Here is a 47,102-nt window from a genome sequence, read left to right as displayed (position 1 = left end):
CTAGCTAGCTTTTTAGAAAGAATAACGTTTTTTGTCACTTGGGGGTAGTGAAAATTCTTAAGTTGATGGGCATGGGGCAATTACAATGTTCATCGGTTTCTTCGTAGCTGTACTATTCTTCTTCTTCGCTTGTAGTATGACATACTTTAAATGGTTTAACGATAAAGAACAAGATCGTATTCAATTTAAATCGTTAAAGAGAATCGGTATGACAGATAAAGAAATTCGTAAAATTGCAATTCGACAAATGGGCGTTATCTTCTTTATCCCAATTGTCATCGGCGCTATTCATAGTGGATTTGCTCTTCATACGTTAGGAAAAATGCTTTATCTCGATTTACGGAAATCAGGTGCGCTTGTAATTGGAGCATACATTTTAGCTTCTGCGATTTACTTTATGATCGCGCAAAGAGGATATTTAAAACACGTAAAAAGCTAGGGGAATCTCTAGCTTTTTGCCTATGTAGTAAGTTACAGTAGGACGATAGATGAACATTCGGCAACTAGCGCTGCAAAATATAAAAGGAAATTGGCGTAATTATAAAGTATTTTTCTTAAGTAGTTGTTTTGCGATATTTGCGTCTTTTGCATACATGTCCGTCATTGTACATCCGTATATGCAAGAGACGATGTGGTATCAAAACGTACGCTGGGGACTGATCATATGTAATGTTATTATCATTTCTTTTTTCGTCATATTTATTTTGTATTCTACTTCTATTTTCATAGAGGCACGTAAGAAAGAATTAGGATTATATATGTTAATGGGAGCAACGAAATCTAACGTAATTGGCGTAATTATGACCGAGCAAATGTTGATCGGGGTATTTGCTAATATTTTTGGTATTGGGCTTGGCATGATTTTTTTAAAGCTCTTCTTTATGGTGTTTAGTATGTTACTGGGGCTTCCGAAAGAACTCCCTGTCATATTTGACTTGAGAGCAATTGGGGGAACATTTATTGCGTATATGGTCGTATTTGTTGTCTTATCATTTATAAGTGCTTTACGTATATGGAATATAAAAATCATTCGGTTATTGAAAGAATTTCGAGCAGATAAAAAAGAGAAGAAAACATCAATGTGGCTTTGTATATTCGGATTTATTTGTTTAGGTATAGGATATGCGTTAGCGTTACAAGCGACCATACTAACGATAGCGGTCTATTTTTTCCCTGTGTCTATACTTGTCTCTTTCGGAACGTATTTTTCTTTTACACACGGCACTGCTCAAATATTAGAAATAATAAAACGAAATAAAAAGATTATGTATACATATCCGTATTTATTTATAGTGAATCAATTGTCACATCGAATGAAGGAAAATGGTCGCTTTTTCTTTATGCTTTCTATGGCAACGACATTTGTAGTTACAGCAACAGGTACGGTGTTCTTATATTTTTCTAGCATGCAAGATATGTGGCGAGATGGGGGCGCACACTCATTTTCATACATAGAAAAAGGTGTTTCTACCCATGAAGTCTTTGAGGAAGGTACGGTTGAACAATTACTGCATCAATATGGATATGATGATTTTCAATTTATGAGTTTTGTTGGAGTGTATGCATCTTTTCAGACCAATAAGGGAGAAACAGAAGTAGCGCCACTCATTAAAGAAAGTGAATACAATCAGGAGGCAAGAAAACAAAAACAGAAAACGTATCATCCTAAAAAAGGAACAGTCACACTTGTTTATTATAATAAATACAATCATCCGAATGTATATGATCAAAAAGAGATTCAACTACAAGTAATGAATCAAACTTATTCCTTCGTATTTAACGGTCAAAAGGAAGGGGTCCAATTTAACTATCATCCTTCGCACATTAACGGTCTGTTCTTCGTCATGAATGATAAAGACTTTGACAGTATAGCAAATCAGGTTCCTGATTCTGAAAAAATGATATATAGAGGCTATACATTACCAAGTATCGAAAATACGAAAGAATTAAATGAAGATTTACGGAAACATATGAAACAAGATAAAGATCATGCATTTCGAAGTAATATGGAATTTTATGTAACTATGAAAAAGGGCGGCGATATTACTCTATTTGTAGGCTCATTCATTAGTATATTATTTTTCCTTACATCGTGTAGTATCGTATACTTTAAATGGTTTCATAATATTGCATCGGATCGAAAGCAGTACGGGGCGCTTTCTAAGCTTGGAATGACGAAAGAAGAAGTGTGGAAGATTTCTCGCTGGCAATTATGTATGCTATTTTTTGCGCCAATTATAGTAGGAAGTATGCATAGTGCGGTTGCGTTATATACATTTCATAATACAATCTTTATGGATGGTTCATTACGAAAAGTAGGCTTGTTTATTCTATTTTATATTGTTGCATGCATCGTTTATTTCTTTTTTGCTCAAAGAGAATATAGGAAACATTTAGACTAGCAAATGCTAGTCTTTTTTTAATATTCGAAATTTACATAGAAGAATATAAAAAAGTATGGTATAACAGTAAGAAAACGAAAAAGAGGGGAAAAGACGATGATTCGAGTAGGATATTTAGGACCAGAAGCAACATTTACAAATATGGCGGTGAGTCGTTTTTTTCCGGAAGCAGAGCATGTACCGTATCGAACGATTCCAGATTGTATGGATGCAACTGCAAATGGAAATGTAGATTATGCAGTGGTACCACTAGAAAACGCTATAGAAGGTTCAGTGAATATAACGGTTGATTATCTTGTACATGAGCAACCACTTTCTATTGTAGGAGAAATTACAGTGCCCATTCAGCAACATTTACTTGTACATCCGCAGTATGCAGAAGTGTGGGAAGAAGTATATGCAGTGCATTCTCATCCACACGCTATTGCACAATGTCATAAGTTTTTAAATGAAGAATTAAAAGGGATAACTGCTCGAGATATGACATCAACAAGTGCTGCTGCGCAATATGTGAAAGAACATCCTGAAGAAAAAATTGCTGTCATTGCAAATGAAGCAGCTGCAGAGAAATACGGATTAACGATTGTAAGGCGAAGCATTCATACACATAAAAATAATCATACACGTTTCCTAGTACTCCATAAGAAAAAGAAAGCAATACTCTCAAATAATGGAGAAAACCGCGGAGAGAAAACGACGCTTATGATAACGTTACCTGCTGATTATGCAGGGGCACTATATCAAGTGTTATCAGCTTTCGCATGGAGAAAATTAAACTTATCCAAAATCGAATCGCGCCCGATGAAAACGGGTCTTGGAAATTACTTTTTCTTGATTGATGTCGATAAAGCATATGATGATGTATTATTGCCAGGCGTAACGATGGAACTTGAAGCACTCGGTTTTTCTGTTACGGTGCTGGGGAGTTATTCTTCTTATTGGTTATAAGGGGGAGTTAGGTTATACCGTGTGATAGATCAATAAAATCCCACCTATAAATGGTGGGATTCTTTATTTTAACTTCGCAAGACGCTCTTCTAATTGACCACGCCAAACGTCAGCTAGTTCTGGAACAGCAAGAATCTTTTCGATGCCATCTCTATCTTTTCTATTATGAAAATAAATTTCGTTAGAGAACAAGACAGAAACATTGATCGGTTGACGTTTTAGTAATGTGATTTTTGAATCTTTACGTACAGTACCTTCTTGAAGAACGCGGCATAGATAGCCAGTAAATCCAGTTGCTACAATGCGCGGCAGTATGCCAGGGATGCCAAGACGTTTTGAAATCGTGCTACAAGGTACTCTTGCTTGTGTCACCTGAATGATTGCTTCACCTAATTTGTATGTATCTCCGATGCAAACATCACGCTCTAACATATTTGTTACGGTAATGTTTTCGCCAAATGCAGAAGCGGGGAGTGTTGTTTGGAATTCTTCTTCCCATAGTGCGTAATGCTCGTGTGGATACACGCAAACAGCGCGATCAGGTCCCCCATGGTGTTTTAAATCAGCTACATCATCACCAAGGAAGCCATCTTTTGAGAGAAAAGCTTCTTCCGTAGAATCTTTACATATACCTGTTATCATTTCTTTATCTTCGCCATATTTCATTTGTTTCGGTTTGCCAATGCTAAAGTGAACGAGTTCAATTCTCATATTTGATCTCCTTTACAATTGATTACAATATTATAGCATTAAAAAAGCACAGAGAATTATAAAAACTCTGTGCTTTACATTAATAAACGAGAAATCCTGCTTTATCTAAAGCCTCGCAAGCAGCATCTAATTTTTCTTTTGAATCTGCCTCAATAGTATGTAAGTGAATACCGTCTGTTAATTGCGATAGATAGGAAGCATTTGTGTTTTCGATTTTTTGTAAATATTGCTCTACATCAAAGCGATTGCTTACCATGATAGATGCTGTTAAGTCACCGTATACAGGATGCTCAACTTTTACATCTTTAATTGTAACGCCGTGGTCAACAAGCATTGTAAGTTCTTGACGTACTTCTGCTGGCTTATGTTGGCATACAATTACGCGTTCGAAAACTTGTTGTTTTTCTTGTGGTTTTAAATATAAATAGCCTTGAGCAGTCGCAATGATCGGTTCGTTTCGTGCTTTAAGCAAGGAAATATCTTGCACGATAACTTGTCTACTTACGTTTGTCTTTTTCGATAGCTCATTTCCGGATAACGGTTCATTTGCAGCGAGAAGCCACTGAAGGATAAGCTGTCGTCTTTCTTCACCTAAAATCTTTTTTTGTTCATTTTGTTTCATTATGATTTAACACCTCTATAAAATTGATTTCCAATTGTGTGTAGTGCATGAATAGTAGTATCAATTTGATCTTTCGTTGTTTGTTGTCCGAAAGAGAAGCGGACATATTGTTTTGCCTCTTCATACGTTTTTCCAATTGCAAGCATTGTTTTCGAAGGTTCTTGTTTACCAACTTGGCAAGCACTTCCGGTAGAAATGGCAATACCGCGGCGATTACATTCTAGCATTGTATATTGGCCTTCTATTCCTTTTATTGTAACCCCAATAATATGTGGTAAACAAGAAGTAGAATGACCTTCTACTTCAATTTTTAGTGGAAGTGTTCGTATTTGCTCTAAAAAGTAAGATCGTAACCCTTTAAAACGTAAACTTTCTTCTTGTTGATTTTTTAATATATTCTCAGCAGCTGTTAAAAAAGCTGCGATGCCAGGAACGTTCACTGTACCTGGACGAAATCCTTTTTCGTGAGAAGTCCCCGGAAATATTTGTGTCCAGCGAACTTGCGGATTGATATAGCAAGCGCCAACACCCTTCGGTCCGTATATCTTATGTGCTGAAACAGAAAGACTATCAATCCCCATCTCAAAAACATGGATAGGAAGTTTACCAAAGGTTTGTACACAATCTGAATGAAATAAAACGTTATATTTTTTTAAAAGTGCCCCAATCTCTGCGATATTTTGAACGGTTCCGATTTCAGAGTTTCCGTGCTGTATACTTGCTAGAACAGTATCTTCTGTAATAGCTTCTTCTAAATCTATTAAACGAATGAGTCCATTTTTATCAACAGGAATTTCAGTAATTGTATACCCTTTTGATTGTAAGGATTGAAAATAACTTCGAATGGATGCATGTTCCATAGGTGTCGTAATAATATGCTTCTTATTTTGGGCATTGAGAAGGGACTGAATCGCAAGGTAGTTCGATTCTGACCCACCGCTCGTGAAGAATATCCCTTGTTCCTTTCCGCCAATCATTTCGGCAAATGTTTTTCTACAAACTTGTAGTAAAGAAGAGGCCGTTCCTCCAATATCGTGTAAACTTTGTTCATTTCCGAAGTATTGCGATGCTGCTTTCGTATATGTTTGTAATGCTTCCGCGCTCATAGGTGTAGTAGCTGCATAATCAAGATATATCATCATGTAAGTTCCTCTCTCTAGTAAGAGTTAAATTTCTTTTATTTTTTTAAATGGTAGTGAAAATAAGAATTATAAAAAAACTCTTGTCATTATTTTAAAACTATGTAAATATAGGTGTCAAGACAGTTGAAAAGTGTAAAGTAGGAGGCAACAATTATGCCAAGTGCAGATGTCTTAATTATTGGAAGTGGCGTTGCGGCACTTCGTGTTGCAAAAGAGATTTGTCACGAAAAGAATGTGATTATTATCACAAAGAAAACGAATCGTAATAATAATACATATTTAGCGCAAGGTGGAATTGCCGCAGCCGTAGCTACATATGACAATCCAAATGATCATTTTGAAGATACGTTAGTAGCAGGATGTCATTATAACAATGAAGATGCGGTTCGTTATTTAGTTGAAGAAGGGCCGAAAGAAATGAATTATCTCATTGAAAATGGAATGAAATTTGATGGAGATGAAACGGGCCCTCACCTTGGAAAAGAAGGTGCACATCGGAAGCGGCGTATTTTACATGCAGGTGGCGATGCAACAGGAAAGAATTTATTAGAGCATTTCATTCAAGAAGTAGTTCCGCATGTTACGGTAGTGGAACAGGAAATGGTGCTTGATTTTATTATAGAAAACGAAAAATGTGCTGGAGTTTTAACGCGAGATAGTGAAGGGAAGTTGAAGCGTTATGATGCAGATTATACGGTGTTAGCCTCAGGCGGGATTGGTGGTTTGTATGCTTTTACTTCTAATGACAAAACAATTACGGGTGATGGACTTGCGATGGTGTACCGCGCGGGTGGGGAGCTTGTAGATTTAGAATTTGTACAATTCCATCCAACGATGTTATATGCGGGCGGGCGATGCTGCGGTCTCGTCTCTGAAGCAGTCCGCGGTGAAGGAGCTGTCCTTATAAACGGAAAAGGGCAGCGTTTTATGATGGATATACATCCAGATCATGATCTCGCACCGCGTGATGTAGTGGCAAGAGCGATTCATGAACAGCTTTTGTCGGATGAAAAAGTATATTTGAATATCGAGTCTATTCAAAATTTCGAAGAACGTTTTCCAACTGTATCAGCATTGTGTAAAAAGAATGGTGTTGATATTACTAAAAAACGCATTCCAGTCGTACCCGGTGCTCATTTTCATATGGGTGGCGTGAAAACAAACATTGATGGGGAGACGTCTATTCCAAATTTATATGCAGTCGGTGAAGTAGCTTGTAATGGGGTTCATGGAGCAAATAGATTAGCGAGTAATTCATTATTAGAAGGTCTTGTGTTTGGAAAAAGAATAGGACAGCATCTTTTAACGAAAGCGACAAAAGACAGATTGAACAACTTTGCTGAGAAGGAAAAGAAGTTTATCGTTCTGAATCATTTGCCGACGAAAGAAGAAATACAAGAATGCATGATGAAATATGTTGGGATTGTGCGAACAGAGCAAAGTTTATCTTATGCAAAGAGATGGCTTAGTAAGTACGGTGTTCGAAATATGATATTACAACATGATGTTCTTACAAATGAAGAGATAACGCTTATGAATATGTTAACAGTTTGTGAGCTTATCGTCGTATCAGCTTTGCAAAGAGAAGAAAGCATTGGTGGCCATTATCGAAGTGATTACCCACATAGAAATAGCGTAAACAAAGAAATCGTTCGAGTGAAAAGAAAACTACAACTTGTGTAATGAGGGGAAGAGGGGCTTTATGAATACGATAAAGGTTAAAGAAGCATTAAATCGATTTTTTCTAGAAGATATAGGAGAAAGAGATGTAACATCTCAGCTTATTTTTCCAGATAATTTACTTTCAAAAGGAACGTTTCTTGCAAAGGATACAGGAGTCTTTGCGGGACGTTTAGTCATTGAAGAAGGGTTTAAATTAATTGATGAGAGAATTAAAGTGGAGCTTCATAAAAAAGATGGAGATCTTGTAGAAAAAGGCGAAATAATTGCAACTGTCCAAGGACCAATCGCATCGTTATTAACGGCAGAGCGCGTTATATTAAACGTTATCCAGCGTATGAGTGGGATAGCGACAATGACATACGAGGCTGTTCGTGCCTTAGATAGCAGCCATACACGCATTTGTGATACGCGAAAAACGATGCCAGGGCTACGTATGTTTGATAAGTATGCAGTTGTATGCGGAGGCGGATTTAATCACCGTTTCGGCTTATATGACGGTGTCATGATCAAAGACAATCATATTGCTTTTGCTGGTTCTATTACGAAAGCTGTTACATCGGTGAAAGAAAAATTAGGACATATGGTGAAAGTAGAAGTAGAAACAGAAACTGAGGAACAAGTGAGAGAGGCTGTAGCTGCTGGTGCGGATATTATTATGTTTGATAACCGTACGCCAGATGAGATTCGAGAGTTTTCAAAGATTGTACCAAGTGCCATTGTTACAGAAGCTTCAGGAGGTATTACCATTGAAGATTTATCGAAATACGGAAAAACAGGGGTAGATTATATTTCACTTGGAGCGTTAACACATTCAGTGAAAGCACTTGATATTAGTTTCAATATTGAGGCGTAAGGAAAGTGGTTTAGAGGGGGAGAAAGAAATATGAGTATTTTAGAAAAAGTACAACCGATTGAAACGATGTTACCAGAGCGTTATTACACGATGTCAACAGAAAATATGGAAAAGCGGGTTCGTGAAATTAAAGAAAAAATGGGGGAAACGCTATTTATTCCAGGACATCATTACCAAAAAGATGAAGTGGTACAATTTTCTGATGCAGCAGGAGATTCACTTCAGCTTGCGCAAGTTGCAGCGAGCAATAAAGAGGCGAAATATATTGTATTTTGCGGTGTACACTTTATGGCAGAAACAGCAGATATGTTAACGACAGATGATCAAATTGTTATTTTGCCAGATATGCGTGCAGGGTGTTCGATGGCAGATATGGCAGATATTGAACAAACAGAAAGAGCGTGGAAAGAGCTCACAAAATTATTTGGAGATACGATGATTCCGTTAACGTATGTAAACTCTACGGCTGCAATTAAAGCGTTTTGTGGTCGTAATGGCGGAGCAACAGTAACTTCTTCTAATGCAAAACAAATGGTATCATGGGCTTTTACGCAAAAAGAGCGTCTCGTTTTTTTACCGGATCAACATTTAGGAAGAAATACAGCGTATGATTTAGGTATCCCGTTAGATAAAATGGCAGTATGGGATCCACATACTGATTCATTAGAGTACGATGGAGATATAGAAGAAATCCAAGTGATTTTATGGAAAGGACATTGTTCTGTTCATCAAAACTTTACAGTGAAAAACATTGAGAACGTACGGAAAAATCATCCGGACATGAATATTATTGTACATCCGGAATGTTGCTACGAAGTTGTAGCTGCTTCGGATTATGCAGGTTCAACGAAATACATTATTGATATGATTGAAGCGGCTCCATCCGGAAGTAAATGGGCGATTGGTACAGAAATGAATTTAGTGAACCGAATTATTCAACAACATCCAGATAAAGAAATTGTTTCACTTAACCCCTTTATGTGTCCGTGTTTAACGATGAACCGAATTGATTTGCCGCACTTATTATGGGCACTTGAAACGATAGAAAAAGGAGAAGAAATTAACGTCATTAGCGTAGATAAACAAGTAACTGAAGAAGCGGTTCTTGCATTAAATCGTATGTTAGAGCGTGTGTAAAGCAGCGGATTCCCGTTGCTTTTTTTCGTACATATAATCATAACGAGAACAAAATGGGCATACATTGTTTTGAAGAAATCATTGCGATTATCTTATACTTATTCCGCTTCTAATGATATCGAAAATCGAAGAAGTGATACAAGTGAAAAGAGGTTAACGTTATTTAGAAAGGGTTACTTCATGAGATTTGTTACTTATAGATAAGTTATACAGGAGGGGGAAAATTTGAAAATTCATATCGTGCAAAAAGGGGATACCCTTTGGAAAATTGCGAAAAAGTACGGAGTGGATTTTGATACGTTGAAAAAAACAAATACACAACTTAGCAATCCAGATTTAATTATGCCAGGTATGAAAATTAAAGTACCATCAAACAGTGTACACGTAAAACAGCATGCTGGAGCAGGTTCAGCACCTCCAAAACAATATGTAAAAGAAGTGCAACAAAAAGAATTTGCAGCAACGCCAACGCCGCTTGGAATAGAAGACGAGGAAGAAGTTACGTATCAATCAGCACCAATTACACAAGAGCCTGCCATGCAACAAACACAAAAAGAAGTGCAAGTAAAACCACAGAAGGAAATGCAAGTGAAACCACAAAAAGAAGTACAGGTAAAACCACAGAAGGAAATACAAGTGAAGCCACAAAAGGAAGTACAGGTGAAACCGCAAAAAGAGGTGCAAAAAGAACAGCCAATTCAAAAAGAAAAACCAGTTGAAAAACCGTCAGTGATTCAAAAACCACCTGTTATAGAAAAACAAAAACCAGCGGAAAAAGAAAATACGAAGTTTTCGGTAAATGTGTTACCGCAGCCGCCGCAACCACCAATAAAAACGAAAAAAGAATATAAAATTTCAGATGTAATTAAAAAAGGAAGCGAGTTAATTGCTCCTCAAATTACTAAAATGAAACCTAATAACATCATTTCTCCGCAAACGAAAAAAGACAATATAATATCACCGCAAGTAAAGAAAGAAAATGTAGGGAATATCGTATCACCACAAGTGAAGAAAGAAAACGTAGGAAATATAGTATCACCGCAAGTGAAGAAAGAAAACGTAGGAAATATAGTATCACCGCAAGTAAAGAAAGAAAACGTAGGAAATATAGTATCACCGCAAGTAAAAAAAGAAAACGTAGGAAACATAGTATCACCGCAAGTAAAGAAAGAAAATGTAGGAAACATAGTGTCGCCAAATGTATCGAAAGAAAATGTAGTGATTCCACAAGTAATACCACCAAATATTCAAGTGCCAAATATAATGCCAATTATGGATAACAATCAGCCACCAAACATCATGCCAATCATGGATAATAATCAGCCACCAAACATGATGCCGATCATGGATAACAATCAACCACCAAACATGATGCCGATCATGGATAACAATCAACCACCAAACATCATGCCAATCATGGATAACAATCAACCGCCAAATATAATGCCAATTATGGATAATAATCAAATGCCAAATATGATGCCGATAATGGATAACAACCAAATGCCGAATATGATGCCAATTATGGATAACAATCAAATGCCAAATATGATGCCAATCATGGATAACAATCAACCACCGAATATGATGCCATATCAAATGCCGTACCAACAGCCTATGATGCCGCCGAATCCGTATTATCAACAACAAAATCCATATCAAATGCCATATCAGCAAGGAGCACCGTTTGGACCGCAATATACGTCTATGCCAAATCCAAATATGATGCCGATAGATAATAATATGCCGCCGCTCGTGCAAGGAGAGGAAGATTGTGGATGCGGAGGAGAGAGTAGGCTATATAGTCCGCAACCTGGAGGGCCACAATACGCGAATCCTTTATATTATCAACCAACTCAATCCGCATATGCACCACAGCCAGGAACGATGTATTATCAACCAGATCCACCAAATGTATTTGGGGAGCCAGTTTCAGAAGAAGAGGATGAAGAAGAAGTTTAAAAAAGGTGGGATGATTCCCACCTTTTTTGTATGTAGATTCGTTCTGGAAACGGAAGATTTACACCAAATGTTAGAAAATCTCCAGTGAAATATTAACAGTGTAAAAACCTTCTCTGTTACTCATCATAAGAGGGAGCTTTTCAGAAGAGAAGTTCATTCTAACAGAGGGGGGGGGGTTTGTATTGAATACGAAAGTAAAAGTGATTGCTGCTTCTTTGTTAGTTACTAGTGCATTAGCTGCATGTGGTACACCAAAAAACAATGCAATGGATGGACGTAACTACAATTACGAGCGTACATCTTATAATGATACACACCAGTATCGTGATAATGTGACGCGTAACGATCGTTATACAGACTATGTAACATATAGAAATGGTCGTAACGATACAGGATATAACTATTACCGTGATGTAAATTACAACGGTCAAATTGCTAATCCGCATCCAACACGTAATATTACAATGAACAATTCATACATTAACAATGATGGTAAAACTGCAGAAAGAATTACAAATCGTGTGAAACGTATGAATAACGTAGACCGCGTATCTACAGTTGTATATGGAAACGATGTGGCGATTGCGGTAAAACCACGTAACACAGTAACAAATGAAACGGCAATGGCGAACGAAATTCGTCAAGCTGTTGCAAATGAAGTTGGAAACAGAAACGTATATGTTTCTGTAAGAAATGACATGTTTACTCGTGTCGATGCAATGAGTACACGCTTGCGTAACGGTACAGTTACAAACGATTTTAATCGTGACATAGTGAATATGTTCCGAGATATTCGTTACGGTTTAACTGGTACAGTGCGATAGCAAAATAAAAGAGGAAGGATAGCCCTTCCTCTTTATTCATCGTTGTCTTGTAAACGACGCTTTTTTATAAAATAACTAACGAAGTAAGAGACTAAAAAGCATATGAAGAGAATGCTACCTGTTAAAATAGCTTCAAAGAGAGGTCTTTCTGGACTGAAAATAATATAAATAATAGCCATAATAATTCCAACGATAAGGGAGCGAAAGACAAGTTTATAGTAAGGAATTAATTGGATGTCCTTTTTGCTTTCTTCTACATCAATTGAAACGCTTAACTGTAAATAACTAAGCACAATACTCGTAAGAATAAATAATAGCCATAATGGAGATTTCGTAATTTGATCTAGTCCTTCAGTGAATCCGATATAGCCTAAAATTCCAATTATACCAAGTGATTGAAAAAGAAAGGCAATACGTATATTTTTTAATGTTTGCAGAATGAGACGTTCATCTTTTATTTTTTTCACAATATCCATCTCCTGTTTATGATGATTTCGCTGTTACATTAATTGTAACATATATATTGCATTTATTAATTTATAATTTACATATAATTTATTTGGATGAAAGAGGAAATAAAATATTTTTATAAACATGTTGCACTTATACTTTATTAATGTTATATTAGCAAAGCGATGAGCTAATTTACGTAAGACGAGAGATATGCTTAAGTGCTAAACACGCGAATGTGGTCGCCTGGTCTCTCGCCGTAAACGCATCAAGACGCCTGCTTTGCAGGCGTCTTTCATTTTATATGAATGTAAAGGGAAGAATGGAGGAATCCAATCTTCCCTTTTTTATTTGAATAAAAGTCGGAATATAAATAGGAATAATTGAACTCTATAATTCTTGATGTGAGCAATCTATGAATTAGGGATAAAACCCCCATTTCCGGAAAAACTACTAATGAAAGTATGATCTTGCCTAAAAGAGGTGAACGGAAATGAAATGGATACTGATTGCGATGCAAGCTTTCGTTATAATGTTTTGTTTCGTTTATGGAACGAATGCGAAGGCGGAAGGGCCAGTACCAAAAGTAACAGAGAAAGACCCTCAAGTTACAATTTTATTAGAGCGAATGTATGTTGATGGAGAAGTAAGTGAGGAAATCTTTACAGAAAAAGTAGCAGACTTAGAAAAGTTTTTACAGCAATATAAAGAATGGCAGCTCGTTGATCGTGATGATGTACAAATCGTATTACAAAAGAAAGTTGACGATATTTCTCCGTTATTAAAAACGAGCGGTTATTTTGGAGTGTCAGAGGAAGGGATATTACAAATTTTCAAAGGTGTACCGAAAAGCGATAATGCGATTCATTCCTTCTTTCAAATTGATATGAAAAAGCTTGAGAGTTATGAGCGTGCGAAATTGAAACGTGGTATTCGTATTAAATCAAAAGAAGGTTTTGTGAAGACGATTGAAAAAATGAAACAATATGCAGTGCAAAATAAGAAAAAAAGCAGCTCATGGTGAGCTGCTTTTTTTCTTATTTATTTTTATCTAAAATTTGTTTTGCGATTTCATCGATTAGCATATCTTTTCCGATTGGATTGAAAGCTTTCGTATTGAAGATTTCGTTTGATACTTCATATACGTGATTGTTTTTTACAGCTCTATTGTCTTTCCAAACGGCACTGTTTTTGTAGTCTTCGTAAACTTTATCAGCTTCACCGCCAAAGTTTACAATAAACATTTGGTCAGGTTGGAATGCAACAAGACCCTCTAGCGATACTTGCGCCATCGTTTGTTTTAAATCTGTACCTTTTGTTGCTGGAAGTTTTAAGTCGTTAAAGATGATGTCACCGTACCCGAAGCTACCGTATACACGGAAGTTTTGTGGTGTAACTGCGATGAACATAAAGCTCTCATCTTTTGTTTTCTCTTTAATCTTTTTAGATAAAGAGTCGGCTTTTTTATCGTAGTCTGCAATCCATTTGTCGGCTTTCTTTTCTTCGTCAAATAGTTTACCTACTTCTTTAAACTTACCGCGCCAGTCTTCTAAGTTTGTTTCTAGAACAACTGTCGGTGCTACTTTTTCTAGTTGATCATAAATTTTTAATTGACGATTGTTCAAAATAATTAAGTCTGGTTTTAAAGCAGTAACAGCTTCTAAATCAACTTTAGGTGCCCAATACCAACCTACTGCTTTTACTCCGTCTAGCTTTTCTGTCAAATGCTTTTGGATTTTATCTTTATATGTATTTGCTGTACCAACAGGTTTGTGTCCAAGAAGTAATAATTCTTCTGTTGAGCCCGATAAATCAACAATTCTCTTTGGATTTACTGGAATTGTAGCTTCCCCTTTAGCGTGTTTTACAACTTTTGTTTTCGGTTGTTCTTTTGCTTTTGATTCTTCTTTTTGAGAAGAACAGCCAACGATAGAAAGAACAACTAGCATAATAGTAAATAAAATAAATAGCTTACATTTCATCCTGATGTAACCCCTTTAATTAGTATTGATAATCATTATCGACTTCTGTATATTAATGTGCTTCATGCTTTCTGTCAATGGAAAATAACAGAAGTTTCAAATAGAGAACATTTGTTGGGGTAGTCTCGCTTTTCTATCATTAAATATGTTAAAATGGAATACATGATTTAAGAGGGAGAGATCGTATTTTGTTTGAATATGTTACAGGTTACGTGGAGTATGTAGGACCGGAATATGTCGTAATTGATCATAATGGAATTGGTTATCAAATTTTCACACCGAATCCGTATGTATTTCAAAGAAGTAAGCAAGAAATCCGTGTCTATACATATCATTATGTGAGAGAAGATATTATGGCGCTTTACGGGTTTAAAACACGTGAAGAGCGTTTATTATTTACAAAGTTGTTAGGCGTGTCTGGTATTGGACCAAAAGGCGCTCTTGCAATTTTAGCTTCTGGTCAAACAGGACAGGTCGTTCAAGCGATTGAACATGAGGACGAGAAGTTTTTAGTGAAGTTCCCGGGCGTAGGGAAGAAAACAGCGCGCCAAATGATTTTAGATTTAAAAGGAAAACTAGCAGATGTTGTACCAGATGCATTTGTTGATTTATTCTCAGATACAGAACGTTTTGATGAGAAGAAAGGTTCTTCAGCTGAGCTTGATGAGGCGTTGGAAGCTCTGCGCGCACTTGGATACGCGGAACGAGAAGTTTCTCGCGTTGTACCAGAGTTATTAAAAGAATCATTAACGACGGATCAGTATATTAAAAAGGCACTTAGTCTTTTACTAAATGGTAAGAGGTGAGTATAATGGACGAACGTCTCCTTTCAGGGGAATCAGCATATGAAGATGCGGATTTAGAATATTCATTACGGCCACAGACGCTCCGTCAGTATATTGGCCAAGATAAAGCGAAACATAATTTAGAGGTGTTTATTGAAGCGGCGAAAATGCGTGAAGAGACGCTAGATCACGTGCTTTTATATGGACCACCAGGTCTTGGTAAAACGACGCTTGCGAATATTATTGCCAATGAAATGGGCGTAAATGTTAGAACAACTTCAGGACCGGCAATTGAAAGGCCAGGTGATTTAGCGGCTGTTTTAACAGCACTTCAGCCAGGGGATGTATTATTTATTGATGAAATTCATCGTTTGCATAGATCAATTGAAGAAGTACTATATCCTGCAATGGAAGATTTTTGCCTTGATATTGTAATTGGAAAAGGACCGTCAGCAAGGTCTGTACGTTTAGATTTACCGCCATTTACATTAGTTGGAGCAACGACGCGTGCGGGAGCATTATCAGCGCCATTACGTGACCGTTTCGGTGTACTTTCAAGATTAGAGTATTACACAGTAGATCAGCTTTCTGCGATTGTGGAACGTACAGGAGAAGTATTTGAAGTTGAAATTGATTCATTAGCTGCACTAGAAATTGCAAGACGTGCTCGTGGTACACCTCGTATTGCGAATCGTTTATTACGACGTGTACGAGATTTCGCACAAGTTCTGGGTAACGGAACGGTTACGATGGAAATTACACAAATGGCGTTAGAACTACTGCAAGTAGATAAATTAGGTCTAGATCATATTGACCATAAATTATTGCTTGGTATTATTGAGAAGTTCCGTGGTGGTCCAGTTGGATTAGAAACGGTTTCGGCAACGATTGGAGAAGAATCTCATACGATTGAAGATGTGTATGAGCCGTATTTATTACAAATTGGCTTTTTACAACGAACGCCAAGGGGGCGAATTGTAACGCCACTTGCATATGAGCATTTCGGAATGGAGATGCCAAAAGTATGACGGAGATGCCAAAATTGCTTATTACAGCAGGGATCTTACTTATCGTTGTTGGCTTAGCTTGGAAGTTCATTGGAAGACTTCCAGGCGATATTTTTGTGAAAAAAGGAAACGTTACCTTTTATTTTCCTATCATTACATGTATTGTGTTAAGTATTGTATTATCTTTTATTATGTATATAATAAATCGATTCAAATAAGAAATAGGTGGATATAGTTATGGATATTAATCTGTTTGATTTTCATTTACCAGAAGAACTTATTGCACAAGTCCCATTAGAAGAGCGTGAAACATCAAGATTAATGGTGTTAGACCGTGAAACAGGCGATATTGAGCATAAACATTTTACAGACATTCTTTCTTACTTACATGAGGGGGATTGCTTAGTTTTAAATGAAACGAAAGTAATGCCTGCTCGTCTGCATGGTGTGAAAGAAGATACAGGCGCACACATTGAAGTACTTCTTTTAAAACAAGAAGAAGGCGATAAGTGGGAGACGCTTGTTAAGCCAGCGAAACGTGTAAAAGAAGGAACTGTTATCTCTTTTGGCGAAGGAAAATTAAAAGCAACTTGCACAGGAACTGCAGATCAAGGTGGACGTCAGCTTGAATTTTCATATGACGGCATCTTCTATGAAATTTTAGATGAACTTGGAGAAATGCCACTTCCTCCATATATTAAAGAGACGCTAGAAGATCGCGATCGCTATCAAACAGTATATGCGAAAGAAATCGGTTCAGCAGCAGCGCCGACTGCAGGACTTCATTTTACAGAAGAGTTACTGGAGAAGTTAAAACAAAAAGGCGTTGAGTTAGCATTTATTACACTTCACGTAGGGCTTGGAACATTTAGACCAGTTTCTGCTGATACGATTGAAGAACACCATATGCACGCAGAATATTACCATATGTCTGAAGAGACGGCGGCATTATTAAACCGTGTAAGAGAGAATGGTGGACGTATTATTACGGTAGGTACGACTTCAACTCGTACGTTAGAAACAATTGCGACAGATCATGACGGCAAGCTTTGTGCTGCTTCTGGTTGGACAGACATTTTTATGTACCCAGGTTACGAATTTAAAGCAATTGATGGTTTAATTACAAACTTCCATTTACCGAAATCAACATTAATTATGCTTGTAAGTGCATTTGCAAACAGAGATAATGTACTTCATGCTTATAATGAAGCAGTAAAAGAAAAATATCGTTTCTTTAGCTTTGGTGATGCAATGTTCGTTGCCTCTCACGCTAAAATGGGAAACAAATAAAAGGAGTAAATTATGACAGCAATTCGTTATGAATTTATTAAAACTTGTAAACAAACAGGTGCCCGTTTAGGACGTGTACATACGCCACACGGTTCATTTGATACACCAACATTTATGCCAGTTGGTACGCTTGCAACAGTTAAGACAATGTCACCAGAAGAATTAAAAGCAATGGATTCTGGCATTATTTTAAGTAATACGTATCATTTATGGCTACGTCCAGGTCACGAAATCATTCGTGAAGCAGGCGGTTTGCATAAATTTATGAACTGGGATCGTGCAATCTTAACGGACTCTGGTGGTTTCCAAGTATTCAGTTTAAGTGACTTCCGTCGCATTGAAGAGGAAGGCGTTCATTTCCGTAACCACTTAAATGGAGATAAATTATTCTTATCACCAGAAAAAGCGATGGAAATTCAAAATGCATTAGGTTCAGATATTATGATGGCATTTGATGAGTGTCCACCATTCCCAGCTACTTTTGAATATATGAAGAAATCTGTAGAGCGTACAAGCCGCTGGGCAGAGCGTTGCTTAAAAGCACATGAACGTCCACAAGATCAAGGTTTATTCGGTATTGTACAGGGTGGGGAGTTCGAAGAGCTTCGTCGCCAAAGTGCAAAAGACCTTGTTTCAATGGACTTCCCTGGTTACGCGGTAGGTGGTTTATCTGTAGGTGAGCCGAAAGATATTATGAACCGTGTACTTGAGTTTACAACGCCACTTCTTCCAGATAATAAGCCACGTTACTTAATGGGAGTAGGTTCTCCTGACTCGTTAATCGATGGTGCAATTCGTGGTATTGATATGTTTGACTGCGTACTTCCAACTCGTATCGCTCGAAATGGTACATGTATGACAAGTGAAGGCCGCCTTGTTGTCAAAAATGCGAAATTCGCAAGAGATTTCGGTCCGCTTGATCCAAACTGTGATTGCTATACATGTAAAAATTACTCTCGTGCGTACATTCGTCACTTAATGAAATGTGATGAAACGTTCGGAATTCGTTTAACGTCTTATCACAACCTTCATTTTCTGTTAAACTTAATGGAGCAGGTGAGACAAGCTATTCGTGAAGACCGTCTTGGCGATTTCCGCGAAGAATTCTTTGAACAGTATGGCTTTAATAAACCGAATGCTAAAAACTTCTAATACATAATTTAAAAGGAGGAACAAAAGATGAATCCAGGTATGATGAATATCGTTATGATCGTTGCGATGTTTGCGATTTTCTATTTCTTATTAATTCGCCCGCAACAAAAACGTCAAAAAGCAGTTGCTCAAATGCAAAGTGAGTTAAAAAAAGGTGATGCTATCGTAACAATCGGTGGCTTACACGGTACAATTGAATCAGTAGATGAGACGAAAATCGTTATTAAATCTGGTGGTTCACACTTAACTTTCGATCGTAATGCGATTCGTGAAGTTGTGAAAAACTAATAAGGAAGGCCCTGCATGAAATGTGCAGGGCCTTTTTTTAGTTATTTTGTTTGGACATATTTACACCGAAAATGCCACCAAGTGTACTCGCGCCCATTAATGCTAATTGGTAAAGTAACTGCGAGTTCGATAAAGTTTGAGAGAAGCCTAAATAGTTAACTAGAAAAACAAGTATAGTGAATGTAAGTCCTGTTGAGAAGCCTACTAGCCAACCTTTCCCTTGTGCTTTTTTGCCGGCAGTAAACCCAGATATAAGCATAGATAAAAGTGCTAGTATAAAAATAGTAACAGCTAATGTTCCTTCATTCATATCTGTAAATTTTAATAAAAGAGCCATAATCATGCTAGTAACTGTTGCGAGAATTAATAGGATAACGATACCGAAGCCGATTGCAGTTGATAATTTTTTCGTTCCATCCATTTATACATTCCCCCTTTTTAATACAAGCATATTTTCCTTTTGCCTAAGTTAGACTATTTTCTTTTTTATAGGGGAGTCTATACGTAAAAAGGAGATGTAAAAATGGAATGGGTATCAGTAATTGGCCGGACGATGCTGTTGTATATTATCATCTTAATTATTTTTCGTCTTATGGGTAAACGTGAGATAGGAGAATTAAGTGTATTAGATTTAGTCGTATTCATTATGCTTGGTGAAATGGCTGTAGTCGCAATTGAAAATACGGATAAATCACTTTGGCATCAATTAGTTCCGATGGTCTTTCTTATGTGTATACAGATCATTTTGTCTGTCATTTCTTTAAAGTTTCAACGATTTCGGCATTTAATAGAAGGAGAACCAGCAATCATTATTAATGCTGGAAAAATTGATGGAAAAAAGATGAGAAACCAGCGATATAATATAGATGATTTAATGATGCAATTAAGAGAGCAGGGAGTCGGAGATATTAGGGATGTAGAATACGCTATTTTAGAACCATCTGGGAAGTTATCTGTCTTTCAAAAACAAAAAGGCGGGCAGGATGCATTGCAGTTTACTCTTCCCCTTATTATCGATGGAGAAATTCAATCGAATCATTTACAAATGATTGAACATACAGACGAGTGGCTTGTTGAAAAATTAAAAAACTTAGGCTATAACGATGTAACACAAATTTTATACTGTAGTTTTCAAAATGGAAAATTTTTTGTTGATTTGAAAGAAAACTAGAGGCTTACTATATGGAATAGTAAGCCTATTTACTTCAAAAATGAAAGTTTTCGAATGATAGGGAGACGACTTAACTCTTCTTTTCGAATGAGCTTGAAAATGAAGAGGAGCACAATATAAACGAGTGTTGTTAAAGTGATTTCCCATAATGTTTGTACGCCAAGTGAATGAGAGAAAACTATATACTTATGAAGGTAAAAACCGAAGGAGCCTGCGATACCGATGGCAAGTCCGCCAAAAATATAGTCTTTTGCGTAAATGGTAAATGTAATTTTCTTTAAAACAGTAGCATAATGAAGAAATGTTACTGTTACGATATTTGCTGCAATTGCAAGGGCAACCCCCATCATTTGAAACTCTGGCCTTGAAGCTAGTACAAAAATAACGATTAATTTCACGATTGCACCAATAAATGTATTCATCATGGCCGCACGTGCTAAGTTTAAAGCTTGTAAGACAGAGGTAAGTGGACTTTGAAAATAATGAAATAAAAAGCAAGGTGCAAGAAGCTGGATGAACGCTGTTGCACTATCCGACCCATACATAAGAGTTAAAACAGGAGAAGCAAATACGTATAATATAACGACTGACCACCCGCCAGTAATGAGTGAGATTCGAAGAGCTTGTTGTAAGCGGTGTTCTACTAATTTATGTTGTCTTTTTGCCATTGCCTCGCTAATAGATGGAACGAGTGCTGTCGAAAGAGCGTATGTAATAAAGGCTGGTAGTGAAAGAAGCGGGAATGCATACCCGTTTAATATACCGTATTGCTGAGTTGCGACGGAGGCAGCAACGCCGGCAATCGCTAAGCTTTGCATAACGACGATAGGTTCAAAAAAATAGGAAACGGAACCGATTAAACGACTTCCTGTAGTTGGAAGTGCAATATCCATAAGAGAATAAAATGTCCCCTTGCTTTCCTTTACAGTAGTGAAAAATCCAGAGCGTATAGATAAATGTTTTTCACGCTGGAATAAAGTGAGTAAAAATAATAACGATGCCACTTCACCGAGAACGGCTGATAACATAGCACCAGCTGCAGCATATTCTACGCCGTAAGGTAAAAATAATTGAATACATATAGCGATAATTGTAATGCGGACAATTTGTTCTATCACTTGGGCGTAAGCGCTAGGTTTCATATTTTGTTTCCCTTGGAAATAGCCACGTAAAACAGAAGAAACAGCAATAACAGGAACGACAGGCAAAATGGCCATTAATGGATAGTACGTTCGTTCATCAGTTAATAATGTTTTTGCTAAAATAGGTGTGAGGAGCATAATTCCAATTGTTAAAATGATACTAATAACAGATGTAACAGCTAATGATACTGTTAATATTTTTTTAACCTTTTGTTTATCATTCACAGCTTCTGCTTCTGCTACAAATTTTGCGATTGCGACAGGAAGACCGATTTGTGTTAATGTAATTGCTAGAATAAATGTAGGGACGGCCATCATATAAAGGCCAACGCCTTCTTCTCCTAAAATACGTGCCATTACAATACGATTAATAAATCCTAGAATTTTGGTAATAAAGCCGGCTATCATTAAAATAAATGCGCCTTTTAAAAAGCTTTGTCTCGTCATGGTCTTCTCCTACCTTCTCAAAATCAGTGGAATGATTTACAATAATTTATATGCACGTACGAGACAAGAATGACAAGCATTTAAGAGAGTACTCTTGAAAGTAGTTATTGCTGTCCATTAGAGCGGGATTAAAAGCGACTTTTCGTGCTGAAATAAGAAGGAGATGTTATATATGTTAGATAGAGAGGCTTTGGTAGAATCATACCGCGGACAGTTACAAGTCGTTTTAGAAAGTAAAGTAGAAGAGTTCCAAATGTTCGGCTACGACCGAGTAACCGATGATGACATTTGGAAGTTTCTTAAAGTGAAAAAGTGGAAGAAGATAGACAGTGACGTTAGATTGTATGAATTAGTTAATGACGTATTAACAGTAACAGCTAATGAATATATGACGTATTTAACTGTTGAAGCATATCAAGCCCCGCTTTGGTCATTTGATGAATATGAAAATAAATAACCGACTGCAATTGGTTTGTTCTTCCTTTTGCAGTATAATGATAGGTATTGATAATGAGGAAATAATTATGTCTAAGATCATATATAAAGGAGGTAGTGAAGAGAGAAAACAAATAATGAAAGTGTAGGTAATGTGAAAAACTTACCGACACAGCTGGTGAGGAACTAGCAAAATTATAGAAAGGAAGTCTACTAACTAGGCGTATGCACACGTGTAAAAGTGAATCGTAAAAGATTTATTTGAAGTGTTAGTAGCGGAAAGAGGGTACATATGGCAAAGCGTGGTACAAGAATTGCCGCCTTTTTCCTCATCGTTTTATTAATCGGTGGAGTAATTGGTGCGGCAGGAAAAGACATAGCAAAAGGAATTAGTCTAGGACTAGACCTTCGCGGTGGTTTTGAAATTCTGTATGAAGTAAAACCAGCCAAAAAAGGTGATAAAATCGATCGAGATGTACTTGTAAGTACAGTAGGTGCTCTTGAAAATCGTGTCAATGTTCTCGGTGTAAGTGAGCCGAACATTCAAATCGAAGGGCAAGATCGAATTCGTGTACAGCTTGCTGGTGTACAAGATCAGCAAAAAGCACGTGAAATGTTATCAACACAAGCGAAATTAACATTTCGTGATGTAGATGACAATCTTCTTATGGATGGAACGGATTTAAAAGGTGGCGGAGCGAAGCAAACATTTGATGAGCAAGGCCGTGCGAGTGTAGGTCTTACACTAAAAAGCGCTGAAAAATTCCGTGAAGTAACTGAGAAAATTTCAAAAATGCCACCACCAACGAATTTAATGGTAATTTGGCTTGATTTTGAAGAAGGAAAAGATTCGTATAAAGCAGAATCTGCAAAACCGAATCCGAAATTCTTATCAGCAGCAACAGTAAGTCAAGTATTTAACCAAGCTGAAGTATCTATCGTAGGTGGAAACTTCACAGTTGAAAGTGCAAAACAACTTTCATCTTTATTAAACGCAGGTGCACTTCCGGTTGATTTAAAAGAAATGTATTCAACATCTGTTGGAGCGAAATTTGGTCAACAAGCGTTAGAGCAAACAATTTTCGCTAGTGCGATTGGTATCGCTCTTATTTTCTTATTTATGCTTGTATTCTACCGTTTACCAGGACTTGTAGCGGTTATTATGTTAGGTCTATACATTTTCGTTACATTACTTGTCTTTAACTGGATGCATGCAGTTCTTACGTTGCCAGGTATTGCGGCGTTAGTGCTCGGGGTAGGTATCGCAGTTGATGCGAATATTATTACGTACGAGAGACTAAAAGAAGAACTGAAAATTGGTAAGTCAATGATGTCAGCATTCCGTGCTGGTAACCATCGTTCATTAGCAACAATTTTAGATGCGAACATTACAACACTTGCAGCAGCTGGTGTATTATTCGTTTACGGTAATAGCTCTGTAAAAGGATTCGCAACAAGTTTAATTGTAAGTATTTTAGTCGGTTTTATTACGAACGTATTCGGTACTCGTTTCTTACTAAGTTTACTTGTAAAGAGCCGTTACTTCGATAAAAAACCAGGATACTTTGGTGTGAAACAAAAGGATATTATTCCGTTAACAAAAGGTGTAGTACATCCACCAACGAAATTTGATCGTATTAACTTTGTAAATGTCGGTCATAAATTCCTTATCTTCTCGATTGTAGTTGTAATTGCAGGTGCAATTATTTTACCAATTTTCAAAATGAATCTTGGTATTGACTTTGCGAGTGGTACACGTATCGACCTGCAATCAAAACAATCAGTTACTGTGTCTGATGTTCATAAAGATTTTAAAGAATTGAACATTGACGTGAAGGAAGAAAACATTGTACCGACTGGAGATGACAATAAGGGATTCGCAGTTCGTACATTAGGTGTTCTATCAAAAGATGAAATTGCGAAAACAAAAACATTCTTCCACGATAAATATGGTACAGATCCAAACGTAAGTACAGTTTCGCCGACAATTGGTAAAGAAATTGCAAGAAATGCATTTATCGCAGTATTAATTGCTTCTGCAGTTATCATTTTATACGTAAGTATTCGATTCCGATTTACGTACGCATTATCTGCAGTGCTTGCATTATTACATGATGCATTCGTTATGATTGTTATATTTAGTATTTTCCAATTGGAGGTAGACTTAACGTTTATCGCTGCCGTGTTAACAATCATCGGTTATTCTATTAATGACTCAATTGTTACGTTTGATAGAAACCGTGAATTATACAAACAGAAAAAACGAGTTCGCGATATAAAAGACTTAGAAGAAATCGTAAATGCAAGTATTCGCCAAACGCTTGGTCGTTCGATTAACACCGTATTAACAGTGTTATTCCCAGTAATTGCACTGCTTATCTTCGGTAGTGAGTCACTACGTAACTTCTCGTTTGCGTTACTTGTTGGACTAGTTGTAGGTACGTATTCTTCTGTTTTCGTTGCTTCTCAAATTTGGTTAATGCTTGAAAACCGTCGTTTGAAAAAGGGCAAAAACAAGAAAAAGGTTGAGAAAGTAGAATCTGAACCGCAAGTATAAAAAAGATGATGTCTCTTTATGAGGCATCTCTTTTTTCGTTTGTGGATACAATAAGATAGTTACTTTAAAATGATGAAATGGAAGAAAGTGGTGATGTTATCGCTGTTTTTGTTACAATAAAGTGAAACTTTAATCAGTGGGGGTTTTCTTCATCCCCCACTGATTATTAGCCTTCACCAATCGGACTTTAATGGGCAGTTGATCCCCCCTAAATTTTTTGCTTTCACTGAATTTTGAGGTAGGGGTCTTACTGCCCATTAAAGTGGGATAAAAAGATAGGTTAAGAAAAGAAGGGATTTTAATGATGGAAAAAGATGAACGTTTTAAACAGGCCGAGTTTGGTGCTATTGTCGGGATCGTTGGTAATATTATATTAGCGACTATAAAGGCGGTAATTGGTTATATTGGGAACAGTAAAGCGCTTTTAGCAGATGCGGTGCATTCTGCATCAGATGTAATTGGTTCGCTAGCTGTACTGTTTGGGTTACGAGCAGCAAAGCAGCCGCCCGATGAAGATCACCCGTATGGTCATGGTAAAGCGGAATCGATTTCAGCGATTATTGTTGCAGTATTATTATTTATTGTGGGAATCGAGATAGCGATTTCGTCCATAAAAGCTTTTTCACAGGAACTAGAACCGCCGAAAGGGATTACAATTTTTGCTGTCGTTCTTTCAATTATCGTGAAAGAAGGAATGTTTCAATATAAATTCCGATTAGGGAAAAGGGTAAATAGTGATGCAATTATTGCAAATGCATATGAGCACCGTTCAGATGTGTTTTCTTCAATTGCAGCTTTAATCGGTATTTGTGCAGCGATTATTGGTGGTAAGTTCGGGTTAGATTGGCTTGTGTATGCCGATCCAATTGCAGGATTATTTGTTTCACTTCTCGTTGCAAAAATGGCATGGAGTATTGGGGCAGAAGCAATTCATGCAACGCTTGATCATGTTCTTCATGAGGAAGATGTTATTCCGCTTAGAGAAGCAGTACTTCAAATAGACGGTGTAAAAAAAATTGGTTCTTTATACGCAAGGGAACATGGTCATTACGTTATTGTTGATATTAAAGTTTCTGTAGATCCATACATTACTGTAGAAGAAGGGCATCGCATTGGAAAGCATGTGAAAGAAACGCTTATGAAACAAGATAACGTACAAAATGTGTTTGTACATATAAATCCGTATTCTCCAAATTAAACGTTATTAACATTTTAGTATATAGATATTGCATTGTAGTTTGCATGATATTGTCACCCCTTAATCTGTCTTGTATAATGAACAGGTTAAGGGGTGATTTCGTGTTACAACCGAAGACGCGTTGGAAAGAAAAAGAATATAATGGCGAGCGAGTGAGTGAATTAGCAAGTAAATTACAATTATCACCACTTGTCGTTTCGTTATTCCTCGGTAGAGGATTAGATACAGAAGATAAGATTTTAGATTTTTTAAATACAGAAAATCAAGAATTTCATGATCCATTTTTATTAGAAGGAATGGATAGAACGGTAGAACGTGTAAATAAGGCGATTCAAAATGGAGAGCAAATATTAATATTTGGTGACTACGATGCGGACGGAGTAAGTAGTACGACTGTATTATATCTTGCCTTACAAGAATTAGGTGCAGACGTAGAATTTTATATCCCAAACCGTTTTACAGAAGGTTATGGACCAAACGAAGAAGCATTCCGTTGGGCGCATAGCGCGGGATTCTCACTTATTATTACTGTTGATACTGGTATCGCAGCTGTACATGAAGCGAAAGTAGCGAAGGAACTTGGGATAGATCTTATTATTACAGATCACCATGAGCCGCCACCAGAATTGCCAGAAGCACTTGCGATTATTCATCCGAAATTAGATGGCGGTGTGTATCCGTTTCACTATTTAGCGGGCGTTGGTGTTGCGTTTAAAGTTGCGCATGCACTACTGGGCCGTGTACCAGAACATTTATTAGAAATTGCAGTAATTGGTACAGTAGCCGATTTAGTATCACTTCACGGTGAAAATAGATTGCTAGTGAAGCGCGGTTTAAAACATATGCGCATGACGAAAAATATTGGACTAAAGGCGCTATTTAAAGTAGCTAATGTTTCGCAAAGTGAAATTACAGAAGAGAGTATTGGCTTCTCAATCGCACCTCGTATTAATGCAGTTGGACGTTTAGAAGATGCTACGCCGGCTGTACATCTTTTATTATCAGAGGATCCGGAAGAAGCGAAAGAGCTGGCTGAAGAAATTGATGAACTGAACAAACTGCGAAAAGATATTGTAAAGCAAATTACAGAAGAAGCTATCGCTGAGGTGGAAAATAATTTCCCGCCTGAAGACAATAAAGTATTAGTGCTTGCAAAAGAAGGATGGAATCCAGGTGTAATTGGAATTGTTGCTTCTAAATTAGTTGAACGTTTTTATCGTCCAACGATTGTATTATGCATTGATCCTGTAAAAGAAACTGCAAAAGGTTCAGCGCGTAGTATTGCAGGATTTGATTTGTTTGCAAATTTGTCAGATTGTAGAGAGTTATTGCCACACTTCGGAGGACATCCGATGGCAGCGGGAATGACGCTACATATGAATGATGTAGATGAATTACGCCGCCGTTTAAATGAACAGGCAGATACAATTTTAACGGAAGAAGATTTTATTCCAATTACAGATGTCGATGCTTTTTGCAAAGTGGAGGACGTAACACTTGCAGCAATTGAAGATATGCAAAAGTTAGCGCCATTTGGTGTTGGAAATCCAAAGCCACGTATTGCAGTGAAAGATGCGGAGTTAGAAAGTATTCGTGCAATCGGATCAGACGGTTCTCATTTAAAGATGTCTCTTCGTGATGGACAAGCAACATTGGATACAATTGGATTCGGTTTTGGTGCGTACGCGAAAGAAATTTCTCCAGTTGCAAAAGTATCTGTAATAGGAGAAGCGTCTATCAATGAATGGAATAATTTTAAGAAGCCGCAATTAATGGTGCAAGATATTGCTGTAGAGGCATGGCAATTATTTGATTGGCGTAGTATGCGTAACGTAGAAGCAAATTTAGCAGAACTTCCGAAAGAAAAAATCACGATGTTGTATTTTTCTAAAGAGGTATTGAATAAATTTTCTTTAGAAGACTATAAAGAGCATATGATGCATGCATCAGAAGTAACCGAGTTAGATGAGCAATACATCGTGTTACTTGATTTACCAAAAGGAACAGATGAATTACGAGATCTATTTAAAGTTGGGTTCCCGTCGCGAATTTATACGCTATTTTATCAAGAGAATAATCATTTATTTAGCACTGTTCCAACGAGGGATCACTTTAAATGGTACTATTCATTCTTGAGCCAAAAATCACCATTTTCTTTAAGGCAATATGGAGAACAACTATGTCAACATAAAGGTTGGTCAAAAGATACAGTAAATTTCATGACACAGGTGTTTTTTGAGTTAGAATTTGTTACAATAAAAGATGGCGTCATTTTTATGGCAGACAAAAAACAAAAGCGTGATTTAATTGAATCGAACACATATCGTGAGAAAATGAACCACTTACAATTAGAAAAAGAATTGGTTTATAGCACATATCAGCAACTATATACATGGTTTAAAACGATTCGTAATCATAAAGAAGTAGAACAGTTAGGGTAAAGGATTTGTATTTACAAACCTTTTAGATCTGAGGAGGATTCAGAAATATGGATTTCAAGCAACATATCGCAATTGTACCGGACTATCCAAAAGAAGGTATTGTGTTTAAAGACATTACACCGTTAATGAACGACGGTAAAGCATACAAAGCAGCAACAGATGCAATCGTTGAGTATGCAAAAGAGAGAGACATCGACCTTGTAGTAGGTCCAGAAGCTCGTGGCTTTATTATTGGTTGCCCAGTTTCTTACGCATTAGAAGTAGGATTTGCGCCAGTTCGTAAATTAGGAAAATTACCACGTGAAGTAATTACAGTTGACTACGGTAAAGAATATGGTAAAGATGTTTTAACAATCCATAAAGATGCAATTAAGCCAGGCCAACGCGTATTAATTACAGATGATCTATTAGCTACAGGTGGAACAATCGAAGCGACAATTAAGCTAGTTGAAGAGCTAGGCGGAGTTGTAGCAGGAATTGCATTCTTAGTAGAACTTACTTACTTAGATGGTCGTAAAATGTTAGATGGTTACGATGTATTAGTATTAGAAAAATACTAATCGCTATATAGGTAAAACTACGGTGATAAGAAGTACCCGTGAATCTCTTGGAGAGGAGCGGGTACTTTTGTATAATTGAACAAAAAATTATGGTGAAATGTCAGTAAAATCTTTTCCTTTTCACAATTCACAATCATTGGGTTATAATGATAGAATATAATTTATTCTATTTAATAAAGATAAAGTCAATTTTCAATAAAAGGTGATTCGATGGCAAATGAGCAGGTACTAACAGCTGAACAGGTACTCGAGAAAGCAAGTCAATATTTAGTGGATGAAGATATTGAGCTAGTAGCACGTGCCTATGAATATGCACGCGATGCGCATAGCGAACAATACAGAAAATCGGGTGAACCATACATTATTCATCCAATTCAAGTTGCAGGTATTTTAGTTGATTTACACATGGATCCAGCTACAGTATCAGCAGGTTTCTTACATGATGTAGTAGAAGATACAGAGATTACATTAGAAGATATTGAACGGGAATTTAATAAAGAAATTGCTATGCTTGTTGATGGTGTGACAAAGCTTGGAAAGATTAAATATAAATCTCATGAGCAACAACAAGCAGAAAACCATCGCAAAATGTTTATTGCAATGGCTCAAGATATTCGAGTTATTTTAATTAAACTAGCTGATCGTCTTCATAACATGCGTACATTGAAACATTTGCCTCAAGAGAAGCAGCGTCGCATTGCGAATGAAACGTTAGAAATCTTTGCGCCTTTAGCACATAGACTCGGAATTAGTACTATTAAATGGGAGCTAGAGGATACGTCACTTCGCTACTTAAATCCACAGCAATATTATCGTATTGTAAATTTAATGAAGCGTAAACGTGCAGAACGTGAAGAGTATTTAGACGAAGTAATGACTGGTATTCGTGAGAAATTAGACGAAGTTGCAATTCAACCTGAAATTTCTGGAAGACCAAAACATATTTACAGTATTTATCGTAAAATGGCACTGCAAAATAAACAATTCAATGAAATTTACGATTTATTAGCTGTACGTGTCGTTGTAAATAGTATTAAAGATTGTTATGCAGTACTTGGAATTATTCATACGTGCTGGAAGCCGATGCCAGGTCGTTTTAAAGATTATATTGCAATGCCGAAAGCAAATCTATATCAATCTCTTCATACGACTGTAATTGGACCGAAAGGTGATCCGCTTGAAGTGCAAATTCGTACGAAAGAAATGCATGAGATTGCAGAATTCGGGATCGCGGCACACTGGGCGTATAAAGAAGGAAAAACAGCAGAAACAACAGGTACATTAGAGAAGAAACTTACATGGTTCCGTCAAATATTAGAATGGCAAAATGAAGCTTCTAATGCAGAAGAGTTTATGGAGTCGTTAAAAATTGATTTATTCTCTGACATGGTATTCGTCTTTACACCGAAAGGCGATGTAATGGAATTACCACTTGGATCTGTTCCAATTGACTTTGCATATCGTGTGCATTCAGAGATTGGGAATAAAACAATTGGTGCAAAAGTAAACGGGAAAATGGTGACACTTGACTATAAATTAAAAACAGGTGACATCATTGAGATTTTAACATCGAAACATTCGTATGGACCAAGTCAAGATTGGGTGAAACTTGCTCAAACATCTCATGCAAAAAACAAAATACGTCAGTTCTTTAAGAAACAACGTAGAGATGAAAATATTGAAAAAGGCCGTGAACTTGTTGAGAAAGAAGTGCGTAGCCTAGAGTATGAGATGAAAGAAGTGTTAGCGCCTGACAATTTAAAACGAGTTGCTGAAAAATTCAATTTTGCAAATGAAGAAGATATGTTTGCGGCAGTTGGATATAATGGTATCACTGCATCGCAAATTGTTACGCGACTAACGGACAAGTTCCGTAAGCAACGTGAAGAAGAAGAGATTGTTGAAGTTAAAGAAGTTCGTAAACCGATGAAAATTCGAAAATGGGATTCTGGCGTTAAAGTAAGTGGTGCAGATAATTTATTAATTCGTTTATCAAAATGCTGTAACCCAGTACCTGGTGATGATATCGTTGGGTATATTACGAAAGGCCGAGGCGTATCGATTCACCGCCGTGACTGTGTAAATGTTCATACAGAAGAAGCTATAGAACGTTTATTAGAAGTAGAGTGGGAAGGTAGCCCTGAAAAAGAAATTGAGTATAACGTTGATATTGAAATTTCAGGTTACGATCGCCGTGGTTTATTAAACGAAGTATTACAAGCTGTTACAGAGACGAAAACGTACATTTCAGCAGTTTCTGGTAGAAGTGACCGTAATAAGATGGCAACAATTAATATGTCAATCTCTATTCGTAACTTACAGCACTTGAAAAAAGTAGTAGAACGCATTAAACGTGTTCCAGAAATTTATGCAGTACGACGCATGATGCATTAATAGGGAGTGTAGAAAAGATGAGAGTTGTTTTACAACGATCAAAAGAAGCGTCTGTCACAGTAGACGGTGAGATCGTAGGACAAATTCCGTTCGGTTTAACATTACTAGTTGGCATTACGCATGAAGATACAGAAAAAGATGCAACTTACATTGCAGAAAAAATTGCGAACTTACGTATTTTTGAAGATGAGAGCGGAAAGATGAACCATTCTGTACTTGATGTAGAAGGACAAGTTCTATCCATTTCGCAATTCACATTATACGGAGATTGCCGCAAGGGAAGACGTCCAAACTTTATGGATGCAGCTAAACCTGACTATGCAGAGCGTTTATATGATTTCTTTAATGAAGAAGTACGTAAGCAAGGATTGCATGTAGAAACAGGGAAGTTCGGAGCAATGATGGATGTTTCTTTAATCAATGATGGTCCGGTTACCTTAATTGTGGAAAGTAAATAGTGTTGCAAGAAGAGAGGGGATGAGCCCCTCTCTTCTTTTATGGTTTTTAATGGTATATTTTGTTAATTGTTGTTATGATAGTTAAGAAAATAAACGATATAATCGGGGGATTATGGGAGGTAAAACTTATGGAAACATTTGTACTCGTTCATGGAGCATGGGATGGCGGTTATGTTTGGAAAAAACTAGCTGAACTTTTAAGGGAAGAGGGTCATAGTGTATATACTCCTACATTAACTGGACTTGGGGAACGAACACATCTTATGCAACCTAATATAGGGTTGAAGACATTTATTCAAGACATTGTTAATACTATTAAATATCAGGGTCTAAAAGATGTAATTTTGGTAGGACATAGTTATTCTGGTATGGTAATTACAGGGGTGGCAGAAGTAATTCCCGAGTTCATTAAGGAGCTAGTATACGTGGATGCAATGCTTCCGGAAGATGGTGATTCTGTTATGGATATTTCTGGACCGGAAATGGCCGCGCATTTTATAGAAGAAGTAAAAGCATACGGGGAGGGATGGCGTGTTCTTCCTAGAAATACAATAGATGAGAGAAAATCAGCGATGCCATTGTTGGCTTTTACACAATCGGTTGAAATAAAAAACTTTAAAGCACAATGTATACCGCATATATACGTAGAAGTAAAGGATAATCCAGAACATTGGCCAATGACGTCTATCTTTTTAGAATCAGCAAAAAAAGCAAGAGATAGAAAATGGGAGGTTTTTTCTATTGAAGTTGGTGGGCATTGGGTAATGGAAACTAATCCAGAGGCATTGGTCCGTATATTGAATCAGAGTGTAGAAGTAATTTAATGTATGCTTTACTTCCTATAGAAGAAATGGCCGCGCAAGTTGTATTACATGTAATGTTAGAAATTCTCGTAATTGGGGTAGGTATTGTATCGTATCGTTATATTATTTGAAGCATCATATGCTAGCAAGTGGACTAGCTCATTGTTATAAATCCAATACTAATGTTTATTTTGAGTCAATAGCTTTTTCGTTTATGTATAACTCTCTAATCAATATGGAACAATAAAAAGTAAAACATCCATATTGAATGTGAGGGATATACGTATGCGTATGAATGAAAAAGGGCATTCTGTTACAAATGGTGCAAATCAACTGTTTAACGTGAATTTTCATGATTTTATTTCAAAAGAGCAAAACAATACTTCAATGGAGCTTGCTTCTGAGTTTGGCATTTCTCTTCAAGATGTAAAGCGTCTAAAGAAGCAGATTGAACGCTCTTAGAGCACTTGACAATCCTACTGAACAAACGTATAGTAATTTTATATTTACATATGAATATAACCTTTGATAGAGAAGAGTAAATGAGACACACATGGAAAGAGAAGAAATGTCTTAGGCTGAAAACATTTCTACATGATGACTGATTGAATGACACTCTAGAGGTTTCAACTTGAACGGCGTATACGCTTAGTAGGGATGAACGCACATTTAAGCGTTATTAAAAAAGTGGAAGCATACGTGCTTCAATTAGGGTGGCACCACGGGTATAATACTCTCGTCCCTACTGTTCAAACAGTAGAGGCGGGAGTTTTTTTATTTTTATTAAGATTAAAACAATTTGAGGAGGAACTGAATATGTCTATTCAAATCCCACGCGGAACGCAAGATATTCTTCCAGGTACTGTTGAGTTATGGCAGTATATCGAAGGGCAAGCACGCGAAATTTGCCGTCGTTACAATTACAAAGAAATTCGTACACCAATTTTTGAACACACTGAGCTATTTTTACGTGGTGTTGGTGATACGACAGATATCGTACAAAAAGAAATGTACTCATTCCAAGATCGTGGAGAGCGTAGTTTAACATTACGTCCAGAAGGTACTGCACCTGTTGTACGTTCTTACGTTGAAAATAAAATGTTCGGTGACGCAACACAACCGACGAAATTATACTATATCGGCCAAATGTTCCGTTACGAAAGACCACAAGCAGGTCGCTATCGTCAATTCGTACAATTTGGTATTGAAGCAATCGGCAGTAACGATCCTGCAATTGATGCAGAAGTAATTGCACTTGCTGTAGAGTTTTACCGCGGCATGGGCTTAAAAAATATTAAAGTTGTATTAAACAGCTTAGGTGATGCAGCAAGCCGTCAAGCACACCGTGATGCATTAATCGCACACTTCGAGCCACGTATCGGCGAATTCTGTTCTGACTGTCAATCTCGTTTAGAAAAGAACCCTCTTCGTATTTTAGATTGTAAGAAGGACCGTAACCATGAATTAATGGGAACAGCACCATCTATTACAGAATACTTAAACGAAGATTCAGCAGTATACTACGAAAAAGTTCAAGAACTATTAACGATGATGGATGTTCCATTTGAAAAAGATCCGAACTTAGTACGTGGTTTAGACTACTACCAACACACTGTATTTGAAATTATGAGTGAGGCAGAAGGTTTCGGTGCTATTACTACATTAAGCGGTGGTGGACGTTACAACGGACTTGTACAAGAAATCGGTGGACCAGAAATGCCAGGTATCGGTTTTGCGATGAGTATTGAACGTTTAATTATGGCACTAAAAGCTGAAAACATTGAATTGCCAATCGAACATAGCATTGATTGTTACGTTGTAGCGCTTGGTGAAAAAGCAAAAGACCATGCTGCAAAAGTTGCATTTGATCTTCGTAAAGCTGGATTATCAGTTGAAAAAGATTATTTAGATCGCAAAATGAAGGCACAATTTAAATCAGCAGATCGTCTAAAAGCGAAATTTGTAGCTGTATTAGGGGAAGATGAGCTAGATAAAGGCATCATTAACTTAAAAGATATGGCAACAGGCGAACAAGAAGAAGTAGCATTAGATGTATTTGCTTCATACGTAGCAGAGAAATTAATATAGGGGGAACTTACAGTGGCTGAAAGAACGCATGCATGTGGAAAAGTAACAGTAGAAGCAGTTGGACAAACAGTTCAATTAAAAGGTTGGGTACAAAAACGCCGTGATTTAGGTGGATTAATCTTTATCGACTTACGTGACCGTACAGGTATCGTACAAGTTGTATTTAACCCAGAAACATCAAAAGAGGCGCTAGAAGTAGCAGAAACAATTCGTAGCGAATACGTATTACACGTAGAAGGTACAGTTGTTGAGCGTGGTGAAGGCGCAATTAATGACAATATGGCAACGGGTCGTATTGAAGTACAAGCAACGAAAGTAAACGTATTAAATGCAGCGAAAACAACGCCAATCATTATTGCTGATGATACAGATGCATCAGAAGATGTGCGTTTAAAATATCGTTACTTAGACTTACGTCGTCCTGTAATGTTCAATACATTCAAAATGCGTCATGACGTAACAAAAACAATTCGTAACTTCTTAGACACAGAAGAGTTCCTAGAAGTGGAAACACCAATTTTAACGAAGAGCACGCCAGAAGGAGCTCGTGATTATTTAGTACCAAGTCGTGTACATGATGGTGAGTTTTATGCATTACCACAATCTCCACAGCTATTTAAACAGCTTCTTATGGTCGGCGGATTTGAGCGTTACTATCAAGTAGCACGCTGTTTCCGTGATGAAGATTTACGTGCGGACCGTCAGCCAGAATTTACGCAAATCGATATTGAAGCTTCATTCTTAACACAAGAAGAAATTTTAGATATGATGGAGCGCATGATGACGAAAGTTATGAAGGATGCGAAAGGTGTAGAGATTAGTGCACCATTCCCTCGTATGACTTACGCTGATGCAATGGCTCGTTACGGTTCTGATAAGCCAGATACACGCTTTGAAATGGAACTAACAGACTTATCTGAGTTTGCAGCAGGTTGTGGATTTAAAGTATTTACAAGTGCTGTAGAAAGCGGCGGACAAGTAAAAGCAATTAATGCAAAAGGTGCTGCGAGCAAATACTCTCGTAAAGACATCGATGCATTAACTGAATTCGTAAAAGTATACGGTGCAAAAGGTTTAGCTTGGCTTAAAGTGGAAGAAGACGGCTTAAAAGGACCGATCGCGAAATTCTTCGGTGAAGAAGATGCAAACGTGTTAATGAATACATTAGAAGCTACTGCTGGTGACTTATTACTATTCGTAGCAGATAAGAAGAGCGTTGTTGCAGATAGCTTAGGTGCACTTCGTTTACGTCTAGGTAAAGAGCTTGAGTTAATTGACGAAAGTAAATTTAACTTCCTATGGGTAACGGATTGGCCGCTTCTTGAGTACGATGAAGATGCAGATCGTTACTTCGCAGCTCACCACCCATTCACAATGCCATTCCGTGAAGATGTTGAGCTATTAGAAACAGCACCAGAAAAAGCACGTGCGCAAGCATATGACCTTGTATTAAACGGTTATGAGCTTGGTGGTGGATCACTTCGTATTTACGAGCGTGACGTACAAGAAAAAATGTTCAAAGCACTTGGATTCTCACAAGAAGAAGCGCAAGAGCAATTCGGATTCTTATTAGAAGCATTCGAATACGGTACTCCACCACACGGTGGTATTGCATTAGGTTTAGACCGTCTTGTTATGTTACTTGCAGGTCGTACGAACCTTCGTGATACAATTGCATTCCCGAAAACAGCAAGCGCAAGCTGCTTATTAACAGAAGCTCCAAGCCCAGTTGCAGAAGCACAGCTTGAAGAGTTAAACTTAAAATTAAGCTTAAAAGAAGAGAAGTAAGAATAGGGTCTAGATGGTTATACTAATACCATCTAGGCTTTTTTTGAGAGGTTGTTTAAAAAGTCCGGTTCAGATAACTGTCGCATCTCGTCGTTACGTATGCTAGTCTGGTGCTCGAGTAGTAAAGCTACACTGCGCTCCTCCTGGCTTCAGCGCCTCGATCTGCTCGGTTCTCTAAATCCTCCTTTTTAAACGTGTATTTAGGAAGAAACAAAATCCCGGTTTACACTATGTTTTTATTTTCAAAATATGTATTTTTAGGAATTCTATAACTTTTTCTATACAAATAGTCGGAAAAACGCTAGAATACATGGTAGACCATTTTTGTAATAGGAGTGTAGAGCTGAATGTTACATCAATTTTCACGTAATGAATTAGCCTTCGGTAAAGAAGGACTTGAAATATTAAAAAATAGTACAGTCGGTATTTTAGGAATTGGCGGCGTAGGTTCTTTTGCAGCTGAAGCGTTAGCACGTTCTGGAGTTGGGCGTCTCGTATTAGTAGATAAAGATGTTGTAGATATTACAAACGTAAACCGTCAAATTCACGCTTTAGTATCTACTGTAGGACGTTCAAAAGTAGAATTAATGAAAGAGCGTATTGCAGACATTAACCCAGAGTGTGAAGTAATTGGACTAGAAATGTTTTACACAGATGAAACATATGAAGAGTTCTTTAAGTACGGTTTAGACTTTGTAGTGGATGCATCTGATACGATTACGTTCAAAATTCATTTAATTAAACAATGCTTACGTCGTAAAATTAAAATTATCTCAAGTATGGGTGCAGCAAATAAAATGGACCCAACTCGTTTCCGTATTGCGGACATCTCTAAAACACATACAGATCCAATTGCGAAAGTCATTCGTACGAAGCTTCGTAAAGAGGGCATTAAAAAAGGTGTAAAAGTTGTCTTCTCTGACGAAAACCCAATCGTAATTCATGAAGAAGTACGTAAAGAAATTGTACCAGACGAAAATGCAAAAATTCGTAAAGCGAAATTACCACCTTCATCAAATGCATTCGTACCATCTGTGGCAGGCTTAATTATGGCAAGTCACGTTGTACGTGAACGCATTAAAAATGTAGAAGTGAAGCGTGTAGGGCAAGAATAAAATGAAAGCATATATCCATTTCGGATATATGCTTTTCTATTATATTTTAAAGAACTGCTGATATTTGCAATACTAATACTTCAAGTGTAAGTAATCCTAATAAAAAATAATCATATTTGTTCGATTTATAAGCTGACGTCTTTTTTAAACTATGAATGGTAAAAAGACCTAATATTAGGACGAGAATGCCAAGCGTTATTTTGAAGACTATTAATGAAATAGCAATCATCTCCCTTCGATCGTATATATTCATATTAACATTTAAGTAAAATATATCCAATTAATCTTAGGTATTTATTTTTATAACAAATCGACTTATTTTGTCAACATTTGTCGGTAAATCGATATTCCTTGTCGAATAGTCGATATAATTAAAAATCGTTGATATATTGTAAGTTACGATAGATATATTCGAAAAATCGTCGATATAATTTCATTTACCAATATGCTATCCACCGAAGAGACAAAAAAAGGATGTCACTTAGCCGGAAAATTGGGCTAGGTGACATCCTTTTTTAATTCTCTGCAGAATAAATAATATCTAAATTTCCATTTTGATCTGTCTTGAAAATGGGAGCGATCTGCTCTTCTTGTTCTTCAACTGAAACGAGTTTTCGAGCACGATCCATAATTCTAACGAGCATTGCATAATCTTCTTCGATTGCTTGTTGTTTTTTTGTGAGTGCGGCTAATTTAGTTTCAAGCTCATCATTCGTTTTTTGCAAGGAAGTGAGCTGAGTTTGTAATACTTCATTTTCAGTTTGTAACTTTGCGAGTGAAGGATTATTGTGCTCTAAGTTTTGCAAAAACGAGATGACATTTTGCATTGTAAGTTCTTGTTTACTTGGTACAATATCTTCTGAAAACTCAGCATCGATTACGAGTTGTTTCGTTTTTGTGAACTGATCTTTTTCTATTTTAGCTTCAGAACGCTTTAATTCTTTACGTTGTTTTTTCGCAAGCTGCACCGCATCTTCATAATTTGGCCTTACTTCAGCATTCCATCTAAAGCCGCAAGCTGCGGAAGTGCGGTTTAAAGCATCGCCGACTTCATCGAATGCTTTTATTTGTGTACTGCCGCTGCGAATATGTCGTAAAACAGTTTCTGCTAAAAGGAGATCGTCTTCTTTTGTCCATGCATCTTGACGTGTTTTCATAAGCGAAGCCTCCATAATGGTGACGTTTTCGCTTATGTTACCCTTTATTTTTCGTTTTATTCGAACTTTGTAATCTTTCATATACAGTAGAAAGTGCTTGCTCAAATTTCCCTGTCGTTTTCGGTTTATAATATTGTTTGTTTTTTATTTTATCAGGTAAGTATTGTTGCTGTACCCAACCATTTGGATGGTCGTGTGGATATAAGTATCCAATGCCTCTTCCAAGTGCCTCTGCGCCTTTGTAATGACTATCTTTTAAATGACTTGGAATATCGCCTGTTTGACCGTTCCGTAAATCGTGTAAGGCAGCGTCAAGTGCTTTATAAGCTGAGTTTGATTTTGGTGATAGGCAAAGCTCAATAACGGCATTTGCAAGTGGTATGCGTGCTTCTGGGAATCCAACTCGTTCCGCTGATTCTATAGCTGCTAGCGTACGCGGTCCAGCTTGCGGGCTAGCAAGTCCAATATCTTCATATGCCATAATAAGAAGACGTCTACCGATGCTTTGTAGGTCACCAGCTTCAATAAGACGTGCTAAATAGTGAAGTGCTGCATTTACATCACTTCCGCGCACCGATTTTTGAAATGCCGATAATACGTCATAATGAGCATCTCCGCCTTTGTCATGAACGAAGCTCTTTTTTTGTAAGCATTCTTCGGCGATTTCTAGCGTAATTTCCGCAGCTTTGTCATCAGTTGTAAAGCTAGATAAAACAGCTAGTTCCAGTGCATTATAAGCGGAACGCATATCTCCGCCTGATGCATTTGCGAAGTGATGTAATGCTTCAGGCGTAACAGTTACATCATATTCCCCAAGACCTTTTTCTTTATCTTCAAGTGCTCGTTTTAAGCCAATTAAAAGATCATCTTCTGTTAATGCGTGTAATTCGAAGATTTGACACCGACTTCGAATAGCAGAATTAATAGCATGGAACGGATTACTCGTCGTCGCACCAATTAAGGTAAGGAGTCCACTTTCTAAATGAGGTAATAGAAAATCCTGTTTTGCTTTATCTAGACGGTGTACTTCATCTAAAATTAAAACGAGGTGTCGATGCATCTTTGCCTCTTGTACGACAACTTCCATATCTTTTTTATTATGAGTAACAGCGTTTAATAGGCGAAAAGGGGTTCCGGTACTTCCTGCAATTGCGCTCGCGATGGATGTTTTTCCAGTGCCTGGAGGGCCATATAAAATCATAGATTGAAAATGATTTGCTTGGACCATTCGCCATAAAATTTTTCCTTCACCAACTAAATGTTGTTGTCCGATAATTTCTTGAATATTTGTAGGGCGCATTCGATGTGCGAGTGGTTGTTTCATTTTTACCGTCTCCCTTAATGTATAATCTCTTTCTATCGTATCATTTTTTTTTAGTGGAATTTGAAATAGGATGCTGTTTTGTGGGAAAAATGAATATGAATATTTTCATTTTTCTTTCAATTGTAATAATTTCCGAGTTTTTCAATGTGATTTTATGTTATCATTTTGATACACAAGTTGAAATTTCTTATAATACTATATTATGCTATAATTTCATAGGATTTTAAATTGTGTTCTTTTACAAATAAGATATAACCAATAGAAGTGAAAATTTGAAAAGAGGTGCAAAATAGATGAAGATTTCAACGAAAGGCCGCTACGGCTTAACAATTATGATCGATCTTGCAAAAAAGTTTGGTGAAGGTCCGATTTCATTAAAATCAATTGCGCAGGCACATGACTTATCTGAGCATTACTTAGAGCAATTAATTTCACCACTTCGTAACGCGCGTCTAGTAAAGAGTACACGCGGGGCATATGGCGGATATGTATTATCAGATCAGCCGGCTAATATTACAGCTGGGGATGTAATCCGTGTATTAGAGGGTCCGATTAGTGTTGTAGAAATGATAGAAGAAGAAGAACCAGCACAACGCCAATTATGGATGCGTGTTCGTGATGCGGTGCAAGAAGTGTTAGATAGTACCACATTAGAAGATTTAGTACGTTATGAGGAAGAAAATCACGGGGGCTATATGTTTTACATTTAATTCCTTGTGAAACGATTTGGAAAGAAGGAGATTTAATGGAACGCATTTACTTAGATCATGCTGCGACATCTCCGACTCACCCGGAAGTGGTCGAAAAGATGATTCCATATATGACAGAAACATTCGGAAACCCGTCTAGTATTCACTTTTATGGACGTCAAACGCGCCATGCAGTAGATGAGGCGAGACGCGCATGTGCACGTAGCATTCATGCGAATCCGAATGAAATCATATTTACGAGCGGTGGTACGGAAGCTGATAATTTAGCGCTTATCGGTGTAGCGCGTGCGAACCGTCATAAAGGTAACCATATTATAACGACGCAAATTGAACATCATGCAATTTTGCATACGTGTGAATTGTTAGAGCGTGAAGGATTTGAAGTGACATATTTACCTGTTGATGAAACAGGACGCGTTCAAGTTTCTGACATACAAAAGGCATTGACAGAAGAGACAATTCTTGTATCTATTATGTTTGGGAATAATGAAGTTGGGACGATGCAACCAATTGCGGAAATAGGTAAGCTGCTAAAAGAGCATCAAGCTTATTTCCATACAGATGCGGTACAAGCTTACGGTTTAGTAGAAATTGATGTGAAAGAGTTTTGTATTGATTTATTATCAATTTCGGCTCATAAAATTAACGGGCCAAAAGGTGTCGGGTTCCTATACGCTGGTGCAGACGTGAAATTTGAACCGTTATTAATAGGCGGGGAGCAAGAAAGAAAACGCCGTGCTGGTACGGAAAATGTGCCGAGCATCGTTGGGTTGCAACATGCAATTTTGCTAGCTGAAAAAACTCGTGAGCAAAAAAATGCCCAATATGAAGAGTTTAAAGATATAATGGTATCTGTCTTCAAAAATGAAGACATTACTTTCGAGGTAAACGGAAACTTAGAATATCGATTACCACATGTGCTTAATATTAGTTTTACAGGAATGAACATTGAACCGTTTCTTGTGAACTTAGACTTAGCTGGCATTGCAGTATCAAGTGGTTCGGCTTGTACAGCTGGTTCGATTGATCCATCACATGTATTAGTGGCGATGTTCGGAAAAGACTCCGATCAAATACGTTCATCCGTACGTTTTAGTTTCGGACTTGGAAATACGAAAGAGCAAGTTGAGAAAGCGGCGTACGAAACAGTGAAAATCGTGAAGCGATTAACACAAAATTAGCATGGGAGGTGACATGATGAACAAACTACCTCACGAAACACGCGTTGTCATCGGGATGTCCGGTGGCGTCGATTCATCTGTAGCGGCTCTTTTATTAAAAGAGCAAGGTTATGATGTAATCGGAATTTTTATGAAAAACTGGGATGATACAGATGAGAATGGTGTCTGCACAGCAACAGAAGATTACAATGATGTAATCGAAGTGTGTAACCAAATTGGTATTCCGTATTATGCAGTAAACTTTGAAAAACAATACTGGGATAAAGTATTTACGTACTTCTTAGATGAATACCGAGCTGGTCGTACACCAAACCCAGATGTAATGTGTAATAAAGAAATTAAATTTAAAGCATTTTTAGAGCATGCAATAGCGCTTGGTGCTGATTATGTAGCGACAGGTCATTATGCACGCGTTGCTTATATGGACGGCGAATATAAAATGCTTCGCGGCGTTGATGACAATAAAGACCAAACGTATTTCTTAAATCAATTAAGCCAAGAGCAATTATCAAAAACAATGTTCCCGCTTGGTGAACTGAAGAAACCACAAATTCGTGAAATGGCGAAAGAAGCTGGTTTAGCGACAGCGGCGAAGAAAGATAGTACTGGTATTTGCTTCATTGGTGAGCGTAACTTTAAAGATTTCTTAAGTAACTATTTACCAGCACAACCAGGTGTGATGCAAACGTTATCTGGCGAAGTGAAAGGAAAGCATGACGGTTTAATGTACTACACAATTGGACAACGTCATGGCCTTGGTATTGGTGGTAACGGTGATCCGTGGTTTGCTGTTGGGAAAAACTTGAAAGAAAACATTTTATATGTTGATCAAGGATTCCATAACGAACTTCTATATGGCGACGAAGTTATTGCTACAAATGTTGGCTGGGTAAGTAATAAAGCGAAAGAGAAAGAATTTAAGTGCACAGCGAAATTCCGTTATCGTCAAGAAGACAATAAAGTAACGGTTCAAATCGTTGATGAAAATACAGTTCGTATTCTTTGTGACGAGCCAATTCGTGCAATTACACCAGGACAAGCAGTTGTTTTCTATGATGGAGATGAGTGTTTAGGCGGTGCTACAATTGATGAAGTGTACCGTAGCGGTAAGAAATTGGATTATTTAGGATAAAAGAGAAGCCTCTACCGATTCGCGGTTAGAGGTTTCTTTTACATAAGGCGAATTTTCGTTCGCTTGGAAAATACATTCTTTGTTATAATTTGTTGTAGAGGTGAAGGACATGTCAAACAAACTTGAAACAGGTATTCAATATATGCAAGAAGGAAACTGGGAAGAAGCTGCTAAAAATTTCACAGAAGCAATCGAAGAAAATCCGAAAGATGCGCTTGGATATATTAATTTTGCAAACTTATTAGATGTACTAGGTGACAGTGAGAGAGCAATTTTATTTTATAAACGTGCATTGGAGTTAGATGATAAATCTGCGGCTGCGTATTATGGATTAGGAAACGTATATTACGGTCAAGAGCAATTTGCAGAGGCGAAAGCTGTATTTGAACAAGCGATGCAAGCTGGATTACAATCAGCTGATGTAACGTTTATGTTAGGTATTACACATGTGCAACTTGGAAATGATCGTCTTGCACTGCCGTTTTTACAAAGAGCAACAGAATTAGATGAAAACGATGTAGAAGCTTTGTTCCAGTGCGGACTTTGCTTTGCACGACTAGAACATATTCAAGAGGCGAAACCTTATTTTGAAAAGGTATTAGAAATGGATGAAGAGCATGCAGATGCGTATTATAATTTAGGTGTTGCCTACGTATTTGAGGAAAAAAATGAGAAGGCTCTCGCTTTATTTAAGAAAGCAACTGAAATTCAGCCAGATCACTTTTTAGCGGGTAATGGTGTTCGTTTATTAGAGCAAGAAGCTGAATAAGATGAAAATATAGTTAATGAGTAGTTATCCCTCATCTAAATAGGTGGGGGATGTACTGCTCATTAAAGTGAAACGAAACCGGAAAGGAGAGGAAAGATGGGAAATCAACATGCAATGGATTTGTTTGAGGAAGAGAAAAAGTTTATAAAAGCGCAAGTTCTTCATACCATTTTCCACAACGAAGAAAACCTCTATTCCGTTGTCAGTATGAAAGTCATTGAAACGAATGAAACGTACGACGAAAAGAAAGTAATGATAAACGGTCATTTTCCTCGCATGCATGAAGATGAAGTGTTTACGTTGACAGGTCATTTTAAAGACCATCCGAAGTATGGAAAACAATATATGGTCGAAACGTTTAAGAAAGAATTGCCGCAAACAAAAGCCGGTATGGTGCAATATTTAGCGAGTGATTTATTTAAAGGGATAGGAAAGCGTACAGCTGAAAAAATTGTAGATCATCTCGGAGAACATGCTATTTCTAAAATTATGGATGACCCTGAGGCATTAAATGGTGTTGTTAATAAACAAAAGGCTCAGGAGATATATGAGACAATTGTTGAACATCAAGGATTAGAGAAAGTAATGAGCTTTTTAAATGGCTACGGTTTTGGAACGAAACTTTCTATTAAGATTTACCAGCAATATAAAGAGATGACATTAGAAGTGATTCGTAATAACCCGTATCAACTTATCGAAGAAGTGGACGGGATTGGTTTTGGAAGAGCGGATGATATAGGGCGTGCGTTAGGGATATCAGGTAATCACGACGACCGTGTGCGCGCAGGATGTTTTTACACGTTAGAGAATGTCTCATTACAACTTGGTCACGTTTATATGAGGAAAGACCAACTTGTAAGAGAAACGATGTCACTTTTAAACAATCAAGAAGGAAGAGTGACTGAGGAAGATATTGTAGGCTGTATTGAAACGATGCAAAGTGAAGGGAAAGTCATCATAGAAGAAGAGCGAGTGTATTTAGCAACGTTATTCTACTCTGAAAAAGGTGTTGTAAAGTCCATTCGCAGGCTTATGAATCAAGAAGAAACACCTTCATTTCCAGAGGCAGAAGTGTTAAAAACATTAGGTGAAATTGAAGAACAACTGAACGTACAATATGCACCGTTTCAGCAGGAAGCAATTCAAACGGCACTTCATAAACCGATGATGTTATTGACAGGTGGACCAGGAACAGGGAAAACAACAGTTATTAAAGGAATTGTTGAAATGTATGCGTCACTTCACGGGCTATCGTTAAATCCGAATGAATACAGTGATGATAATCCATTTCCGATATTATTAACGGCTCCAACAGGAAGGGCAGCGAAGCGAATGAGTGAATCAACAGGGCTTCCAGCTTGTACAATTCACCGTTTACTTGGATGGACGCCAGAAGGGTCTTTCCAGCGTAATGAAACAGATCCGGTACAAGGGAAATTACTCATTATTGATGAATTTTCAATGGTTGATATTTGGCTTGCAAATCAGCTGTTTAAGTCATTGCCAACTAACATTCAAGTTATCGTTGTAGGCGATGAAGATCAATTACCATCTGTAGGACCCGGACAAGTGCTGAAAGATTTATTGAATGCAGGTGCAGTTCCGACAGTAAAGCTTACTGAAATTTATCGTCAAGCGGAAGGTTCATCAGTAATTCAACTTGCTCATGCGATAAAAAATGGAACACTCCCACCAGATTTAGCGCAAAATCAAAAAGATCGTTCATTTATCGGGTGCACAGGAGCTCAAATTGTTGAGGTTGTTAAGAAGGTTTGTGAAAATGCGAAGACAAAAGGTTTTAGCGCAAGAGATGTACAAGTATTGGCCCCGATGTATCGTGGACCGGCCGGTATTAATGTACTAAACGAAGCGTTGCAAGAAGTGTTTAATCCGAAAAGGGAAAAAAGTAAAGAAATTGCTTACGGTGATGTTGTATATCGAAGAGGCGATAAAGTCTTGCAACTCGTTAATCAGCCGGAGAGTCAAGTTTTTAATGGTGATATCGGAGAAATTGTTTCGGTGTTTTATGCGAAAGAAAACGTTGAGCAACAAGATATGATTATCGTTTCATTTGATGGAATTGAGGTAACATATACAAAACCAGATTTAAATCAAATTACACATGCGTATTGTTGTTCCATTCATAAATCGCAAGGTAGTGAGTTTCCGATTGTAATTATGCCGATAGTAAGAAGTTATAATCGTATGTTACGTCGTAATTTAATTTATACTGGTATTACAAGAAGTAAGAAGTTCCTTATTATTTGCGGGGAGGAAGCTGCTTTTCAGTCTGGTGTAAATCGCCTTGATGATGCAATGCGTCAAACGACTTTAGCTAGCCGATTGCAAGAATCACAAGGAGAAGTACAGATGGTAACGGTTAATGGCGAAGAAATGGACGTGGAAAACATTTCACCGTATGATTTCATGTAACAAGGTAAAATTATATAGTGAAACTTTCAAACGTATAACGTTGAAAGGCTCCAGCAATGTATAAATGAATGCAGTTTGGAAATAATGGCGAATAGAATCCGGGAGACTGTAAGGAGATGAACGCCATATGTTTATTTGTCCAAATTGCAAAGGAAAAGACATTGGGAAAATAGGTGTCAACCAATTTTATTGCTGGAATTGTTATATCGAATTATCGGTTTCAAAGGGGAAAATCCATACGCATCAAGTAGAAGAAGATGGTTCGTTAAGTTCTCTTGATGATTTATTTGATGAGAATGAAAGAACGATCGGATAACGAAAAGGGGGATTTACTTTGAATCTACGCAATTCATTAATCGCATTAGGTGTTGGAGCGGCAGCATATCAATATGCTCGCAAACAAGATGTCTTTTCAAAACGCAATATGAAAAAAGCACGTAAGATGATTAAATCTTATTTATAAGCGTAAAAAACTCCCTTCATCATGAAGTGAACCCGAATAGTGGCACATGAAAAAAACACCTCCTGAATTCGCATACTAAGTATGCAAATTCAATGGAG

At 37.3% G+C, this 47,102-nt stretch carries 42 protein-coding genes, 2 pseudogenes and 1 other annotated feature; of the genes and pseudogenes, 35 read left to right on the top strand and 9 right to left on the bottom strand.

All coding sequences use genetic code 11. The features are described 5' to 3' along the window. Positions 1-73: 73 nt before the first annotated feature. The 3 genes and pseudogenes from PDQ33_RS16140 to pheA form a co-directional block, all read left to right on the top strand. Positions 74-439: pseudogene (locus PDQ33_RS16140) on the top strand (ABC transporter permease); the annotation flags it as partial. Positions 440-488: 49 nt separating this feature from the next. Then, complete coding sequence (locus PDQ33_RS16135; RefSeq protein WP_061185544.1) at positions 489-2,402, top strand: ABC transporter permease; 1,914 nt, start codon at positions 489-491, stop codon at positions 2,400-2,402. Between the two features lie 96 nt (positions 2,403-2,498). Further along, positions 2,499-3,350 carry a prephenate dehydratase gene (gene pheA / locus PDQ33_RS16130; RefSeq protein WP_270393652.1) on the top strand — a complete coding sequence of 284 codons (852 nt, stop codon included), beginning with the start codon at positions 2,499-2,501 and terminating at the stop codon, positions 3,348-3,350. A 63-nt stretch (positions 3,351-3,413) separates the two neighbouring features. Here the strand turns inward: pheA and PDQ33_RS16125 are convergent, their stop codons facing one another. From PDQ33_RS16125 to PDQ33_RS16115, 3 genes are all read right to left on the bottom strand, one after another. Then, complete coding sequence (locus tag PDQ33_RS16125; protein ID WP_061132110.1) at positions 3,414-4,061, bottom strand: MOSC domain-containing protein; 648 nt, start codon at positions 4,059-4,061, stop codon at positions 3,414-3,416. A 79-nt stretch (positions 4,062-4,140) separates the two neighbouring features. After that, a complete protein-coding gene (locus PDQ33_RS16120; RefSeq protein ID WP_270756143.1) occupies positions 4,141-4,683 on the bottom strand; it encodes a transcription repressor NadR in 543 nt (180 codons plus the stop codon). Continuing rightward, a complete protein-coding gene (locus tag PDQ33_RS16115; RefSeq protein WP_000973747.1) occupies positions 4,683-5,825 on the bottom strand; it encodes an IscS subfamily cysteine desulfurase in 1,143 nt (380 codons plus the stop codon). The genes PDQ33_RS16120 and PDQ33_RS16115 overlap by 1 nt, the downstream gene beginning before the upstream one ends. Before the next feature lie 153 nt (positions 5,826-5,978). Between PDQ33_RS16115 and nadB the strand changes: the two genes are divergently transcribed. The 5 genes and pseudogenes from nadB to PDQ33_RS16090 all read left to right on the top strand — a co-directional run bounded on the left by nadB (position 5,979) and on the right by PDQ33_RS16090 (position 12,284). Further along, positions 5,979-7,508 carry an L-aspartate oxidase gene (nadB, locus tag PDQ33_RS16110; protein ID WP_061132111.1) on the top strand — a complete coding sequence of 510 codons (1,530 nt, stop codon included), beginning with the start codon at positions 5,979-5,981 and terminating at the stop codon, positions 7,506-7,508. 19 nt (positions 7,509-7,527) lie between these two features. Next, positions 7,528-8,361: a carboxylating nicotinate-nucleotide diphosphorylase gene (nadC, locus tag PDQ33_RS16105; RefSeq protein ID WP_001092219.1), complete on the top strand. Its 834-nt coding sequence runs from the start codon at positions 7,528-7,530 to the stop codon at positions 8,359-8,361. A gap of 30 nt (positions 8,362-8,391) precedes the next feature. Beyond that, positions 8,392-9,498, top strand: coding sequence for a quinolinate synthase NadA (gene nadA, locus PDQ33_RS16100; protein WP_000025314.1), 1,107 nt, complete (start codon positions 8,392-8,394; stop codon positions 9,496-9,498). Positions 9,499-9,723: 225 nt separating this feature from the next. Next, positions 9,724-9,880 (top strand): annotated as a pseudogene (gene safA / locus PDQ33_RS29195) (SafA/ExsA family spore coat assembly protein); the annotation flags it as partial. Positions 9,881-11,642: 1,762 nt separating this feature from the next. Next, the gene (locus PDQ33_RS16090; protein WP_001093542.1) at positions 11,643-12,284 is read left to right on the top strand and encodes a YhcN/YlaJ family sporulation lipoprotein; all 642 of its coding nucleotides are present in this window, start codon (positions 11,643-11,645) and stop codon (positions 12,282-12,284) included. 32 nt (positions 12,285-12,316) lie between these two features. On the opposite strand, the gene PDQ33_RS16085 is transcribed toward PDQ33_RS16090, so the two are convergent. After that, a complete protein-coding gene (locus PDQ33_RS16085; RefSeq protein WP_061132113.1) occupies positions 12,317-12,751 on the bottom strand; it encodes a hypothetical protein in 435 nt (144 codons plus the stop codon). Positions 12,752-13,227: 476 nt separating this feature from the next. On the opposite strand from PDQ33_RS16085, the gene PDQ33_RS16080 reads away from it, so the two are divergent. Further along, positions 13,228-13,758 carry a BofC C-terminal domain-containing protein gene (locus PDQ33_RS16080; protein WP_061132114.1) on the top strand — a complete coding sequence of 177 codons (531 nt, stop codon included), beginning with the start codon at positions 13,228-13,230 and terminating at the stop codon, positions 13,756-13,758. Between the two features lie 13 nt (positions 13,759-13,771). Here the strand turns inward: PDQ33_RS16080 and PDQ33_RS16075 are convergent, their stop codons facing one another. Beyond that, on the bottom strand, positions 13,772-14,716 hold the full coding sequence (locus tag PDQ33_RS16075; RefSeq protein WP_270394975.1) for an iron-hydroxamate ABC transporter substrate-binding protein: 945 nt from the start codon (positions 14,714-14,716) through the stop codon (positions 13,772-13,774). A 188-nt stretch (positions 14,717-14,904) separates the two neighbouring features. Here PDQ33_RS16075 and ruvA point away from each other — a divergent pair, with 188 nt between their 5' ends. From ruvA to yajC, 6 genes are read left to right on the top strand one after another with little or no spacing between them, the layout of a single operon-like run. Next, positions 14,905-15,522 carry a Holliday junction DNA helicase RuvA gene (gene ruvA / locus PDQ33_RS16070; protein ID WP_000464511.1) on the top strand — a complete coding sequence of 206 codons (618 nt, stop codon included), beginning with the start codon at positions 14,905-14,907 and terminating at the stop codon, positions 15,520-15,522. Positions 15,523-15,527: 5 nt separating this feature from the next. After that, positions 15,528-16,529 carry a Holliday junction branch migration DNA helicase RuvB gene (gene ruvB, locus PDQ33_RS16065; RefSeq protein ID WP_270756147.1) on the top strand — a complete coding sequence of 334 codons (1,002 nt, stop codon included), beginning with the start codon at positions 15,528-15,530 and terminating at the stop codon, positions 16,527-16,529. Further along, positions 16,526-16,726: a DUF2905 domain-containing protein gene (locus PDQ33_RS16060; protein ID WP_000138162.1), complete on the top strand. Its 201-nt coding sequence runs from the start codon at positions 16,526-16,528 to the stop codon at positions 16,724-16,726. The genes ruvB and PDQ33_RS16060 overlap by 4 nt, the downstream gene beginning before the upstream one ends. A 19-nt stretch (positions 16,727-16,745) precedes the next feature. Next, complete coding sequence (gene queA / locus PDQ33_RS16055; protein ID WP_000354031.1) at positions 16,746-17,798, top strand: tRNA preQ1(34) S-adenosylmethionine ribosyltransferase-isomerase QueA; 1,053 nt, start codon at positions 16,746-16,748, stop codon at positions 17,796-17,798. A 12-nt stretch (positions 17,799-17,810) separates the two neighbouring features. Further along, a complete protein-coding gene (gene tgt / locus PDQ33_RS16050; RefSeq protein WP_000125362.1) occupies positions 17,811-18,950 on the top strand; it encodes a tRNA guanosine(34) transglycosylase Tgt in 1,140 nt (379 codons plus the stop codon). Positions 18,951-18,977: 27 nt separating this feature from the next. Beyond that, positions 18,978-19,238: a preprotein translocase subunit YajC gene (gene yajC / locus PDQ33_RS16045; protein ID WP_001068066.1), complete on the top strand. Its 261-nt coding sequence runs from the start codon at positions 18,978-18,980 to the stop codon at positions 19,236-19,238. A gap of 37 nt (positions 19,239-19,275) precedes the next feature. On the opposite strand, the gene PDQ33_RS16040 is transcribed toward yajC, so the two are convergent. Continuing rightward, positions 19,276-19,659 carry a TIGR04086 family membrane protein gene (locus tag PDQ33_RS16040; protein ID WP_000349147.1) on the bottom strand — a complete coding sequence of 128 codons (384 nt, stop codon included), beginning with the start codon at positions 19,657-19,659 and terminating at the stop codon, positions 19,276-19,278. Positions 19,660-19,761: 102 nt separating this feature from the next. Between PDQ33_RS16040 and PDQ33_RS16035 the strand changes: the two genes are divergently transcribed. Beyond that, entirely contained in the window at positions 19,762-20,409 is a 648-nt protein-coding gene (locus PDQ33_RS16035) for a DUF421 domain-containing protein (protein ID WP_000455393.1), read from the top strand. Positions 20,410-20,438: 29 nt separating this feature from the next. Here the strand turns inward: PDQ33_RS16035 and spoVB are convergent, their stop codons facing one another. Further along, entirely contained in the window at positions 20,439-21,998 is a 1,560-nt protein-coding gene (gene spoVB, locus PDQ33_RS16030) for a stage V sporulation protein B (RefSeq protein WP_000198282.1), read from the bottom strand. Between the two features lie 172 nt (positions 21,999-22,170). Between spoVB and PDQ33_RS16025 the strand changes: the two genes are divergently transcribed. From PDQ33_RS16025 to PDQ33_RS15970, 12 genes are all read left to right on the top strand, one after another. Next, on the top strand, positions 22,171-22,455 hold the full coding sequence (locus PDQ33_RS16025) for a post-transcriptional regulator (protein WP_000886980.1): 285 nt from the start codon (positions 22,171-22,173) through the stop codon (positions 22,453-22,455). 270 nt (positions 22,456-22,725) lie between these two features. Beyond that, on the top strand, positions 22,726-24,990 hold the full coding sequence (gene secDF, locus PDQ33_RS16020; RefSeq protein ID WP_001119080.1) for a protein translocase subunit SecDF: 2,265 nt from the start codon (positions 22,726-22,728) through the stop codon (positions 24,988-24,990). A gap of 304 nt (positions 24,991-25,294) precedes the next feature. Then, positions 25,295-26,188 (top strand): cation diffusion facilitator family transporter, encoded by an 894-nt coding sequence (locus PDQ33_RS16015; protein WP_061132265.1) that lies wholly within the window; start codon positions 25,295-25,297, stop codon positions 26,186-26,188. 101 nt (positions 26,189-26,289) lie between these two features. After that, entirely contained in the window at positions 26,290-28,629 is a 2,340-nt protein-coding gene (gene recJ, locus PDQ33_RS16010; RefSeq protein ID WP_270756152.1) for a single-stranded-DNA-specific exonuclease RecJ, read from the top strand. 47 nt (positions 28,630-28,676) lie between these two features. Further along, complete coding sequence (locus tag PDQ33_RS16005; protein WP_000346214.1) at positions 28,677-29,189, top strand: adenine phosphoribosyltransferase; 513 nt, start codon at positions 28,677-28,679, stop codon at positions 29,187-29,189. Between the two features lie 210 nt (positions 29,190-29,399). After that, positions 29,400-31,583: a GTP diphosphokinase gene (gene relA, locus PDQ33_RS16000; RefSeq protein ID WP_001262809.1), complete on the top strand. Its 2,184-nt coding sequence runs from the start codon at positions 29,400-29,402 to the stop codon at positions 31,581-31,583. 17 nt (positions 31,584-31,600) lie between these two features. Next, positions 31,601-32,041, top strand: a complete 441-nt coding sequence (locus PDQ33_RS15995) for a D-tyrosyl-tRNA(Tyr) deacylase (RefSeq protein WP_001266956.1) — start codon at positions 31,601-31,603, stop codon at positions 32,039-32,041. A gap of 128 nt (positions 32,042-32,169) precedes the next feature. Continuing rightward, positions 32,170-32,865, top strand: a complete 696-nt coding sequence (locus PDQ33_RS15990) for an alpha/beta fold hydrolase (RefSeq protein ID WP_270756155.1) — start codon at positions 32,170-32,172, stop codon at positions 32,863-32,865. Between the two features lie 264 nt (positions 32,866-33,129). After that, positions 33,130-33,306, top strand: a complete 177-nt coding sequence (locus PDQ33_RS15985) for a hypothetical protein (RefSeq protein ID WP_001242605.1) — start codon at positions 33,130-33,132, stop codon at positions 33,304-33,306. 54 nt (positions 33,307-33,360) lie between these two features. Next, positions 33,361-33,591: a binding site (T-box leader), on the top strand. Between the two features lie 69 nt (positions 33,592-33,660). Continuing rightward, positions 33,661-34,932: a histidine--tRNA ligase gene (hisS, locus tag PDQ33_RS15980; protein ID WP_000027087.1), complete on the top strand. Its 1,272-nt coding sequence runs from the start codon at positions 33,661-33,663 to the stop codon at positions 34,930-34,932. Between the two features lie 12 nt (positions 34,933-34,944). Then, complete coding sequence (gene aspS, locus PDQ33_RS15975) at positions 34,945-36,720, top strand: aspartate--tRNA ligase (protein ID WP_000840908.1); 1,776 nt, start codon at positions 34,945-34,947, stop codon at positions 36,718-36,720. Positions 36,721-37,067: 347 nt separating this feature from the next. Beyond that, a complete protein-coding gene (locus PDQ33_RS15970) occupies positions 37,068-37,835 on the top strand; it encodes a tRNA threonylcarbamoyladenosine dehydratase (protein WP_270756157.1) in 768 nt (255 codons plus the stop codon). A 515-nt stretch (positions 37,836-38,350) separates the two neighbouring features. Here the strand turns inward: PDQ33_RS15970 and PDQ33_RS15965 are convergent. Both PDQ33_RS15965 and PDQ33_RS15960 read right to left on the bottom strand, forming a co-directional pair. Next, on the bottom strand, positions 38,351-38,992 hold the full coding sequence (locus PDQ33_RS15965) for an RsfA family transcriptional regulator (protein WP_000857699.1): 642 nt from the start codon (positions 38,990-38,992) through the stop codon (positions 38,351-38,353). 37 nt (positions 38,993-39,029) lie between these two features. Beyond that, positions 39,030-40,316 carry a replication-associated recombination protein A gene (locus tag PDQ33_RS15960; RefSeq protein ID WP_000812933.1) on the bottom strand — a complete coding sequence of 429 codons (1,287 nt, stop codon included), beginning with the start codon at positions 40,314-40,316 and terminating at the stop codon, positions 39,030-39,032. A 293-nt stretch (positions 40,317-40,609) separates the two neighbouring features. Between PDQ33_RS15960 and cymR the strand changes: the two genes are divergently transcribed. The 7 genes from cymR to PDQ33_RS15925 all read left to right on the top strand — a co-directional run bounded on the left by cymR (position 40,610) and on the right by PDQ33_RS15925 (position 47,004). Continuing rightward, the gene (gene cymR / locus PDQ33_RS15955) at positions 40,610-41,026 is read left to right on the top strand and encodes a cysteine metabolism transcriptional regulator CymR (RefSeq protein ID WP_000704116.1); all 417 of its coding nucleotides are present in this window, start codon (positions 40,610-40,612) and stop codon (positions 41,024-41,026) included. Positions 41,027-41,061: 35 nt separating this feature from the next. After that, positions 41,062-42,207 (top strand): cysteine desulfurase family protein, encoded by a 1,146-nt coding sequence (locus PDQ33_RS15950; protein ID WP_048557574.1) that lies wholly within the window; start codon positions 41,062-41,064, stop codon positions 42,205-42,207. 16 nt (positions 42,208-42,223) lie between these two features. Beyond that, a complete protein-coding gene (gene mnmA / locus PDQ33_RS15945; RefSeq protein WP_001038008.1) occupies positions 42,224-43,339 on the top strand; it encodes a tRNA 2-thiouridine(34) synthase MnmA in 1,116 nt (371 codons plus the stop codon). 109 nt (positions 43,340-43,448) lie between these two features. Beyond that, positions 43,449-44,108 carry a tetratricopeptide repeat protein gene (locus tag PDQ33_RS15940; RefSeq protein ID WP_000066391.1) on the top strand — a complete coding sequence of 220 codons (660 nt, stop codon included), beginning with the start codon at positions 43,449-43,451 and terminating at the stop codon, positions 44,106-44,108. 96 nt (positions 44,109-44,204) lie between these two features. After that, a complete protein-coding gene (recD2, locus tag PDQ33_RS15935; RefSeq protein ID WP_270756161.1) occupies positions 44,205-46,541 on the top strand; it encodes an SF1B family DNA helicase RecD2 in 2,337 nt (778 codons plus the stop codon). Between the two features lie 127 nt (positions 46,542-46,668). Then, positions 46,669-46,857 carry a hypothetical protein gene (locus tag PDQ33_RS15930; protein ID WP_000469281.1) on the top strand — a complete coding sequence of 63 codons (189 nt, stop codon included), beginning with the start codon at positions 46,669-46,671 and terminating at the stop codon, positions 46,855-46,857. 18 nt (positions 46,858-46,875) lie between these two features. Then, positions 46,876-47,004, top strand: a complete 129-nt coding sequence (locus PDQ33_RS15925) for a YrzQ family protein (RefSeq protein WP_001053553.1) — start codon at positions 46,876-46,878, stop codon at positions 47,002-47,004. Positions 47,005-47,102 lie beyond the last annotated feature (98 nt).

Origin of the sequence: Bacillus cereus group sp. Bc031 (assembly GCF_027716265.1) — a bacterium.
Lineage (GTDB): Bacteria > Bacillota > Bacilli > Bacillales > Bacillaceae_G > Bacillus_A > Bacillus_A paranthracis.
Note: the sequence above shows the minus strand (reverse complement) of the source record. Positions and strands in the feature narration are given on the sequence as shown.

What these genes read in the sequence shown, in the direction of transcription:
- PDQ33_RS16135 (WP_061185544.1), top strand. Translation starts at nt 489, where the DNA reads ATGAACATTCGGCAACTAGCGCTGCAAAATATAAAAGGAAATTGGCGT.
- pheA (WP_270393652.1), top strand. Translation starts at nt 2,499, where the DNA reads ATGATTCGAGTAGGATATTTAGGACCAGAAGCAACATTTACAAATATG.
- PDQ33_RS16125 (WP_061132110.1), bottom strand. Translation starts at nt 4,061, where the DNA reads ATGAGAATTGAACTCGTTCACTTTAGCATTGGCAAACCGAAACAAATG.
- PDQ33_RS16120 (WP_270756143.1), bottom strand. Translation starts at nt 4,683, where the DNA reads ATGAAACAAAATGAACAAAAAAAGATTTTAGGTGAAGAAAGACGACAG.
- PDQ33_RS16115 (WP_000973747.1), bottom strand. Translation starts at nt 5,825, where the DNA reads ATGATGATATATCTTGATTATGCAGCTACTACACCTATGAGCGCGGAA.
- nadB (WP_061132111.1), top strand. Translation starts at nt 5,979, where the DNA reads ATGCCAAGTGCAGATGTCTTAATTATTGGAAGTGGCGTTGCGGCACTT.
- nadC (WP_001092219.1), top strand. Translation starts at nt 7,528, where the DNA reads ATGAATACGATAAAGGTTAAAGAAGCATTAAATCGATTTTTTCTAGAA.
- nadA (WP_000025314.1), top strand. Translation starts at nt 8,392, where the DNA reads ATGAGTATTTTAGAAAAAGTACAACCGATTGAAACGATGTTACCAGAG.
- PDQ33_RS16080 (WP_061132114.1), top strand. Translation starts at nt 13,228, where the DNA reads ATGAAATGGATACTGATTGCGATGCAAGCTTTCGTTATAATGTTTTGT.
- PDQ33_RS16075 (WP_270394975.1), bottom strand. Translation starts at nt 14,716, where the DNA reads ATGAAATGTAAGCTATTTATTTTATTTACTATTATGCTAGTTGTTCTT.
- ruvB (WP_270756147.1), top strand. Translation starts at nt 15,528, where the DNA reads ATGGACGAACGTCTCCTTTCAGGGGAATCAGCATATGAAGATGCGGAT.
- PDQ33_RS16060 (WP_000138162.1), top strand. Translation starts at nt 16,526, where the DNA reads ATGACGGAGATGCCAAAATTGCTTATTACAGCAGGGATCTTACTTATC.
- queA (WP_000354031.1), top strand. Translation starts at nt 16,746, where the DNA reads ATGGATATTAATCTGTTTGATTTTCATTTACCAGAAGAACTTATTGCA.
- tgt (WP_000125362.1), top strand. Translation starts at nt 17,811, where the DNA reads ATGACAGCAATTCGTTATGAATTTATTAAAACTTGTAAACAAACAGGT.
- yajC (WP_001068066.1), top strand. Translation starts at nt 18,978, where the DNA reads ATGAATCCAGGTATGATGAATATCGTTATGATCGTTGCGATGTTTGCG.
- PDQ33_RS16040 (WP_000349147.1), bottom strand. Translation starts at nt 19,659, where the DNA reads ATGGATGGAACGAAAAAATTATCAACTGCAATCGGCTTCGGTATCGTT.
- PDQ33_RS16035 (WP_000455393.1), top strand. Translation starts at nt 19,762, where the DNA reads ATGGAATGGGTATCAGTAATTGGCCGGACGATGCTGTTGTATATTATC.
- spoVB (WP_000198282.1), bottom strand. Translation starts at nt 21,998, where the DNA reads ATGACGAGACAAAGCTTTTTAAAAGGCGCATTTATTTTAATGATAGCC.
- PDQ33_RS16025 (WP_000886980.1), top strand. Translation starts at nt 22,171, where the DNA reads ATGTTAGATAGAGAGGCTTTGGTAGAATCATACCGCGGACAGTTACAA.
- secDF (WP_001119080.1), top strand. Translation starts at nt 22,726, where the DNA reads ATGGCAAAGCGTGGTACAAGAATTGCCGCCTTTTTCCTCATCGTTTTA.
- PDQ33_RS16015 (WP_061132265.1), top strand. Translation starts at nt 25,295, where the DNA reads ATGGAAAAAGATGAACGTTTTAAACAGGCCGAGTTTGGTGCTATTGTC.
- PDQ33_RS16005 (WP_000346214.1), top strand. Translation starts at nt 28,677, where the DNA reads ATGGATTTCAAGCAACATATCGCAATTGTACCGGACTATCCAAAAGAA.
- relA (WP_001262809.1), top strand. Translation starts at nt 29,400, where the DNA reads ATGGCAAATGAGCAGGTACTAACAGCTGAACAGGTACTCGAGAAAGCA.
- PDQ33_RS15995 (WP_001266956.1), top strand. Translation starts at nt 31,601, where the DNA reads ATGAGAGTTGTTTTACAACGATCAAAAGAAGCGTCTGTCACAGTAGAC.
- PDQ33_RS15990 (WP_270756155.1), top strand. Translation starts at nt 32,170, where the DNA reads ATGGAAACATTTGTACTCGTTCATGGAGCATGGGATGGCGGTTATGTT.
- PDQ33_RS15985 (WP_001242605.1), top strand. Translation starts at nt 33,130, where the DNA reads ATGCGTATGAATGAAAAAGGGCATTCTGTTACAAATGGTGCAAATCAA.
- hisS (WP_000027087.1), top strand. Translation starts at nt 33,661, where the DNA reads ATGTCTATTCAAATCCCACGCGGAACGCAAGATATTCTTCCAGGTACT.
- PDQ33_RS15970 (WP_270756157.1), top strand. Translation starts at nt 37,068, where the DNA reads ATGTTACATCAATTTTCACGTAATGAATTAGCCTTCGGTAAAGAAGGA.
- PDQ33_RS15965 (WP_000857699.1), bottom strand. Translation starts at nt 38,992, where the DNA reads ATGAAAACACGTCAAGATGCATGGACAAAAGAAGACGATCTCCTTTTA.
- PDQ33_RS15960 (WP_000812933.1), bottom strand. Translation starts at nt 40,316, where the DNA reads ATGAAACAACCACTCGCACATCGAATGCGCCCTACAAATATTCAAGAA.
- cymR (WP_000704116.1), top strand. Translation starts at nt 40,610, where the DNA reads ATGAAGATTTCAACGAAAGGCCGCTACGGCTTAACAATTATGATCGAT.
- PDQ33_RS15950 (WP_048557574.1), top strand. Translation starts at nt 41,062, where the DNA reads ATGGAACGCATTTACTTAGATCATGCTGCGACATCTCCGACTCACCCG.
- mnmA (WP_001038008.1), top strand. Translation starts at nt 42,224, where the DNA reads ATGAACAAACTACCTCACGAAACACGCGTTGTCATCGGGATGTCCGGT.
- PDQ33_RS15940 (WP_000066391.1), top strand. Translation starts at nt 43,449, where the DNA reads ATGTCAAACAAACTTGAAACAGGTATTCAATATATGCAAGAAGGAAAC.
- recD2 (WP_270756161.1), top strand. Translation starts at nt 44,205, where the DNA reads ATGGGAAATCAACATGCAATGGATTTGTTTGAGGAAGAGAAAAAGTTT.
- PDQ33_RS15930 (WP_000469281.1), top strand. Translation starts at nt 46,669, where the DNA reads ATGTTTATTTGTCCAAATTGCAAAGGAAAAGACATTGGGAAAATAGGT.